At 72.8% G+C, this 56,770-nt stretch carries 53 protein-coding genes and 2 pseudogenes (1 of these 55 cut by a window edge); 37 read left to right on the top strand and 18 right to left on the bottom strand.

What is annotated here, in order from left to right:
• The 3 genes from ABZ923_RS20240 to holA form a co-directional block, all read left to right on the top strand.
• On the top strand, positions 1-364 hold the end of the coding sequence (locus tag ABZ923_RS20240) for an arylamine N-acetyltransferase (RefSeq protein WP_361473437.1). The gene continues 455 nt to the left of window position 1, outside the view; the window shows 364 of its 819 coding nt (coding positions 456-819); its start codon lies off the left edge, out of view; the stop codon is at positions 362-364.
• A 238-nt stretch (positions 365-602) separates the two neighbouring features.
• Positions 603-848: a hypothetical protein gene (locus ABZ923_RS20235; RefSeq protein WP_030777274.1), complete on the top strand. Its 246-nt coding sequence runs from the start codon at positions 603-605 to the stop codon at positions 846-848.
• A 340-nt stretch (positions 849-1,188) separates the two neighbouring features.
• Positions 1,189-2,178, top strand: coding sequence for a DNA polymerase III subunit delta (holA, locus tag ABZ923_RS20230; RefSeq protein WP_361473433.1), 990 nt, complete (start codon positions 1,189-1,191; stop codon positions 2,176-2,178).
• Positions 2,179-2,496: 318 nt separating this feature from the next.
• Here the strand turns inward: holA and rpsT are convergent, their stop codons facing one another.
• Positions 2,497-2,763 (bottom strand): 30S ribosomal protein S20, encoded by a 267-nt coding sequence (gene rpsT / locus ABZ923_RS20225; RefSeq protein WP_061922887.1) that lies wholly within the window; start codon positions 2,761-2,763, stop codon positions 2,497-2,499.
• Positions 2,764-2,988: 225 nt separating this feature from the next.
• On the opposite strand from rpsT, the gene lepA reads away from it, so the two are divergent.
• From lepA to hemW, 4 genes are all read left to right on the top strand, one after another.
• Positions 2,989-4,863 (top strand): translation elongation factor 4, encoded by a 1,875-nt coding sequence (gene lepA, locus ABZ923_RS20220; protein ID WP_361473430.1) that lies wholly within the window; start codon positions 2,989-2,991, stop codon positions 4,861-4,863.
• 250 nt (positions 4,864-5,113) lie between these two features.
• A complete protein-coding gene (locus tag ABZ923_RS20215) occupies positions 5,114-6,988 on the top strand; it encodes an AMP-dependent synthetase/ligase (RefSeq protein WP_361473427.1) in 1,875 nt (624 codons plus the stop codon).
• 177 nt (positions 6,989-7,165) lie between these two features.
• Entirely contained in the window at positions 7,166-8,986 is a 1,821-nt protein-coding gene (locus ABZ923_RS20210; protein ID WP_361473461.1) for a SpoIIE family protein phosphatase, read from the top strand.
• 27 nt (positions 8,987-9,013) lie between these two features.
• Entirely contained in the window at positions 9,014-10,246 is a 1,233-nt protein-coding gene (gene hemW / locus ABZ923_RS20205; protein ID WP_361473424.1) for a radical SAM family heme chaperone HemW, read from the top strand.
• A gap of 92 nt (positions 10,247-10,338) precedes the next feature.
• Here the strand turns inward: hemW and ABZ923_RS20200 are convergent, their stop codons facing one another.
• Together ABZ923_RS20200 and ABZ923_RS20195 are read right to left on the bottom strand one after the other, a co-directional pair.
• Entirely contained in the window at positions 10,339-11,148 is an 810-nt protein-coding gene (locus tag ABZ923_RS20200) for a DUF3097 domain-containing protein (RefSeq protein ID WP_361473421.1), read from the bottom strand.
• 131 nt (positions 11,149-11,279) lie between these two features.
• Positions 11,280-12,002, bottom strand: coding sequence for an MBL fold metallo-hydrolase (locus tag ABZ923_RS20195; RefSeq protein WP_361473418.1), 723 nt, complete (start codon positions 12,000-12,002; stop codon positions 11,280-11,282).
• Between the two features lie 162 nt (positions 12,003-12,164).
• Here ABZ923_RS20195 and hrcA point away from each other — a divergent pair, with 162 nt between their 5' ends.
• From hrcA to ABZ923_RS20145, 10 genes are all read left to right on the top strand, one after another.
• Positions 12,165-13,181 carry a heat-inducible transcriptional repressor HrcA gene (hrcA, locus tag ABZ923_RS20190; RefSeq protein ID WP_361473415.1) on the top strand — a complete coding sequence of 339 codons (1,017 nt, stop codon included), beginning with the start codon at positions 12,165-12,167 and terminating at the stop codon, positions 13,179-13,181.
• Positions 13,182-14,318, top strand: coding sequence for a molecular chaperone DnaJ (dnaJ, locus tag ABZ923_RS20185; protein ID WP_361473412.1), 1,137 nt, complete (start codon positions 13,182-13,184; stop codon positions 14,316-14,318).
• 100 nt (positions 14,319-14,418) lie between these two features.
• Complete coding sequence (locus ABZ923_RS20180) at positions 14,419-15,507, top strand: nitronate monooxygenase (RefSeq protein ID WP_361473409.1); 1,089 nt, start codon at positions 14,419-14,421, stop codon at positions 15,505-15,507.
• Complete coding sequence (locus ABZ923_RS20175; RefSeq protein ID WP_361473406.1) at positions 15,504-16,253, top strand: 16S rRNA (uracil(1498)-N(3))-methyltransferase; 750 nt, start codon at positions 15,504-15,506, stop codon at positions 16,251-16,253. The genes ABZ923_RS20180 and ABZ923_RS20175 overlap by 4 nt, the downstream gene beginning before the upstream one ends.
• 16 nt (positions 16,254-16,269) lie before the next feature.
• Positions 16,270-16,662, top strand: coding sequence for a VOC family protein (locus ABZ923_RS20170; RefSeq protein ID WP_361473403.1), 393 nt, complete (start codon positions 16,270-16,272; stop codon positions 16,660-16,662).
• Positions 16,663-16,822: 160 nt separating this feature from the next.
• On the top strand, positions 16,823-17,344 hold the full coding sequence (locus ABZ923_RS20165; protein ID WP_361473400.1) for a hypothetical protein: 522 nt from the start codon (positions 16,823-16,825) through the stop codon (positions 17,342-17,344).
• Between the two features lie 128 nt (positions 17,345-17,472).
• On the top strand, positions 17,473-20,613 hold the full coding sequence (locus ABZ923_RS20160; protein WP_361473458.1) for a PDZ domain-containing protein: 3,141 nt from the start codon (positions 17,473-17,475) through the stop codon (positions 20,611-20,613).
• Between the two features lie 96 nt (positions 20,614-20,709).
• A complete protein-coding gene (locus ABZ923_RS20155) occupies positions 20,710-21,063 on the top strand; it encodes a histidine triad nucleotide-binding protein (RefSeq protein ID WP_361473398.1) in 354 nt (117 codons plus the stop codon).
• Between the two features lie 6 nt (positions 21,064-21,069).
• On the top strand, positions 21,070-21,975 hold the full coding sequence (locus ABZ923_RS20150; RefSeq protein WP_361473395.1) for a ribonuclease Z: 906 nt from the start codon (positions 21,070-21,072) through the stop codon (positions 21,973-21,975).
• Between the two features lie 20 nt (positions 21,976-21,995).
• Positions 21,996-23,000, top strand: coding sequence for an adenosine deaminase (locus tag ABZ923_RS20145; RefSeq protein ID WP_361473393.1), 1,005 nt, complete (start codon positions 21,996-21,998; stop codon positions 22,998-23,000).
• Here the strand turns inward: ABZ923_RS20145 and ABZ923_RS20140 are convergent.
• Positions 22,973-24,229 (bottom strand): MFS transporter, encoded by a 1,257-nt coding sequence (locus ABZ923_RS20140; protein WP_361473390.1) that lies wholly within the window; start codon positions 24,227-24,229, stop codon positions 22,973-22,975. The genes ABZ923_RS20145 and ABZ923_RS20140 overlap by 28 nt on opposite strands.
• 216 nt (positions 24,230-24,445) lie before the next feature.
• Here ABZ923_RS20140 and ABZ923_RS20135 point away from each other — a divergent pair, with 216 nt between their 5' ends.
• The 11 genes from ABZ923_RS20135 (at position 24,446) to ABZ923_RS20085 (ending at position 35,006) form a co-directional block, all read left to right on the top strand.
• Complete coding sequence (locus tag ABZ923_RS20135; RefSeq protein WP_361473387.1) at positions 24,446-25,402, top strand: 5-dehydro-4-deoxyglucarate dehydratase; 957 nt, start codon at positions 24,446-24,448, stop codon at positions 25,400-25,402.
• The gene (locus tag ABZ923_RS20130; RefSeq protein ID WP_361473385.1) at positions 25,399-26,688 is read left to right on the top strand and encodes a glucarate dehydratase family protein; all 1,290 of its coding nucleotides are present in this window, start codon (positions 25,399-25,401) and stop codon (positions 26,686-26,688) included. Before ABZ923_RS20135 ends, ABZ923_RS20130 begins: the two co-directional genes overlap by 4 nt.
• A 74-nt stretch (positions 26,689-26,762) precedes the next feature.
• Positions 26,763-27,920: a PfkB family carbohydrate kinase gene (locus ABZ923_RS20125; protein ID WP_361473382.1), complete on the top strand. Its 1,158-nt coding sequence runs from the start codon at positions 26,763-26,765 to the stop codon at positions 27,918-27,920.
• A 152-nt stretch (positions 27,921-28,072) separates the two neighbouring features.
• Positions 28,073-29,152 carry a PhoH family protein gene (locus ABZ923_RS20120; RefSeq protein WP_361473379.1) on the top strand — a complete coding sequence of 360 codons (1,080 nt, stop codon included), beginning with the start codon at positions 28,073-28,075 and terminating at the stop codon, positions 29,150-29,152.
• A gap of 12 nt (positions 29,153-29,164) precedes the next feature.
• Positions 29,165-29,662, top strand: a complete 498-nt coding sequence (gene ybeY / locus ABZ923_RS20115; protein ID WP_030344958.1) for an rRNA maturation RNase YbeY — start codon at positions 29,165-29,167, stop codon at positions 29,660-29,662.
• Between the two features lie 9 nt (positions 29,663-29,671).
• Positions 29,672-30,970, top strand: a complete 1,299-nt coding sequence (locus tag ABZ923_RS20110; RefSeq protein ID WP_361473375.1) for a hemolysin family protein — start codon at positions 29,672-29,674, stop codon at positions 30,968-30,970.
• Entirely contained in the window at positions 30,967-31,326 is a 360-nt protein-coding gene (locus tag ABZ923_RS20105) for an MmcQ/YjbR family DNA-binding protein (RefSeq protein ID WP_361473372.1), read from the top strand. Before ABZ923_RS20110 ends, ABZ923_RS20105 begins: the two co-directional genes overlap by 4 nt.
• A 67-nt stretch (positions 31,327-31,393) precedes the next feature.
• Positions 31,394-31,747 (top strand): cytidine deaminase, encoded by a 354-nt coding sequence (locus ABZ923_RS20100; RefSeq protein WP_361473370.1) that lies wholly within the window; start codon positions 31,394-31,396, stop codon positions 31,745-31,747.
• A 195-nt stretch (positions 31,748-31,942) separates the two neighbouring features.
• Positions 31,943-32,419: a hypothetical protein gene (locus tag ABZ923_RS20095; protein WP_361473367.1), complete on the top strand. Its 477-nt coding sequence runs from the start codon at positions 31,943-31,945 to the stop codon at positions 32,417-32,419.
• Between the two features lie 173 nt (positions 32,420-32,592).
• Entirely contained in the window at positions 32,593-33,921 is a 1,329-nt protein-coding gene (locus ABZ923_RS20090; RefSeq protein WP_361473365.1) for a beta-xylosidase, read from the top strand.
• 59 nt (positions 33,922-33,980) lie between these two features.
• Positions 33,981-35,006: a DUF916 domain-containing protein gene (locus ABZ923_RS20085; protein ID WP_361473362.1), complete on the top strand. Its 1,026-nt coding sequence runs from the start codon at positions 33,981-33,983 to the stop codon at positions 35,004-35,006.
• On the opposite strand, the gene ABZ923_RS20080 is transcribed toward ABZ923_RS20085, so the two are convergent.
• Together ABZ923_RS20080 and ABZ923_RS20075 are read right to left on the bottom strand one after the other, a co-directional pair.
• Entirely contained in the window at positions 34,900-35,238 is a 339-nt protein-coding gene (locus ABZ923_RS20080) for a P-II family nitrogen regulator (RefSeq protein ID WP_189984269.1), read from the bottom strand. The genes ABZ923_RS20085 and ABZ923_RS20080 overlap by 107 nt on opposite strands.
• The gene (locus tag ABZ923_RS20075) at positions 35,235-36,545 is read right to left on the bottom strand and encodes an ammonium transporter (protein ID WP_361473359.1); all 1,311 of its coding nucleotides are present in this window, start codon (positions 36,543-36,545) and stop codon (positions 35,235-35,237) included. The genes ABZ923_RS20080 and ABZ923_RS20075 overlap by 4 nt, the downstream gene beginning before the upstream one ends.
• 175 nt (positions 36,546-36,720) lie before the next feature.
• Here ABZ923_RS20075 and era point away from each other — a divergent pair, with 175 nt between their 5' ends.
• Positions 36,721-37,674: a GTPase Era gene (gene era / locus ABZ923_RS20070; RefSeq protein WP_361473356.1), complete on the top strand. Its 954-nt coding sequence runs from the start codon at positions 36,721-36,723 to the stop codon at positions 37,672-37,674.
• Here the strand turns inward: era and ABZ923_RS20065 are convergent.
• The 5 genes and pseudogenes from ABZ923_RS20065 to ABZ923_RS20045 all read right to left on the bottom strand — a co-directional run.
• Positions 37,671-38,003: pseudogene (locus tag ABZ923_RS20065) on the bottom strand (transcriptional regulator); the annotation flags it as partial. The gene era and the pseudogene ABZ923_RS20065 overlap by 4 nt on opposite strands.
• Before the next feature lie 27 nt (positions 38,004-38,030).
• Positions 38,031-39,287 (bottom strand): MFS transporter, encoded by a 1,257-nt coding sequence (locus ABZ923_RS20060; protein WP_361473353.1) that lies wholly within the window; start codon positions 39,285-39,287, stop codon positions 38,031-38,033.
• Complete coding sequence (locus tag ABZ923_RS20055; RefSeq protein WP_361473351.1) at positions 39,284-40,597, bottom strand: GH1 family beta-glucosidase; 1,314 nt, start codon at positions 40,595-40,597, stop codon at positions 39,284-39,286. Before ABZ923_RS20055 ends, ABZ923_RS20060 begins: the two co-directional genes overlap by 4 nt.
• Positions 40,598-40,654: 57 nt before the next feature.
• Positions 40,655-40,921 carry a protealysin inhibitor emfourin gene (locus tag ABZ923_RS20050; protein WP_361473348.1) on the bottom strand — a complete coding sequence of 89 codons (267 nt, stop codon included), beginning with the start codon at positions 40,919-40,921 and terminating at the stop codon, positions 40,655-40,657.
• A 21-nt stretch (positions 40,922-40,942) separates the two neighbouring features.
• A complete protein-coding gene (locus ABZ923_RS20045; RefSeq protein ID WP_361473345.1) occupies positions 40,943-42,013 on the bottom strand; it encodes a M4 family metallopeptidase in 1,071 nt (356 codons plus the stop codon).
• 341 nt (positions 42,014-42,354) lie between these two features.
• On the opposite strand from ABZ923_RS20045, the gene leuA reads away from it, so the two are divergent.
• The 5 genes from leuA to ABZ923_RS20020 all read left to right on the top strand — a co-directional run bounded on the left by leuA (position 42,355) and on the right by ABZ923_RS20020 (position 47,631).
• The gene (gene leuA, locus ABZ923_RS20040; RefSeq protein WP_361473342.1) at positions 42,355-44,076 is read left to right on the top strand and encodes a 2-isopropylmalate synthase; all 1,722 of its coding nucleotides are present in this window, start codon (positions 42,355-42,357) and stop codon (positions 44,074-44,076) included.
• A gap of 264 nt (positions 44,077-44,340) precedes the next feature.
• Positions 44,341-45,036: a TerB family tellurite resistance protein gene (locus tag ABZ923_RS20035; protein WP_361473340.1), complete on the top strand. Its 696-nt coding sequence runs from the start codon at positions 44,341-44,343 to the stop codon at positions 45,034-45,036.
• A gap of 51 nt (positions 45,037-45,087) precedes the next feature.
• The gene (locus tag ABZ923_RS20030; RefSeq protein ID WP_361473337.1) at positions 45,088-46,302 is read left to right on the top strand and encodes a sialidase family protein; all 1,215 of its coding nucleotides are present in this window, start codon (positions 45,088-45,090) and stop codon (positions 46,300-46,302) included.
• A 34-nt stretch (positions 46,303-46,336) separates the two neighbouring features.
• Positions 46,337-46,702 carry a DoxX family protein gene (locus ABZ923_RS20025; RefSeq protein WP_361473334.1) on the top strand — a complete coding sequence of 122 codons (366 nt, stop codon included), beginning with the start codon at positions 46,337-46,339 and terminating at the stop codon, positions 46,700-46,702.
• Complete coding sequence (locus tag ABZ923_RS20020; RefSeq protein WP_361473331.1) at positions 46,699-47,631, top strand: RNA polymerase sigma-70 factor; 933 nt, start codon at positions 46,699-46,701, stop codon at positions 47,629-47,631. Before ABZ923_RS20025 ends, ABZ923_RS20020 begins: the two co-directional genes overlap by 4 nt.
• Positions 47,632-47,730: 99 nt before the next feature.
• Here ABZ923_RS20020 and ABZ923_RS20015 read toward each other — a convergent pair whose 3' ends face one another.
• Genes ABZ923_RS20015 through ABZ923_RS19995 form a run of 5 tightly spaced genes read right to left on the bottom strand, consistent with a single transcriptional unit; the run spans position 47,731 to position 54,245 of the window.
• Positions 47,731-48,672: a dihydrodipicolinate synthase family protein gene (locus tag ABZ923_RS20015; protein WP_361473328.1), complete on the bottom strand. Its 942-nt coding sequence runs from the start codon at positions 48,670-48,672 to the stop codon at positions 47,731-47,733.
• Positions 48,673-49,677 carry an ABC transporter ATP-binding protein gene (locus ABZ923_RS20010; protein WP_361473326.1) on the bottom strand — a complete coding sequence of 335 codons (1,005 nt, stop codon included), beginning with the start codon at positions 49,675-49,677 and terminating at the stop codon, positions 48,673-48,675.
• Complete coding sequence (locus ABZ923_RS20005) at positions 49,674-51,650, bottom strand: dipeptide/oligopeptide/nickel ABC transporter permease/ATP-binding protein (protein ID WP_361473323.1); 1,977 nt, start codon at positions 51,648-51,650, stop codon at positions 49,674-49,676. The genes ABZ923_RS20010 and ABZ923_RS20005 overlap by 4 nt, the downstream gene beginning before the upstream one ends.
• Positions 51,650-52,606: an ABC transporter permease gene (locus ABZ923_RS20000; RefSeq protein ID WP_361473320.1), complete on the bottom strand. Its 957-nt coding sequence runs from the start codon at positions 52,604-52,606 to the stop codon at positions 51,650-51,652. Before ABZ923_RS20000 ends, ABZ923_RS20005 begins: the two co-directional genes overlap by 1 nt.
• 4 nt (positions 52,607-52,610) lie before the next feature.
• Positions 52,611-54,245 carry an ABC transporter substrate-binding protein gene (locus ABZ923_RS19995; RefSeq protein WP_361473317.1) on the bottom strand — a complete coding sequence of 545 codons (1,635 nt, stop codon included), beginning with the start codon at positions 54,243-54,245 and terminating at the stop codon, positions 52,611-52,613.
• A 217-nt stretch (positions 54,246-54,462) separates the two neighbouring features.
• Between ABZ923_RS19995 and ABZ923_RS19990 the strand changes: the two genes are divergently transcribed.
• Entirely contained in the window at positions 54,463-55,131 is a 669-nt protein-coding gene (locus ABZ923_RS19990; RefSeq protein ID WP_361473315.1) for a hypothetical protein, read from the top strand.
• On the opposite strand, the gene ABZ923_RS19985 is transcribed toward ABZ923_RS19990, so the two are convergent.
• Together ABZ923_RS19985 and ABZ923_RS19980 are read right to left on the bottom strand one after the other, a co-directional pair.
• Positions 55,128-55,382 carry a DUF397 domain-containing protein gene (locus ABZ923_RS19985; RefSeq protein WP_361473312.1) on the bottom strand — a complete coding sequence of 85 codons (255 nt, stop codon included), beginning with the start codon at positions 55,380-55,382 and terminating at the stop codon, positions 55,128-55,130. The genes ABZ923_RS19990 and ABZ923_RS19985 overlap by 4 nt on opposite strands.
• Positions 55,357-56,031, bottom strand: a pseudogene (locus tag ABZ923_RS19980) (helix-turn-helix transcriptional regulator); the annotation flags it as partial. The pseudogene ABZ923_RS19980 and the gene ABZ923_RS19985, both read right to left, overlap by 26 nt.
• Before the next feature lie 142 nt (positions 56,032-56,173).
• Here ABZ923_RS19980 and ABZ923_RS19975 point away from each other — a divergent pair.
• Positions 56,174-56,374 (top strand): hypothetical protein, encoded by a 201-nt coding sequence (locus ABZ923_RS19975; protein ID WP_361473309.1) that lies wholly within the window; start codon positions 56,174-56,176, stop codon positions 56,372-56,374.
• The gene (locus tag ABZ923_RS19970; protein ID WP_361473306.1) at positions 56,371-56,586 is read left to right on the top strand and encodes a hypothetical protein; all 216 of its coding nucleotides are present in this window, start codon (positions 56,371-56,373) and stop codon (positions 56,584-56,586) included. The genes ABZ923_RS19975 and ABZ923_RS19970 overlap by 4 nt, the downstream gene beginning before the upstream one ends.
• Positions 56,587-56,770 lie beyond the last annotated feature (184 nt).

The raw sequence follows: 56,770 nt of genomic DNA, 5'->3' as shown, positions 1-56,770 counted from the left end.
GGTGGAGGCCGGGCCGGACGCGGCCGGGGTGCGCGGCGGGGACCTGGACGTTCTGTGGGACGGCCAGCCGCAGTACCGGCTGGAGACCCGCCCCCGGGCGCTCGGGGACTTCGCGGCCGGCGCGTGGTGGCACAGCACCTCGCCGACGTCGCACTTCACCCGGTCCCTGGTCTGCTCACGGCTCACCGAGGACGGCGGGAGGATCACGCTCAGCGGGCGCAAGCTCAAGACGACCGCCGTGGACGGCACCAAGGAGACGCGCGAGCTGGAGACGGACGAGGAGGTGCTGACCGTGTACCGGGAACGGTTCGGGATCGAGCTGAGCCGCGTGCCGACCGTGCGAGACCCTGACCACAACGGCTGACCGGCCCGGTCCTGGCGCGACCGCTGGATTCCCGTGACGCGGGCCCGGGTTGCCTCCCGCCGAGCGTGCACCGGGCCGCACCGGGCCGCACCGGGCCGCGCCGGGACGTGCCGGAACGTGCCGAGGACCTGACCCGCACGGCCCGCCGCGGGCTCCTGTCCGAAGGCCTGACCCCGCGCGCGTGCCCCCGCGGCTGACCTGCCCCTTCGCCGTCTTCGCGGTGCCGGACAATGGGCCCGTGAGCGATGTGAGACATGTGCTGGTGCTGCCCGACCGTGATGCCGCCGAGGAGGCGGCCGAGGCGCTCGGGGAGCGGTTCGGGATCGACGAGGAGCCCCGGCTCGTGCGCGACGCGCTGGCCGGCGAGGACGACGCCGAGGACGCCCAGTGGCTCGTGGTCCTGCGGGACGAGGGGGAGCGGCTGGACCCCGCCGAGCTGGACGCGTTCGCGGGGGAGTGGGACGGCTGGCGCGAGGAGCCGTGACTCCGAACGCGTGCCCGCCAGCCCTGGCCCGAACCCGTGCCGTCGAGCCCAGGCCGTCGAGCCCGTGACCGAGCGCGTGCCCCCCAGCCCGACCCCGCGTGACCTCCGAGCCCTGGCCCGAACCGATGCCGTCGAGCCCGAGCCCGAGCCCCCAGCCCGAGCCCCAGCCCGTGCCCGGGCGCTCAGCCGCCGGCCCGCCCGAGCCCTCAGCCCCCAGCCCATGCCCCCGCACTCGTGCCCCGAACCCGCGCGCCCCCGACCCCGACTCGGGGTCCGCTCCGGGGCCGGTCAGGGTGCCGGGGCCGCTTCGATGTCAGTGCCCCGTGGGATGCTGTAGGCGATGGCCAGGAAGACTGCGAATGACGACCCTCTCGCCCCGGTGACTCTTGCCGTGGGCCAGGAGGACCTCCTGCTCGACCGTGCCGTGCAGGAGGTGGTGGCCGCCGCCAAGGCCGCCGACGCCGACACGGACGTACGTGACCTGACCCCGGACCAGCTGCAGCCCGGCACCCTCGCCGAGCTGACCAGCCCGTCGCTCTTCGCGGAGCGCAAGGTCGTGGTCGTACGCAACGCGCAGGACCTGTCCGCCGACACGGTCAAGGACGTGAAGGCGTACCTCGGTTCGCCCGCCGAGGAGATCACGCTCGTGCTGCTGCACGCCGGCGGCGCCAAGGGCAAGGGGCTGCTGGACGCCGCGCGCAAGGCGGGGGCGCGGGAGGTGGCCTGCCCGAAGATGACCAAGCCGGCGGACCGGCTGGCCTTCGTGCGGGGGGAGTTCCGCTCCCTCGGGCGGTCGGCCACCCCCGAGGCGTGCCAGGCGCTCTGCGACGCCATCGGCAGCGACCTGCGGGAGCTGGCCTCGGCGGTGTCGCAGCTCGTCGCCGACGTGGAGGGCACGATCGACGAGGCGGTCGTCGGGCGGTACTACACCGGCCGGGCCGAGGCCTCCAGCTTCACGGTCGCCGACCGGGCCGTGGAGGGCCGCACGGCGGAGGCGCTGGAGGCGCTCAGATGGTCGCTGGCGACGGGCGTGGCGCCGGTGATGATCACCAGCGCGCTGGCGCAGGGCGTGCGGGCGATCGGGAAGCTGTCCTCGGCCCGGGGCGGCCGGCCGGCCGATCTGGCGCGTGAGCTGGGCATGCCGCCCTGGAAGATCGACCGGGTGCGGCAGCAGATGCGGGGATGGACGCCGGACGGGGTCTCGGTGGCGCTCAGAGCCGTCGCCGAGGCCGACGCCGGAGTGAAGGGAGGCGGGGACGACCCGGAGTACGCCCTGGAGAAGGCGGTCGTGACGATCGCGCGGGCCGCGCGGTCCAGGGGCCGGGGCTGACCCGGTCGCACACATCCTGGCCCGCGGCTGGGGGGCACGCGTCCGCCGTGCACTGCTCCACGGCGGAGCGCGAGAGCAGCGGCTCGACCGAAAGCACCGACAAGGCCGACGGCGTGCGGTCGTGACGCGGCGGAGCCGGCCATGCCGAAGGCCCCGCCGCACACCCTGGGGAAGGGAGAGCGCCGGGGCCTTCGGACCAAGCTGGTGAGCCCGTTCCCGCGTGGCGAACGCAGGCCGCGAACAGGCTCGTGGGTGCCGGACGGGAGCGGATGAGAGAGGGCCCGCTCTGGGTCCTTCCGGCGGTCAGATCAGAAAGGTTCAGCCCTTGAGGGTCGCGACCTTGGAAGCAAGCGCCGACTTCTTGTTGGCGGCCTGGTTCTTGTGGATGACGCCCTTCGAGACGGCCTTGTCGAGCGCACGCGCGGCAGCGCGCTGCAGCTCGGTGGCCTTCTCGACGTCACCCGCGGCAGCGGCCTCGCGGGCCTTGCGGATCGCGGTCTTCAGGGAGGACTTGACGGCCTTGTTGCGCAGCCGAGCCTTCTCGTTGGTCTTGATCCGCTTGATCTGGGACTTGATGTTCGCCACGAAGGAGCCTTTTCAGGTTCAGGTGCGGGGCCGCTCGGGTCCCGTACCGGTGATCCAAAATTTTCTGTCGCGCCTCGCGCTGAGAGGGCATGAGGCACAGCCATCTACAGTACCAGTGGCTCTTCGGACGGCCCAAAACGGCCCCCGGTCCCCGCGCGTGGGACCATGGAGACTACGTAACGATCCGACCCGAGGCATAAGGCGCCTCAAGAGACAGGACCCTGCGTGCCCGCGACCCCTAACCATGTGCCCGAGCCGAGCCGTACCGCCCCGGCTCTGATCCGCAATTTCTGCATCATCGCGCACATCGACCACGGCAAGTCCACGCTCGCCGACCGGATGCTCCAGCTGACCGGTGTGGTCGAGCAGCGGCAGATGCGTGCTCAGTACCTCGACCGGATGGACATCGAGCGCGAGCGCGGCATCACGATCAAGTCCCAGGCGGTGCGTCTGCCCTGGGCCCCGACCGAGGGCCCCGACCAGGGCACGACCCACATCCTCAACATGATCGACACCCCGGGGCACGTCGACTTCACCTATGAGGTCTCGCGGTCGCTCGCCGCCTGCGAGGGGACCATCCTCCTCGTCGACGCCGCCCAGGGCATCGAGGCGCAGACCCTCGCCAACCTGTACCTGGCGATGGAGAACGACCTCACGATCATCCCGGTGCTGAACAAGATCGACCTGCCGGCCGCCCAGCCGGAGAAGTTCGCCGAGGAGCTCGCGAACCTGGTCGGCTGTGACCCGGAGGACGTGCTCAAGGTCTCCGCGAAGACCGGTCTCGGCGTGGACGCGCTGCTGAACAAGGTCGTCAAGGAGATCCCGGCGCCGGTCGGGGTCGCCGACGCGCCCGCCCGCGCGATGATCTTCGACTCGGTGTACGACTCCTACCGCGGTGTCGTGACGTACGTCCGTGTCATCGACGGCCAGCTCAACAAGCGCGAGCGCATCAAGATGATGTCGACCGGCGCGACCCACGAACTGCTGGAGATCGGCGTCAACTCGCCCGAGATGCTGCCGGCGGACGGCCTCGGCGTGGGTGAGGTGGGATACCTCATCACCGGCGTGAAGGACGTCCGGCAGTCCAAGGTCGGTGACACCGTCACCAGTCAGCAGAAGGGCGCGACCGAGGCGCTCGGCGGTTACAAGGACCCGAAGCCGATGGTCTTCTCGGGCCTGTATCCGCTGGACGGCTCGGACTACCCGGAGCTGCGCGAGGCCCTGGACAAGCTGCAGCTCAACGACGCCGCGCTGGTCTACGAGCCGGAGACCTCCGCCGCCCTCGGCTTCGGTTTCCGCGTCGGCTTCCTCGGCCTGCTGCACCTGGACGTGATCCGGGAGCGCCTGGAGCGCGAGTTCGGCCTCGACCTGATCGCCACCGCCCCCAACGTGGTCTACCGCGTGGTCATGGAGGACGGCAGCGAGCACACGGTCACCAACCCGAGCGAGTTCCCCGAAGGCAAGATCAACGAGGTCTTCGAGCCGGTCGTACGGGCCACCATCCTCGCGCCCACCGAGTTCATCGGCTCGATCATGGAGCTGTGCCAGACCCGGCGCGGCACCCTGCTCGGCATGGACTACCTCTCCGAGGACCGGGTCGAGATCCGCTACACGCTGCCGCTCGCGGAGATCGTCTTCGACTTCTTCGACCAGCTGAAGTCCAAGACCCGCGGTTACGCCTCGCTGGACTACGAGCCCACCGGCGAGCAGACGTCGAGCCTGGTCAAGGTCGACATCCTGCTGCACGGCGACAAGGTGGACGCGTTCTCCGCGATCACCCACAAGGACCAGGCGTACGCGTACGGTGTGCGGCTCGTCGCCAAGCTCAAGGAGCTGATCCCGCGGCAGGCCTTCGAGGTGCCGGTGCAGGCCGCCATCGGCTCCCGGGTCATCGCCCGCGAGACCATCCGCGCCATCCGCAAGGACGTCCTCGCCAAGTGCTACGGCGGTGACATCTCCCGTAAGCGGAAGCTGCTGGAGAAGCAGAAGGAAGGCAAGAAGCGGATGAAGATGGTGGGTTCCGTGGAGGTTCCGCAGGAAGCCTTCATCGCGGTCCTCTCCAGCGATGACGGCGCGGGGTCGGCCAAGGGCAAGAAGTAACCAGAGGTAACAACCGGTCACGCCCGCAAACCGGGCATGTGGGGGCCCGTCGCGCGAAAGCGCGGCGGGCCCCTGTGTGTACCTGGTGGGGAAAGTGACAGGCCGAAGCCCCTTACGCAAGGGCCGGTCGACCCTTACCCTGATGCCTGCTCGATAGTTACTCGCGAGTTAAACAACAACCTGAATCCCCACCGTGAGTTAACCCAGCCGCACGAGTCAGCCGCACCGTCGCGGGCCCCCGGAGGATGTCGTGAGCGATACACAGACCTTGATCGAGAACCGTCCGCCGTCCGTGGCAGCCATCTTCCTGGAGCGCGTGGCGGCCACACCGGACGCCGAGGCCTACCGCCACCCCGTGCCGCCGGCCTCCGGCCAGGGCCCCGACGAGTGGAAGTCGCTCAGCTGGGGCCAGGCGGCCGAGCGGGTGTATGCGATCGCGGCCGGGCTCATCGAGCTGGGCGTCCAGCCCGAGCAGCGGGTGGCGCTCGCCTCCTCCACCCGGGTGGAGTGGATCCTCGCCGACCTCGGCATCATGTGCGCCGGCGGCGCGACCACGACCGTCTACCCGCAGACCAACGCCGACGAGTCGGCGTTCATCCTCTCCGACTCCGAGAGCCGGGTGCTGATCGCCGAGGACGCGGCCCAGCTCGCCAAGGCCGTGGAGAAGCGCGCCGAGCTGCCCGCGCTGACCAAGGTCGTGGTCATCGACCCGGCCGGCGTCGAGAGCGGCGACTGGGTGCTCACCCTCGCCGAGCTGGAGGAGCGCGGCACCGCCTACCTGGAGCAGCACCCGCAGCTGATCAAGGAGCGGGTCGGCGCGATCACCAAGGACCAGCTCGCCACCCTCATCTACACCTCCGGCACCACCGGCCGCCCCAAGGGCGTGCGCCTGCCGCACGACAACTGGTCCTACATGGCGAGGGCCACCGCCGCGACCGGCCTGATCAGCGCCGAGGACGTGCAGTACCTGTGGCTGCCGCTCGCGCACGTCTTCGGCAAGGTGCTCACCTCCGGCCAGATCGAGGTCGGGCACGTCACCGCCGTCGACGGCCGGGTCGACAAGATCATCGAGAACCTGCCGGTGGTGCAGCCGACGTACATGGCGGCCGTGCCGCGCATCTTCGAGAAGGTCTACAACGGCGTCGCGGTCAAGGCCCGTGAGGGCGGCGCGGCCAAGTACAAGATCTTCCAGTGGGCCGCCGAGGTGGCCCGCGAGTACGCCAAGGTCAGCCAGGACAACTTCCGGCGCACCGGCACCGCCGCCGTGCCGTTCGGGCTCGCCGCCAAGCACAAGGTCGCCGACACCCTCGTCTACGGCAAGCTCCGCGAGGCCTTCGGCGGCCGGCTGCGCGCCTGCGTCTCCGGCGCCTCCGCGCTCGCCCCGGAGATCGGCTACTTCTTCGCCGGCGCCGGCATCCACATCCTGGAGGGCTACGGCCTCACCGAGACCTCCGCCGCCTCCTTCGTCAACCCCGGCGAGGCCTACCGCACCGGCACGGTCGGCAAGCCGCTGCCCGGCACCGAGGTCCGCATCGCCGACGACGGCGAGATCCTGCTGCGCGGCCCCGGCATCATGGAGGGCTACCACCAGCAGCCCGAGAAGACCGCCGAGGTGCTGGAGTCCGACGGCTGGTTCCACACCGGCGACATCGGCGAGCTGTCGCCCGACGGCTACCTGCGCATCACCGACCGCAAGAAGGACCTCATCAAGACCTCCGGCGGCAAGTACGTCGCTCCGGCCGAGGTCGAGGGCCAGTTCAAGGCGGTGTGCCCGTACGTCTCCAACATCCTGGTGCACGGCGCCGACCGGAACTACTGCACCGCCCTCATCGCCCTGGACGAGCTCGCCATCCTCGACTGGGCGAAGGAGAACGGGCTGGAGGGCAGGTCGTACGCCGAGATCGTCGCCGCGCCGCAGACGGTCGAGATGGTCGACGGGTACGTGCGCGAGCTCAACGCCGGACTGCAGAAGTGGCAGACCATCAAGAAGTTCCGGCTGCTGCCGCGGGACCTCGACGTGGAGCACGGGGAGATCACGCCGAGCCTGAAGCTGAAGCGGCCGGTGGTGGAGCGGGAGTACAAGCACCTCATCGAGGAGATGTACGCCGGGACGCGCGAGGCGTAGCGCGGTTGCGGAGGGGCGGCGGGGGACCGCCGGCGGCTGCGGCTCGTCCGTGGCTCGTCACGCGGTTTCCCGCCGCCCCTTTGATGCTCGCCGGTGCCCGAATCGTTTCCTCTTCTGGTCACTTCAGTAACTCAACGCTTCTGGGCGCCTCCGGTCTGTCACCCTGGCCGCATGGACATGGCGGCCATACCGACGCAGCGGGAGAGCGGCGGCACCCACCCCGGTGAGACACGGGGACGGGCCACGCTGCCCGGGAGCCCCCTCGCCCCGGGGTCGGCCCGCGCGCTGGTGCGGGCCGCGCTGGCCGAGGCGCCCGGGGTCTCCGCCCGGCTCGCCGACGACGTCATGGCCGTCGTCAGCGAGCTGGTCACCAACGCCGTCGTGCACGCCGGTACGGAGGTGCACGTCGAGTGGCGGCTGGAGCAGACCGGCGCGTTCGTGGTCGAGGTGCACGACCAGCACCCCTCCCGGGCCCCGCGGGACGCCACGGGCGGCGAGGGGCCGTACGACACCCCCGAGTACGGGCGCGGCCTGCGCCTGGTCGCCACGCTCGCCGAGTCCTGGGGCGTCACCTACCGCGCCGGTGCCAAGACCGTCTGGGCGCGGCTGCCCCCGGGCGGCGGCGAGGCCCTGGACGGCCCCGGCCCCGAACCCGCCCTGGGGGTCGCCGAGCACCTCGCCCCGCAGCCGCAGCGCGCCGAGGGCGACCGGGACTGGCTCGGCCGGGGCGCCCTGTCCTTCCTCGCCGAGGCCTCCGACCTGCTCGCCGGACAGCTGGACGAGAACCTGGTCGCCGCGCTCACCGGCCAGCTGATCGTGCCCCGGCTCGCCGACTGGTGCGCGGTGTGGCTGGAGGACGAGGCGACCGTGCGCGGCGGCGCCGGCGGCGGGCCCGCCCGGGTCTGGCACGCCAGCGAGGCCCGCATCGAGGAACTGCGGTGCGCCCTGGAGAAGGAGCCGCCGTGCCCGCCGGACGGGCCGCGCTCCGGCCCCGAGCCCTATCCCTGGCCCGGCCACGCCCTCGGCCCGCAGGGCGTCCACGGGACGGCGCTGTCGTACCGGCTGATCGCGGGCGGCCGGCCGCTCGGCACGCTGGTCATCGGCCGGTGCGGGACCACCGGCTTCCCCGACGAGGTCACCGGGCTGGTGGAGGACCTCGGCCGCCGGGTCGCCCTCGCCATCGGCGCGGCCCGCCAGTACGCCCGCCAGGCCACCATCAGCGCCGTCCTGCAGCGCGGCCTGCTGCCCGGCGCGGTCGCCGAGATCCCCGGCGTGCGCAGCGCGCTCGTCTACGAGCCCTGCGACAAGGGCGGCCCGAGCGGCGACTTCTACGACCTGTTCCCGGCGGGCGACGGCCGCTGGTGCTTCGCCGTCGGCGACGTCCAGGGCAAGGGCCCGGAGGCCGCCGTGGTGATCGGGCTGGCCCGCCCCTGGCTGCGCCTCCTCGCCCGCGAGGGCTACCGGGTCGCCGACGTCCTGGACCGCCTCAACCAGCTCCTGCTGGACGACGCCACCGAGGCCGCCGACGCCGCCGCCCGCGCCCTGGTCGCCGGCGGCCGGCCGATGGCCGCCGGCGACGGCCCGCAGACCCGCTTCCTGTCCCTGCTGTACGGCGAGCTGACGCCGTACGACGGCGGGGTCCGCTGCACCCTGGCCTCCGCCGGCCACCCGCTGCCGCTCGTCCTCGGCCCCGACGGCACCGTGCGCACCGCCGCCCGCCCGCAGACGCTGCTCGGCGTCGTGGAGGACGAGACGTACACCAGCGAGACCCTGGAGCTGCGGCCCGGTGACAGCCTGCTGTGCGTCACCGACGGGGTCACCGAGCGGCGCTCCGGCAGCCGCCAGTTCGACGACGGCGACGGGCTCGCCCGCGCCCTGTCCGGCTGCTCCGGGCTGAGCGCCGAGCTGATCGCGGAAAGGATCCGCCGCCTGGTCCACGACTTCGGCGGCGGCCTGCCCGAGGACGACCTGGCCCTGCTGGTGCTCCAGGCGGAGTAACGCCCGCGGTGCTGGACAATGGAAGGCATGCCTTCCGCACTCCCCGACGGCGAGCCCGTCCCCGCCGACGGCGCGCTGCCCGCGCACGCGCTCGCCGGGGCCGCAGGCCGCCCGCTCGGTTTCTACCTGCACGTCCCGTACTGCGCGACCCGCTGCGGCTACTGCGACTTCAACACCTACACCGCGACCGAGCTGCGCGGCACCGGCGGTGTGCTCGCCTCCCGCGACAACTACGCCGACACCCTGGCCGACGAGATCCGGCTGGCGCGGAAGGTGCTGGGCGACGACCCCCGCGAGGTCCGCACGGTCTTCGTGGGCGGCGGTACGCCGACCCTGCTGGCCGCCGACGATCTCGTACGGATGCTGGGGGTGATCCGCGCCGAGTTCGGACTGGCGCCGGACGCGGAGATCACCACGGAGGCGAACCCGGAGTCCGTCGACCCCGCCTACCTGGCCACCCTCCGCGAGGGCGGCTTCAACCGGATCTCCTTCGGCATGCAGAGCGCGCGGCAGCACGTGCTGCGCGTGCTCGACCGGACGCACACCCCCGGCCGGCCCGAGGCGTGCGTCGCGGAGGCGAGGGCGGCGGGCTTCGAGCACGTCAACCTCGACCTGATCTACGGCACGCCGGGGGAGAGCGACGACGACTGGCGGGCGTCCCTGGCGGCCGCCCTCGGCGCCGGCCCGGACCACGTCAGCGCCTACGCGCTCATCGTCGAGGAGGGCACGCAGCTCGCCCGCCGGATCCGGCGGGGCGAGGTCCCGATGACCGACGACGACGTGCACGCCGACCGGTACCTGATCGCGGAGGAGATGCTGAGCGCGGCGGGCTTCGACTGGTACGAGGTCTCCAACTGGGCCACCTCCGAGGCGGGCCGCTGCCTGCACAACGAGCTGTACTGGCGCGGCGCCGACTGGTGGGGCGCGGGCCCCGGGGCCCACTCGCACGTGGGCGGGGTCCGCTGGTGGAACGTGAAGCACCCGGGCGCCTACGCGGCGGCCCTGGCCTCCGGCCGCTCCCCGGGCGCGGGCCGTGAGCTGCTGTCCGACGAGGACCGGCGCGTCGAGCGCGTCCTCCTGGAGCTGCGGCTGCGGGAAGGGGTCCCGCTGTCCCTGCTGAAGGAGGAGGGGCTCGCGGCCTCCCGGCGCGCCCTGGCGGACGGACTCCTCCAGGAGGGGCCGTACGGGGAGGGGCGGGCCGTGCTGACCCTGCGGGGGCGGCTGCTGGCGGACGCGGTGGTACGGGACCTGGTGGACTGATCACCCCGGCGGGTGAATCCCCCGGAACGCCGGCCGGGCTGCGGAGACGACCCCTGGGGACGACCGACCGTTGACCGCCGGCCCCGAGTGCGTCAGGCCCCGTCGCCGCCCGTGACGAAGTCGATCAGCTCCTCCACGCGTCCCAGCAGCTCCGGCTCCAGGTCCTTGTAGGAGCCCACGCGCTTCAGGATCGCCTGCCACACCGCGCCGGTGTTCTCCGACGGCCAGCCCAGGGCCCGGCACACCCCGGTCTTCCAGTCCTGCCCCTTCGGCACCGCCGGCCACGCCGGGATGCCCAGTGACGCCGGCTTCACCGCCTGCCAGACGTCGATGAACGGGTGGCCGACCACCAGGGCGTGCTCGCTGGTCACCGACTGCGCGATGCGCCACTCCTTCGTGCCGGGCAGCAGGTGGTCCACCAGGACGCCCAGGCGGGCGTCGGGGCCCGGGGCGAAGTCGGAGACGATCGCCGGCAGGTCGTCCACGCCCTCCAGGTACTCCACGACCACGCCCTCGATGCGCAGGTCGTCGCCCCACACCTTCTCGACCAGCTCGGCGTCGTGCCGGCCCTCCACGTAGATGCGGCCGGCACGGGCCACGCGCGCGCGGGCCTGGGGGACGGCGACCGAACCGGAGGCCGTGCGGGCGGGCCGTACCGGAGCCGAGGAGGACGGCCGGACCAGCGTCACCACCCTGCCCTCCAGCAGGAAGCCGCGCGGCTCCAGCGGGAACACCCGGTGCTTGCCGAAGCGGTCCTCCAGGGTCACCGTGCCGGCCTCGCAGCGGATCACCGCCCCGCAGAACCCGGTGCCGGGCTCCTCCACCACCAGGCCGGGCTCGGCAGGAACCTCCGGTGCCGGCGTCGGCTTCTTCCAGGGAGGGGTCAGGTCGGCGGAGTACACACGAGGGCGCGGGCCCGAAGGGCCCTCATGGGAAGGGCGGTGGCGGGAGACGGGTGGGCGCATTCGGATGACGATAGGAGAAGCCGTGCGGCGGGGCGTACGACACGCCGGTGCCGGGCGGGAGGAGGGGCTCAGATCACGCCGAACCGCGTTGCCAGGGCGTCCCGTTGGCGGCGGACGAAGCCCGCGTCCACCACCGCTCCGTGACCGGGTACGTACAGCGCGTCCTCGCCGCCGAGGGCCAGCAGCCGGTCGAGGGCGTCCGGCCAGCGGGCCGGGACCGCGTCCGGGCCCGCCTGGGGCTCGCCGGACTCCTCCACCAGGTCGCCGCAGAACACCACCTCCGGATCCCCCGGCACCAGGACCGCGAGGTCGTACGCCGTGTGGCCGGGGCCCACGTTGGCCAGCAGCGCCTGCCGGCCGCCGCCGAGGTCGAGGGTCCACTCGCCGGAGACCAGGTGGCCGGGCGGGACGAGCGCGTCCACCGCCTCGTCGGCGTCCGCCACCGGCAGCCCGTTCCTGACCGCGTCCAGGCGCAGCTCCTCGCGGTCGTACGCCAGCGCCGCGTCCAGGCCCACCGCCGCGAACACCTCCGCCCCGGCGAACACGGACGCGCCGAACACGTGGTCGAAGTGGGGGTGGGTGAGCGCGAGATGGGTCACACGGCCGCCCGCCAGCTCCTCGGCCGCCGCGCGCAGCCGGGCCCCCTCCGCCAGGCTCGACCCGGCGTCCACGAGGAGCGCCGTACCCTCCCCGAGGACCAGCCCCGCCGTGCAGTCCCAGCCGGGCAGCCGGCACCGCCCCACCCCGGCGGTCAGCCGTTCCCACCCCAGCTCTTCCCAAGTCACGGTCATAGCGGCGACGCTAGCGGTACGACCCCGTACCGGGGCCCGACCTTGCCCAGTGTGTACCCGACAGCCGTACACTGGGCCGGGGAACGTTGGCACTCGCATGCGAAGAGTGCCAGGCCGACGACCCGAAGGGACGAGGGGACGACATGCTGGAGGTGCGCGCGAATGCTGAGTGAACGCAGGCTTCAGGTACTGCGCGCCATCGTCCAGGACTATGTCGGCACCGAGGAGCCGGTCGGGTCGAAGGCCCTGACCGAGCGGCACAACCTCGGGGTCTCCCCGGCGACCGTCCGCAACGACATGGCGGCCCTGGAGGACGAGGGGTACATCGCCCAGCCGCACACCAGCGCGGGGCGGATCCCCACGGACAAGGGCTACCGGCTGTTCGTGGACAAGCTGGCGGGCGTGAAGCCGATGAGCGCGCCCGAGCGGCGGGCCATCCAGAACTTCCTGGAGGGCGCCGTCGACCTGGACGACGTCGTGGCGCGCACGGTGCGGCTGCTGGCGCAGCTGACCCGGCAGGTCGCCGTGGTCCAGTACCCGTCGCTGACCCGGTCCACCGTCCGGCACGTGGAGCTGCTCTCGCTGGCTCCCGCGCGCGTGATGCTCGTGCTGATCACGGACACCGGACGGGTCGAGCAGCGTATGGTCGACTGCCCGGCGCCGTTCGGCGAGTCCTCGCTCGCGGACCTCAGGGCGCGGCTCAACAGCCGGGTCGCGGGCCGCCGGTTCACCGATGTGCCGAAGCTGGTCGAGGACCTGCCGGAGGCCTTCGAGCCGGAGGACCGCGGTACGGTCTCCACGGTGCTCTCCACTCTGCTGGAGACACTGGTGGAGGAGAACGAGGAGCGGCTGATGATCGGCGGTACCGCCAATCTCACCCGCTTCGGACATGACTTCCCCCTCACGATCCGGCCCGTCCTGGAGGCCCTGGAGGAGCAGGTCGTGCTCCTCAAGCTCCTGGGCGAGGCGAAGGAACCGGGCGTGACCGTGCGTATCGGTCACGAGAACGCCCACGAGGGACTCAACTCCACCTCCGTCGTGTCGGTCGGCTACGGTTCGGGCGGCGAGGCGGTTGCCAAGCTCGGCGTGGTCGGACCGACCCGCATGGACTACCCGGGAACGATGGGAGCGGTACGCGCAGTGGCACGGTACGTCGGACAGATCCTGGCGGAGTCGTAAGTGGCCACGGACTACTACGCCGTTCTCGGCGTGCGCCGCGACGCGTCGCAGGATGAGATCAAGAAGGCGTTCCGTCGGCTCGCGCGCGAGCTGCACCCGGACGTCAACCCCGATCCGAAGACCCAGGAGCGGTTCAAGGAGATCAACGCCGCTTACGAGGTGCTGTCGGACCCGCAGAAGAAGCAGGTCTACGACCTCGGCGGCGACCCGCTCTCCCAGTCGGGCGGCGCGGGCGCGGGCGGCTTCGGCGCCGGCGGCTTCGGCAACTTCTCCGACATCATGGACGCGTTCTTCGGCACGGCGTCGCAGCGCGGGCCGCGCTCGCGCACCCGGCGCGGCCAGGACGCGATGATCCGGATCGAGGTCGAGCTGGACGAGGCGGCCTTCGGGACGACCAAGGACATCCAGGTCGACACCGCGGTCGTCTGCAACACCTGCAACGGTGAGGGCGCGGCCCCGGGCACGTCCGCGCAGACGTGTGACATGTGCCGCGGCCGCGGTGAGGTCTCCCAGGTCACCCGGTCCTTCCTGGGCCAGGTCATGACCTCGCGTCCCTGCCCCCAGTGCCAGGGCTTCGGCACGGTCGTGCCGACCCCGTGCCCGGAGTGCGCCGGCGACGGCCGGGTCCGCTCCCGCCGCACGCTCACCGTGAAGATCCCGGCCGGTGTGGACAACGGCACGCGGATCCAGCTCGCCGGCGAGGGCGAGGTCGGCCCCGGCGGCGGTCCGGCCGGCGACCTGTACGTCGAGATCCACGAGCTGCCGCACCCGATGTTCCAGCGGCGCGGCGACGACCTGCACTGCACGGTCACGATCCCGATGACGGCGGCGGCCCTCGGTACGAAGGTGCCGCTGGAGACGCTGGACGGCATGGAGGAGGTCGACATCCGGCCCGGTACCCAGTCCGGCCAGTCCATCCCGCTGCACAACCGGGGTGTCACGCATCTGCGCGGCGGCGGCCGGGGCGACCTGATCGTGCACGTCGAGGTGACCACCCCGACCAAGCTGGACCCCGAGCAGGAGCGACTGCTGCGCGAGCTGGCCAAGCTCCGCGGCGAGGAGCGCCCGCAGGGCCAGTTCCAGCCGGGTCAGCAGGGGCTGTTCTCGCGGCTGAAGGACGCCTTCAACGGGCGCTGAATCCGGGCGTAGGGGGTGCTCCCGCACCCTCTATGCCGGTGTCCTATGCCGGGGGACGCCCGGATTCGGACTTGTTCGGAGGACGTGACAACATGCGGTCATGTCCTCCGCGCTGACCGATCTCTTCCCCCACCCGATCGTGCAGGCCCCCATGGCGGGCGGCGTCTCCGTCCCGCAGCTCGCCGCCGCCGTCTCCGAGGCCGGTGGCCTCGGGTTCCTCGCTGCCGGGTACAAGACCGCCGACGGCATGTACCAGGAGATCAAGCAGCTGCGGGGGCTCACGAACCGGCCGTTCGGCGTGAACGTGTTCATGCCGCAGCCGGAGCACGCCGAGTCCGGCGCGGTGGAGGTGTACGCGCACCAGCTGGCCGGCGAGGCCTCCTGGTACGAGACCGAGCTGGGCGACCCGGACAGCGGCCGGGACGACGGCTACGATGCCAAGCTCGCCGTCCTCCTCGACAACCCGGTGCCGGTGGTCTCCTTCCACTTCGGCGTGCCGAGCCGGGAGGTGCTCGACACCTTCCGCCGGGCGGGGACCTACACCCTGGTCACCGCCACCACCGCCGAGGAGGCCCGCGCGGTCGAGCGGGCCGGCGCGGACGCGGTGATCGCCCAGGGCGCGGAGGCCGGCGGACACCACGGCACCCACCGGGACCTGCCGGAGAACGACGGCTCCGGCATCGGACTGCTGGCGCTGATCGCGCAGGTCCGGGAGGCCGTCCGCATCCCGGTCGTCGCGGCCGGCGGCATCATGCGCGGCAGTCAGATCGCCGCCGTCCTCGCGGCGGGCGCGTGCGCGGCCCAGCTGGGCACCGCCTTCCTCGCCACCCCCGAGTCCGGCGCGCACGCCCTGCACAAACAGGCGCTGACCAACCCCCTGTTCGCGCGCACCGAGCTGACCCGCGCCTTCTCCGGCCGCCCGGCCCGCGGACTGGTCAACCGCTTCCTGCGCGAGCACGGCCCGTACGCGCCCGCCGCCTACCCGGAGATCCACCACCTCACCTCCCCGCTGCGCAAGGCCGCCGCCAAGGCCGGGGACGCGCAGGGCATGGCGCTGTGGGCGGGGCAGGGCCACCGGATGGCCCGGGAACTGCCCGCCGGACGGCTGGTGGAGGTGCTGGCGGCCGAACTCGCCGAGGCCGGGACAGCGTTGTCGGACCCGCAGCGAGCCGGAGGTGACCCGCGATGACCGCGCCCGTCTTCGTCGTCGACCGGTTCGAAGGACTCGACCGGATCGGGCCGGATTTCGTGCTCGACGGCCCCGAGGGCCGGCACGCCGTGTCCGTGAAGCGGCTGCGGCCGGGCGAGGACGTGGTCCTCACCGACGGGCGCGGACGCTGGGCGGAGGGCGTCGTCAAGGCCGCCGAGGGCAAGGACCGGCTGGTCGTCACGGACCTGGAGTCCGTGCACGAGGAGCCGCCGGCCAGCCCGCGTATCACCGTCGTCCAGGCCCTGCCCAAGGGCGACCGCGGCGAACTGGCCGTCGAGACGATGACCGAGGTCGGCGTCGACGCGATCGTGCCCTGGCAGGCGTCCCGCTGCATCACCCAGTGGAAGGGCGAGCGCGGGCTGAAGGCCCTCGGCAAGTGGCGGGCCACCGCCCGCGAGGCCGGCAAGCAGTCCCGCCGGGTCCGCTTCCCCGAGGTCGCGGACGCGGCGACGACCAAGCAGGTGGGCGCCCTGCTCGCCCGGGCGGACTTCGCCGCCGTGCTGCACGAGAGCGGCGACGCGCGCCTGGCCACCGCCGAACTGCCCGCCGAGGGCGAGATCGTGCTGGTCGTCGGCCCCGAAGGCGGCGTCTCGCCGGAGGAGTTGGCGCTCTTCGCGGAGGCGGGCGCGCAGCCCTACGTCCTCGGCCCCACCGTCCTGCGCACCTCCACCGCCGGCACCGCCGCCGCGGCCCTGCTGCTGGGCCGTACCGGCCGCTGGTCCTGACTCCCCGGGGGACACCTTGGAACTGGCACAAGTCCGGCTGCTCGTCACCGACTTCGCCGCCTGCTACCGCTTCTACGCCGACGTCCTCGGCCTGAAGCCGCAGTCCGGGGCGGCCCGCGGCCCGTACGAGAAGTTCAGTCCGCACACCGGCTCCGCCGGGATCGCGCTGCAGGACCGCGCGATGATGGCCGAGGTCCTGGACGAACTGGGCGACACCGCCACCGGGCACCGCTCGCTGGTCGTCCTGCGCGTGGACGACCTCGACGCCTACTGCGCCGCGATCACCGGCCGCGGCGCGGTCCTGCTGCACGGCCCGGCCCCCATGACCGACCGCATGCGCGTGGCCCACCTCAAGGACCCGGAGGGCAACCTCGTCGAACTCCAGGAGTGGCTGCTGCTGCGCGGCTGACGGCGCGCCCCGCCGGGGCGCGGTGACGGCCGTCCGTCGCCCGCGGCACCGGTGCGGCTGGGCGCGCGGTTCCCGCGCCCCTTCCGGGGGCGCACCCCGAACGAGTGAGTGGCCGTATGCGGTCTTCCGCACCGTTCGGGCCGGTGGCACGCTGCCGTGTATGGGCGTATCGAGGCGGATACGGCGCGGGGTGCGCGCGGTGGCCGTGGTGGGGCTCGTCGGGGTGGGCGCGGGTGCCGTCACGGCGTGTCAGCCGGGCGGGCTCGGGTCCGCGACCGTCGCCTACACCACCGACCGGACCGCGACCGCCGCGCTGGAGCACCGGCACGTGAACGTCGCCTGGCTGACCTGCACCGGGCGCCAGGGCGACGACCGCACGCGCGGCACCTCGCCCGCGCCGACCGAGAGCACCGTCGTCTCCGTCGACTGCCAGGGCGAGACGGACGACGGGCGGAAGATCGTCGTCGCCGGGCTGGTGACCAAGGCCGTCGACGGCGCCTGCGTGCGCGGTGACCTGACGGCCGAGGTCGGTGGCCGGCGGGTGTTCCACGCCGACGGGCTCGGCAACTGCGCGGCGACGCCCGGGCCGACGTACCGCCCGCCGACCGGGGGACAGCCGAAGCCGGAGGTGACCGTGACCGTCACCGTCACGCGGACCGTCTGGCCCGTGCAGGGCAAGTGATCCGAAACCGGCAGCGGGGCACACCGGTCGCTGCGTAGAGTGACGGGGTGACTCAGGGTGCTTCGACGGGAACCACGGAAACCGGAACGTCCGCCTATCTCCGATTCCCCCATCCGCACGGCGACTTGGTGGCCTTCGTCGCCGAGGACGACGTGTGGCTCGCCCCGCTGGACGGCGGCCGGGCCTGGCGGGTCAGCGCCGACAACACGCCGGTGACCCGGCCCCGGATATCGCCGGACGGACGACACCTCGCCTGGACCTCCACCCGGGACGGCGCCCCCGAGGTGCACGTCGCCCCGGTCGACGGGGGCCCCGCCCGGCGGCTGACGTACTGGGGCAACCGCCGTACCGAGGTGCTCGGCTGGACCCCCGACGGGCGGGTGCTCGCGCTCGGCGCGCACGGCCGGCCCAGTTCCCGGCACAGCTGGGCGCACGCCGTCCCGCTGGACGGCGGACCGGCCGAGACCCTGCCGTACGGCCCGGTCGGCGATGTGGCCCTCGGGCCGGCCACCGTGCTGCTGTCCGCGCCGATGGGCCGCGAGGCCGCCCACTGGAAGCGCTACCGGGGCGGTACGGCGGGCAAGTTGTGGATCGACCGGGACGGCAGCGGCGCGTTCGTCCGGCTGCACGAGGACATCGCCGGGAACATCGAGTGCCCGGTGTGGGCGGGGGACCGGATCGCCTTCCTCTCCGACCACGAGGGCACCGGCGCGCTCTACTCCTCCCTCGCCGACGGCTCCGACCTGCGCCGGCACTCGCCACTCGACGGCTTCTACGCCCGGCACGCCGCCGGTGACGGCACCCGGGTGGTCTACGGCTCGGCCGGTGAACTCTGGCTGCTGGACGACCTGGAGGGTGCCGAGCCGCGCCGGCTGGAGGTGCGGCTGGGCGGGCCACGGATCGATCTGCGGCCCCGCCCGGTGAACGCCGCCCACTGGTTCGACGCGGCGTCCCCCGACCACACCGCGCGCGGCAGCGCCGTCTGCGTGCGCGGCGGGATCCACTGGGTCACCCACCGCTCCGGCCCGGCCCGCGCCCTGGCCGCCACCCCCGGCGTGCGCGCCCGGATGCCGCGCGCCTTCCGCGCAGAGGGCGAGGAGTGGGTGGTGTGGGTGACGGACGCCGAGGGCGAGGACGCCCTGGAGTTCTCTCCCGCGACCGGCACCGTGCCCGGCGCCCCGCCGCGCCGGCTCGCCGCCGGACAGCTCGGCCGGGTCCTGGAGCTGGCCGTGGCCCCCGACGGCAGCCGGGCCGCCGTGGCCGCGCACGACGGCAGGCTGCTCATGGTCGAACGCGAGACCGGCGAGGTCCGCGAGGTCGACCGCAGCGACGACGGCGAGGTCTTCGGCCTGGCCTTCTCGCCCGACTCCGCCTGGCTCGCCTGGGCCCACCCCGGCCCCCGCCCGCTCTCCCAGCTGCGCATCGCCCACACCACCGACCTCTCGGTCACCGAGGCGACCCCGCTGCGCTTCCAGGACTACGCGCCCGCCTTCACCCTCGACGGCAAGCACCTCGCGTTCCTCTCCAACCGCGCCTTCGACCCGGTCTACGACGAGCACGCCTTCGACCTCGCGTTCGTGGTCGGTGCCCGCCCGCACCTGATCACCCTGGCCGCCACCACCCCCTCGCCGTTCGGCCCGCAGCGCCACGGCCGCCCGTTCGAGGCCCCCGACAAGGACGAGACCCCCGACAGCGAGGGCACCCCGGCCACCCGGATCGACCTCGAAGGGCTCGCCGACCGGATCGTGCCGTTCCCGGTGGAGGCCGGCCGCTACACCACGCTGCGGGCCGCCAAGGACGGCGTCCTCTGGCTGCGCCACCCCGTGGAGGGCGTCCTCGGCGCCTCCCGCGCGCACCCGGAGGACCCCGAGCCGCACAGCGAGCTGGAGCGCTACGACCTGGCCCAGCGCCGCCTGGAGCACCTCTCCTCCACCGCCGACCACTTCGAGGTCAGCGGCGACGGCAAACGCGTCCTGCTGTGGAGCGACGGCCGCCTGCGGGTCGTCCCGAGCGACCGCCGCACCGGCACCGAGGACGACGGCGACAGCAGCGTCACCGTCGACCTCGCCCGCGTCCGGCAGACCGTCGACCCGGCCGCCGAGTGGCGGCAGATGTACGACGAGACCGGCCGGCTCATGCGCGACCACTTCTGGCGGCCCGACCTCGGCGGCACCGACTGGGCCGGCGTCCTGGACCGCTACCGCCCGCTGCTCGGCCGGCTCGCCACCCACAGCGACCTGGTCGACCTGCTGTGGGAGCTGCACGGCGAACTCGGCACCTCGCACGCCTACGTCATCCCGCGCGGCGGCTCCGGCGGCCCCCGGCAGGGCCTGCTCGGCGCCGACGTCTCCCGCCACGCGGACGGCAGTTGGCGCATCGACCGGATCCTCCCCTCGGAGACCTCCGACCCGGACGCCCGCTCCCCGCTCGCCGCACCCGGGGTCGCGGTCCGCCCCGGGGACGCGATCATCGCGGTCGCCGGCCATCCCGTGGACCCGGTGACGGGCCCCGGCCCGCTGCTCGTGGGCACCGCCGGCCACCCCGTCGAACTGACCGTCTCCCCGGCCGGCGGCGGCGAGCCGCGCCACACCGTTGTTGTCCCGATCGCCGACGAGGAACCCCTGCGCTACCACGCCTGGGTGGCCGACCGCCGCGCCCACGTCCACGCGGCCTCCGCCGGCCGCCTCGGCTACCTCCACGTCCCCGACATGCAGGCCCCCGGCTGGGCCCAGATCCACCGCGACCTGCGCGTCGAGGTGGCCCGCGAGGGCCTGGTGGTCGACGTCCGGGAGAACCGCGGCGGCCACACCTCCCAGCTCGTGGTCGAGAAGCTGGCCCGCCGGATCATCGGCTGGGACATCCCGCGCGGCATGCGCCCCACCAGCTACCCCCTCGACGCACCGCGCGGCCCGGTCGTCGCCGTCGCCAACGAGTTCTCCGGCTCCGACGGCGACATCGTCAACGCGGCCATCAAGGCCCTCGGTATCGGCCCGGTCGTCGGCACCCGCACCTGGGGCGGTGTCATCGGCATCGACAGCCGCTACCACCTGGTCGACGGCACCCTGGTCACCCAGCCGAAGTACGCGATGTGGCTGGAGGGCGTCGGCTGGGACGTGGAGAACCACGGCGTGGACCCGGACGTGGAGGTCGTCCAGACCCCGCAGGACTGGGCAGCGGGCCGGGACGCCCAGCTGGACGAGGCCGTCAGGCTCGCGCTGGAGGCACTGGAGACCAGCCCCGCGAAATCTCCGCCGGACATGCCGGCGTGAGGGGCGCGGGGAACCGCGCGACGAGCCACGGACGAGCCGCAGCCGAACGACTACCATGCCAACCACATTGATCATCGGTGAAAGCGAGCGCAGCGCATGGCCGGAGAACCGCAGGACGACTGCCTGTTCTGCAAGATCGTCAAGGGGGAGATCCCGGCGACGATCGTCCGCGAGACGGACACGACCGTAGCCTTCCGGGACATAAACCCCCAGGCCCCGACCCACGTCCTGGTGATCCCCAAGGCCCACTACGAGAACGCGGCGGCCCTCGCCGCCGGGGCGCCGGAACTCGCCGCCGACGTCCTGCGCGAGACCCAGGCCGTCGCCGACGAGGAGAAGCTCGACAGCTACCGCGTCGTCTTCAACACGGGCAGCGGCGCCGGCCAGACCGTCTGGCACGCCCACGCGCACGTCCTCGGCGGCCGCGGCCTCCAGTGGCCCCCCGGGTGAGCAACCGTGTCCGTACGTGAACTGGTGGTCCTCGGCACCGCCAGCCAGGTCCCGACCCGGCACCGCAACCACAACGGCTACCTGCTGAGGTGGGACGGCGAGGGCATCCTGTTCGACCCCGGCGAGGGCACGCAGCGGCAGATGCTGCGCGCCGGGGTCGCCGCCCACGACCTGAACCGGATCTGCGTCACGCACTTCCACGGCGACCACTCCCTCGGTCTCGCGGGCGTCATCCAGCGGATCAACCTGGACCGGGTGCCGCACGAGGTCACCGCGCACTATCCGCGTTCTGGTCAGCGCTTCTTCGACCGCCTGCGCTACGCGACCGCCTACCGGGAGACGGTCGGCCTCACCGAGGCCCCGGTCGCCGCCGACGGCATCCTCGCGGTGACCCGCTCGTACACCCTGGAGGCCCGCCGGCTCTCGCACCCCGTCGAGTCCTACGGCTACCGGCTGATCGAACCCGACGGCCGCCGCATGCTGCCCGAGCGGCTCGCCGCGCACGGCGTCAGGGGCCCGGACGTGGGCCGTCTCCAGCGCGACGGCCGGCTCGGGGACGTAACCCTGGAGGACGTCAGCGAGGTGCGGCGCGGGCAGCGGTTCGCGTTCGTCATGGACACCCGGCTCTGCGACGGCGTGCACGCGCTCGCGGAGGGCTGCGACCTGCTCGTCATCGAGTCCACGTTCCTCGACGAGGACGTCGAACTCGCCGTCGAGCACGGGCACCTGACGGCCGGGCAGGCCGCCGCCGTGGCCCGGGACGCCGGCGTGCGGCACCTGGTCCTCACCCACTTCAGCCAGCGCTACACCGAACCCGAGGAGTTCGAGCGGCAGGCACGGGCGGCCGGCTTCGAGGGCGAGCTGACCGTGGCCTATGACCTGCTGCGGGTGCCGGTTCCGAAACGGCGGTAAACCACCCGTACGATGCTTTGATGCCCCTCCCCACAGCAGAACTGCACCTCCACATCGAAGGCACCCTGGAGCCCGAGCTGGCGTTCGAGCTGGCCGCCCGCAATGGTGTGACCCTTCCGTACGCGGACACCGACGCCCTGCGCAAGGCCTACCAGTTCGAGGACCTCCAGTCCTTCCTGGACCTCTACTACGAGCTGATGGCCGTCCTGCGCACCGAGCAGGACTTCGCCGACCTGGCCGACGCCTATCTCGCCCGGGCCGCCGCGCAGGGCGTGCGGCACGCGGAGATCTTCTTCGACCCGCAGGCCCACCTGGCCCGGGGCGTGGCCATGGGCACGGTCGTGGAGGGGCTGTGGCGGGCGCTGGGCGCCGGCGAGGCGAACCACGGCGTCTCCACCAGGATGATCATGTGCTTCCTGCGCGACGAGTCCGCCGAGTCGGCCCTCGCCACCCTGGAGGCCGCGAAGCCGTACCTGGACCGGATCACCGGTGTCGGCCTGGACTCCGCCGAGGTCGGGCATCCGCCGGTGAAGTTCCGGGAGGTGTACGAGGCCGCCGCCGCGCTCGGGCTGCGCCGGGTCGCGCACGCCGGCGAGGAGGGCCCGCCGGAGTACATCACCGAGGCGCTGGACGTGCTCGGCGTGGAGCGCGTCGACCACGGCCTGCGCTGCATGGAGGATCCGGCGCTGGTCGAGCGGCTGGTGCGGGAGCGGGTGCCGCTGACCCTGTGCCCGCTCTCCAACGTCCGGCTGCGCGCCGTGGACACCCTCGCCGACCACCCGCTGCCGGCCATGCTCGACGCCGGTCTGCTGTGCACGGTCAACTCCGACGACCCGGCGTACTTCGGCGGGTACGCGGGCGACAACTTCGACGCGGTGCGCTCGGCGCTGGGCCTCGACGAGGAACGGCTGCGCGAGCTGGCCCGCAACTCCTTCCTCGCCTCCTTCCTGGAGGACGACGAGGAGCGCAGGGCCCGGTATCTGGCCGAGGTCGACGCCTACAGGTTCGGGGACGCGGTGTCGTAGGCGCGCCGGACGGGCACGACGGGCGTCTCCACCGGGACCTCCAGCACCGGGAGTCCGGCGACCGGCAGGGTGCGCCTGCCGGTCCGCAGCGCCACCGCCGTCAGCGGTACGGCGACCAGCAGCAGCCCCGCGGCGAGCGCCAGCCCCATCCCCGGGAAGCCCGCCCGGTCCGCCAGCACGCTGCCGGTCAGCGGGCCCGCCGCCGTGCCCAGGGAGGACGCCGAGCCGACCAGGACCGTCCAGCGGCCGCGCGGGTCCAGGGACGCGGCCAGGGCGATGAGGTACGACAGCACGACCGGGTAGAGCAGGTTCCAGGCGATCTCGCCCGCCGCGAACGCCGGCAGGCCGGCCGCCGCCGCGCTGAGCGCGATGCAGCCCGCGATGAGGGCCGTACCGGCGCCGATGGGCAGCGCCCGGCCCAGCCGCGGGCCGAGCGCGCCCGCGCCGACGACGCCGAGGAGCCCGGCGCCGAGCGCGACCGCGAAGACCGCGCCGACGGTGACCTCGGTGAGGTGAGCCTGGTCGAGGCCGATGCGCCCGCTGACACCCCACAGGGCGTTCTGGGCGAGGGACCAGAAGGGCATCGCGGCGGCCAGGAGGAGCCCGGCCCGGGGGTGGGGGAGACGGTCGTACCCGGGGGCCCTGCGGGCCGGGGCCGTACGGGCGGGCAGGCGGCCGGTGAGCGGCCAGACGGCGAGCGCGGTCAGGGCGATCGCGGCCAGCGGCAGGCCGTGGCCGGGCCCGAGGTGGGGGATCGTCAGGTACAGGGCGCCGGCGAGGGCGGAGACGCCGAGCAGGCCCAGCGTGGTGACCCGGTGCGGATCCCGCGCCCACGCTCGGACGCCCTCGTGCGGGGGGACCCCCACGGCGGCGATGCCGCTCGCGGCCACCGCCGTCACCGTTCCCGACCCGAGGCCGCCGATCACCGCGCCCGCGACGACGGCCGGTACGACGGTGGTGAGGGCGGCGCCGCCGTAGCCGAGGGCGGCGAGCGCGAGGCCGGCGCGGGCGAGGGTGCGCGGGCCGGTCCGGTCGACGCGGGAGGCCAGCAGGAAGCCGGCCGTCGCCGAAGCGAGCAGCAGGGCGCTGCCGACGGCACCGGCCTGGGTGGCGGTGAGCGGGAGCCCGGCGGCGAGTCTGCCGACGGTGGTGGGCAGCAGGTACGGGGCGAGGTACCCGGCCGTGAACAGGGCGACGAGGGGCCAGGGCAGGGTGCGGGGGGCGGACACGGGCGTTCCCAGGGCAGGCGGAAGGAGCGGCTCGGAAAAGGGGGTTGGGCGACGGCCGTCGAGGGACGGGAACGCGCGAGCAAGTTGTATCAAGCACGCGGTTCCGGAAGAAGTCCGGTGGGTGTGATCCGGGCCACGGTCGCGTTTGGGGGTGGTGGAAGGGGGTAGGAGCGTCTAGCCTCTGTTCTCATATGTAGACGCTATTCATAAGAGGAGATGGTCCAGGTGGGCGGCGACCCGGCTCCGCAGGACGTGGCGCGACGGCTGCGGGAGGGGATGGCGCGGGGCGTGCTCTCCTTCCCGCTCACCGCCTTCCACGACGACGGCACCCTCGACCCCGACGGCTTCCGCGCCCATGTCGCCGGCCGGCTCGCCGCCGGGCCCGGCGCCGTCTTCCCGGCCTGCGGCACCGGCGAGTTCTTCTCGCTGGACGAGGACGAGTACCGGACGGTCGTCACCGCCACCGTCCAGGAGGCGGCCGGCCGGGTGCCCGTGGTCGCCGGCACCGGATACGGCTGGGCGCAGGCCGCCCGGTTCGCGCGGATCGCCGAGGAGGCCGGCGCCGACGCCCTGCTCGTCCTGCCGCACTACCTGACCGAGGCCCCGCAGGACGGCCTCGCCGCCCAGCTGGAACAGCTCGCCGCCCGCACCCGGCTGCCGCTGATCGCCTACCAGCGCGGCCAAGTCGCCTACACCGCCCACACCTTGCGGCGCATCGCCCGCATCCCGAACGTCATCGGGGTCAAGGACGGCCACAGCGACCTCGACCGGCTCCAGCGCCTCACCCTGGCCGCCCCCGACGGCTTCCTCTTCTTCAACGGCGCCGCCACCGCCGAGATCCAGGCCCGCGCCTACGCCGCCGTCGGTGTCCCCGCCTACTCCTCCGCCGTGCACGCCTTCGCCCCCGAGGTCGCCGGCGTCTTCTTCGCCGCGCTCCGGGACGGGGACCACGGCACCGTCGACAAGCTGCTGCGCGCCTTCTACGTCCCGTTCGTCGAACTCCGCGACCGCGCACCCGGATACGCCGTGTCCCTGGTGAAGGCGGCGGCCCGGCTGCGCGGCCAGCCCGTCGGGCCCGTGCGCGCCCCGCTCATCGATCCCGCGCCCGCCGACCTCGCCGACCTGAAGGCCCTCCTCACCGCCGGACTCGACCTCGTAGGAGCCTCCCTGTGACCCGTGACCTGACCATCGCCGAGGTGCGGCTGACCCCGATCCTGGTCGCCGACCCGCCGCTGCTCAACACCCAGGGCGTGCACCAGCCGTACACCCCCCGGCTGATCGTGGAACTCGTCACCGCCGACGGGATCACCGGGCTCGGCGAGACCTACGGCGACACCAAGTACCTGGAACTGGCCCGGCCGCTCGCCGAGCGACTCACCGGGCGCTCGGTCATGGATGTGAACGGCCTGTTCGAGATCGACCTCGGTGTCGACGAGTCCCGGGTGCAGGGGGAGGTGGACGCCGGCGGGCTGCGCGGTGTGCAGAGCGCCGACAAGCTCCGGCTGTCCGTGCTGTCCGCCTTCGAGGTCGCCTGCCTCGACGCCCAGGGCAAGGCGCTCGGGCTGCCCGTGCACGCGCTGCTCGGCGGCAAGGTGCGGGACGCCGTCGAGTACAGCGCCTACCTCTTCTACAAGTGGGACCGGCACCCGGCGGGCGTCCCCGCCGAGCCGGACCCGTGGGGTGCCGCGCTCGACCCGGCCGGCGTGGTGGCACAGGCGCGCCGGCTCCAGGAGTTGCACGGCTTCGGCTCGTTCAAGCTCAAGGGCGGCGTCTTCCCGCCCGACGAGGAGATCGCCGCCGTCCGCGCCCTCGCCGAGGCCTTCCCCGGCCACCCGCTGCGGCTCGACCCCAACGGCGCCTGGTCCGTGGAGACCTCGCTGAAGGTCGCGAAGGAACTCGGCGACGTCCTGGAGTACCTGGAGGACCCGACGCTCGGCACGCCCGCCATGGCAGAGGTGGCCGCCGGCACGGACATCCCGCTCGCCACCAACATGTGCGTCACCACCTTCGGCGAGATCAAGGAGGCGTTCACGAAGGACGCCGTGCAGGTCGTCCTCTCCGACCACCACTACTGGGGCGGCCTGCGCAACACCCGGCAGCTCGCCGCGATCTGCGCCGCCTTCGGCGTCGGGGTGTCCATGCACTCCAACACCCACCTCGGCATCAGCCTCGCCGCGATGACCCAGGTCGCGGCCACCGTCCCGGACCTGCACCACGCCTGCGACTCCCACTACCCCTGGCAGTCCGAGGACGTCCTCACCGAGCGGCTCGCCTTCGCGGGCGGCCGGGTCGCCGTGTCCGACGCGCCCGGCCTCGGCGTCGAACTGGACCGCGGCGCGCTGGACCGGCTGCACCGGAGGTGGGCCGAGGACGACGGCTCGCTGCGCGACCGCGACGACGCGGCGGCCATGCGCAGGGCCGAACCGGACTGGCGGACACCGGTGATGCCCCGCTGGTGACCGGCGCCGCACGGGATACCGGTGCGTGACCTGGTGCACACTGGCCAGAACCGCACCACGCCAGGGAGCGCACCGTGACGCCGTCGCACACCCTCACCGGAGAGGAACCGGAACACCTCACCCAGGCAGCGCGCTGCCAGACCCAGGTCGACCCGCTCGCCGCGCTGCGCGCCCCCGGCGACCCGCCCTGGGACGTCTACCTCACCGGCACGGTCTTCCTCGACATCATCTTCACCGGCCTGGACTCGGCGCCGGTGCGCGGCACCGAGTCCTGGGCCCGGGGCATGGGCTCGAGCCCCGGCGGGGTCGCCAACATGGCCACCGCCCTGGCCCGGCTCGGCCTGCGCACCGCCCTCGCCGCGGCCTTCGGCGACGACCACTACGGCGAGTACTGCTGGGACGCGCTGGAACAGGGCGAGGGCATCGACCTCTCGGCCTCGCGGACCGTACCCGGCTGGCACTCCCCGGTCACGGTCTCCATGGCCTACGAGGGCGAGCGGACCATGGTCTCCCACGGGCACGAGCCGCCCACCGAGGCCGTCCTCCGCCAGGAGGCGGCCGCCGACCGGCCACCGCGCTCGCGGGCCGCCGTGGCCTCCCTCACCCCCGGGCGCGGCGCGCCGTGGATCGCGCAGGCCGCCCGCGTGGGCACCCGCATCTTCGCCGACGTCGGCTGGGACGAGACGGGCGCGTGGGACCTGTCCGGCCTGGCCGACCTGGAGCACTGCGAGGCGTTCCTGCCCAACGCGGAGGAGGCGAAGCGGTACACCGGGACCGACTGCCCGCGGCTGGCCGCGCACGCCCTGACCGAGTACGTGCCGGTGGCCGTGGTGACGCTCGGCTCGGAGGGCGCGTACGCCGTGGACCGGCGGACCGGGGAGACGGCGGAGGTGCCGGCGATCGCGGTGGAGGCGCTGGATCCGACGGGGGCCGGGGACGTGTTCGTCGCCGGGTTCGTGACGGGCTCCCTGGCGGGGTGGCCGCTGGCGGACCGGCTGGCCTTCGCCGGACTCACGGCCGCGCTGTCGGTGCAGGAGTTCGGTGGGTCGCTGTCGGCGCCGGGGTGGTCGGAGATCGGGGCGTGGTGGCGGCGCGTGCAGTCGCTGCCGGGGCAGTCGCCCGCGGCGCTGCGGCGGTACGAGTTCCTGGAGGGCCTGGTGCCGGAGGAGCTGGACCGGCCCTGGCCGCTGCGGCGGGCCGTGCCGACCATCGGTTTCCGCCGGTCCGGCTGAACGCCCGCCCGGATCGCGGCTCGGCCCGGGAGAGCCGGTCGTATGAAAAGCCCTACGGCGTTGTCAGCCCTCCGTCGTACCCTGGACGTGCGAGGCCGCCCTCAGCCGTGCGGCCGTGACGAGGAGGAAGCGCAGGCCTTCAGCGCCGGCCCATGACAGAGACACCCACAGCTCACACCCCCGCGCAGGAGCAGGCGAGAGCGCAGTTCACCGTCCCCGCCCAGCACCCCATGGTGACCGTGCTGGGTTCCGGCGACTCCCTCCTGCGTGTGATCGAGAGGGCCTTCCCGGCGGCCGACATCCATGTCCGGGGCAATGAGATCAGCGCGGTCGGCGACCCGGGGGACGTCGCCCTGATCTCGCGCGTGTTCGACGAGATGATGCTGGTGCTCCGCACCGGGCAGCCGATGACGGAGGACGCAGTGGAACGCTCGATCGCCATGCTCAAGGCGAGCGACAACGGGACGAGCGACGGGTCGGAGACCCCGGCGCAGGTGCTGACGCAGAACATCCTGTCCTCGCGCGGTCGCACCATCCGCCCCAAGACCCTCAACCAGAAGCGGTACGTCGACGCGATCGACAAGCACACGATCGTCTTCGGCATCGGCCCCGCCGGTACCGGCAAGACCTACCTGGCCATGGCCAAGGCCGTGCAGGCCCTCCAGTCCAAGCAGGTCAACCGGATCATCCTGACCCGTCCGGCGGTGGAGGCGGGCGAGCGGCTCGGCTTCCTGCCCGGCACGCTCTACGAGAAGATCGACCCGTACCTGCGCCCGCTGTACGACGCGCTGCACGACATGATCGACCCGGACTCGATCCCGCGGCTGATGGCCGCCGGCACGATCGAGGTCGCGCCGCTCGCCTACATGCGCGGCCGCACGCTCAACGACGCCTTCATCATCCTGGACGAGGCCCAGAACACGAGCCCCGAGCAGATGAAGATGTTCCTCACCCGCCTCGGCTTCGACTCGAAGATCGTGATCACGGGTGACGTGACCCAGGTCGACCTGCCGAACGGGCAGAAGTCGGGTCTCCGGCAGGTGCAGGAGATCCTGGAGGGCGTCGAGGACGTCCACTTCTCCCGGCTGTCGTCCCACGATGTCGTACGGCACAAGCTGGTGGGCCGTATCGTCGACGCGTACGAGCAGTACGACAGCAAGTACGGCACCGAGAACGGCGCTCCCAAGGGCGTCCGTGGCAAGTCCGGCGCCAAGGGCACCAAGGGGAAGTAGACCAGCACGACCATGTCGATCGACGTCAACAACGAGTCCGGCACCGAGGTAGACGAGCAGGCGATCCTCGACATCGCCCGCTACGCGCTCGCGCGGATGCGCATCCACCCGCTCTCCGAGCTCTCGGTGATCGTCGTGGACGCCGACGCCATGGAGCAGCTGCACATCCAGTGGATGGACCTGCCCGGCCCCACCGATGTCATGTCGTTCCCGATGGACGAGCTGCGCCCGCCGTCCAAGGACGACGACGAGCCGCCGCAGGGGCTGCTCGGCGACATCGTGCTGTGCCCGGAGGTCGCCGCCAAGCAGGGGGCCGAGGCGCCCACGCAGCACTCCATGGACGAGGAGCTCCAGCTGCTCACCGTCCACGGCGTGCTGCACCTGCTCGGGTACGACCACGAGGAGCCCGACGAGAAGGCCGAGATGTTCGGGCTCCAGGCCGCCATCGTGGACGGGTGGCGGGCCGAGCGCGGTATGACCGGGCCGTCCCCGGCGCCGACCGTCTCGTAAGCGGGCCGTATGTCTCCGCAGATCGTGGTCGGCGCGATCGCGCTGGTCGTCGTGGCCTGGCTCGCCGCCTGCGCCGAGGCGGGCCTCGCGCGCGTCTCCAGCTTCCGCGCCGAGGAGGCCGTGAAGTCCGGCCGGCGGGGCAGCGCCAAGCTCGCCCAGATCGCCGCCGACCCCACCCGCTACCTGAACGTGGCCCTGCTGGTCCGCGTGGCCTGCGAGATGGCCGCGGCGGCGCTGGTCACCTACGCCTGCCTGCAGGAGTTCGCCACCTGGCAGGCCCTGCTGATCGCCATCGGCGTCATGGTGCTCGTGTCGTACGTCGCCGTCGGCGTCTCCCCGCGCACCATCGGCCGCCAGCACCCGCTCAACACGGCGACCGCGGCGGCGTACGTGCTGCTGCCGCTGGCCCGGATCATGGGGCCGATCCCGTCCCTGCTGATCCTCATCGGCAACGCGCTCACCCCCGGCAAGGGCTTCCGGCGCGGCCCGTTCGCCTCCGAGGCCGAGCTGCGCGCGCTGGTCGACCTGGCGGAGAAGGAGTCGCTGATCGAGGACGACGAGCGCCGGATGGTGCACTCGGTCTTCGAGCTGGGCGACACCCTCGTGCGCGAGGTGATGGTGCCGCGCACGGACCTGGTCACCATCGAGCGCTTCAAGACCATCCGCCAGGCCCTCACCCTCGCCCTGCGCTCCGGTTTCTCCCGGATCCCGGTCACCGGCGAGAGCGAGGACGACATCGTCGGGATCGTGTACCTGAAGGACCTGGTCCGCAAGACGCACATCAGCCGGGAGGCGGAGGGCGACCTGGTGTCCACGGCCATGCGCCCGGCGGTGTTCGTGCCCGACACCAAGAACGCCGGCGACCTGCTGCGCGAGATGCAGAAGGACCGCAACCACGTCGCCGTCGTCATCGACGAGTACGGCGGCACCGCCGGCATCGTCACCATCGAGGACATCCTGGAGGAGATCGTCGGCGAGATCACCGACGAGTACGACCGGGAACTCCCGCCGGTGGAGGACCTCGGCGACGACCGCTTCCGGGTCACGGCCCGCCTGGACATCACCGACCTCGGCGAGCTGTACGGCCTGGAGGAGTACGACGACGAGGACGTGGAGACGGTCGGCGGACTGCTCGCCAAGGCCCTCGGCCGCGTCCCCATCGCCGGCGCCTCCGCCGAGGTCGAGCTGCCCGACGAGCGCCGGCTGAAGCTGACGGCCGAGGCCGCCGCCGGCCGCCGCAACAAGATCGTCACGGTGCTGGTGGAGCCGGTCCCCGTGCCCGTCGCCGAGGAGGAGAGGGCCGAGTGACCCCCCGGGAGCTGCGAGCCTTCTGCCTGTCCTTCAACGCGGCCGTGGAGGACTTCCCGTTCAGCCCGGAGATCTCGGTCTTCAAGGTGCTGGGCAGGATGTTCGCCCTGACGCACCTGGACGCGCGGCCCCTGACGGTGAACCTCAAGTGCGACCCGGAGGACGCGCTGCGGCTGCGCGGAGAGCACGAGGGTCTGATCGTCCCCGGCTGGCACATGAACAAGCGGCACTGGAACACCGTGACCGTGGACGGCGGCCTCCCCGACCGGCTGGTGCGGGAGCTGATCGAGGACTCGTACGACCTCGTCGTCGCGGGTCTGCCGAGGGCGGAGCGGCTGCGGCTGGACCGGCCGTGAGCCGGTGCCGGCCGCGGCCGGTGGGGCGCGGGCCCGGGGTGCCGGCGCGACTTCGTATGCTCGGGGCATGACCGAGAGCAACGCGCTTGATCCCGAGGACCGCAAGATCGTCACCCTGGCCCGTTCCGCGCGGGCCCGCAACGGTGTGCCCGAGGGGGCGGCCGTGCGGGACGACACCGGGCGGACGTACGTCGCCGGGTCGGTGCGGCTCCCCTCGCTGAAGCTGAGCGCATTGCGGACGGCGGTCGCCATGGCCGTGGCGTCGGGGGCCGCGTCCCTGGAGGCGGCGGCCGTGGTGAGCGAGGCGGAATCGGTGCCGGCCGAGGACCTCGCCGCCGTCGCCGACCTGGGCGGTGCCGGGACGCCGGTGCTGCTCGCCTCGCCGGACGGCACCGTGCGGGCCACCGTCGCCGCCCCCTGAACCGACCGAACAACAGGTCGGCCTGAATTCAACCTTGTCGCGGTCCTGCCCGCGCGCGTCAATGGTCCCGTAGCATCCGACGGACCGTCAGATCCGCATCGCCGCGCACGTGCCCGCACCCGCCTGCGCAGGCCTCCTTCGTCCGTCGGGCGTCCCCGCACGGCACTCCCCACCAGGGAAGGGAAGCGGATCCCCATGAGAGGCAAGCGCACGGCGACAGGTGCGGCACTGGCGGCCGGGGCCCTCGCGGTCACCGGACTGGCCTTCGCGCCCACCGCGGCCGCCGTCACTCCCCAGTCGGCGACCATCACGGCGAACTGCGGCATCTTCGGCGGCGGTACGGCCACGCTCACCGCCACCCAGAGCGGCGGCTCGGCCACCCTCACCCTCACCTCCACCGCGATCAAGGCGCCGGTCGCGGTGGCCCAGGACTCGATCACCTCCACGCTCACCATGGTCAAGGCGAGCGGCGGCACCACCGTCTTCAGCGGCACGAAGAACCCGGCCATGGCGAGCGGCTCGGCGGTCACCGTCGGCCCGCTGCCCGGCACCGTGGCCCCCGGCGACAGCCTGGAGGCGTACGGCGGCTCGCTGAAGATGGTGATCTTCGGGGTCACCGTGACCTGTACGGCCACGGCCAAGCAGGCGCCCGGTCCCTTCGTGTTCGGCTGACCCCGACCGGGCGATCCGTTCCGGATCGTGCCGTAACCACCCCGGATGCCGCAGAAACTGATGATCCGTCAGATTTCTGCGGCATCTCCATTGACTTCTCACCCCCGCTCCACATCAATGCCCCCTGTCGGCGCAGACGAGCCGCTGCGCCCGCAACCCTCAGGAGGGGGCCCATGGGTCCGACACCCCGAAGAGCCCGACGGTGGCGCTGGGCGTCACTGCTCGGGTCGACCGCCCTCGCGGTCACCGCGGGCGGCGCGCTGGCCTGCCCGGCCGGCGCCGCCGGCACGAACGTGGACTTCGCCACGCACTGCATCCCGCCGGCCGTCGCGGGCATCCCGCCGATCGACGGCACCACCACCGCCAACGTCTCGGCGGACAAGACCAGTCCCAAGGTCGGCGACACGGTCACCGTGACCTACACCGTGGTCACGGCCGCCGCCAGCAACCCCACCGACCTGGCCCTGCCGGCCGACATCATGACCCCGACCGGCAAGGTCACCCTCGGCGGCGCCCAGAGCGGCGACATCACCGTCACCGGGCCGAAGAAGAACCCGCCGGTGCCGGGCAAGGCGGCCTTCCCGTCCTTCTCCATGACCGGCACCTTCACCGTCACCAAGGCCGGGCAGATCACCCTCTCGCCCGGCGACTACACCATCCACACCAGCTACATCCTGGAGCTGGACACCCCGTGCACGGTCATCACCCCGCCCGCCCCGGTCTCGCAGACCGTCACCGCGACCGACGGCACCCCGGCCGACCCCCGGGCCATCTCGCTCGGTTCCGCCTCCGGTGACGTGGGAGCCGGCGTCACGGTGAGCGGGACGCACTTCACGCCGGGCGCGGCCGTCACCCTGGCCGGGCGGGCCGGCGACAAGCAGACCGCGGACACCGCGACCGTGACCGCGAACGCCCAGGGCTCCTTCAGCGGCACCCTCGTCGTCAACGACAGGACGACGACCGGGATCGTGGCCTACGAGGGCGCCTCCTGGAACCCCGACAAGGGCGCCGGGCCCGCGGCCTACGTCGTCAACGACAACACGCCCGTCCCGGCCGGCAGCCAGAAGCTGACCACCACCGTCAAGGCGGGCACCCTGTCGATGTCCCAGGCCGGGGACTCCGTCGCCCTGTCGGGCGTCGACTTCGGCCGGGGCGGGGCCTCCACCGGCAGCCTGAACACGGTGACCGTCAAGGACTTCCGCGGCGGGCCCGCGGGCTGGTCCCTGACCGGCAAGGTCACCGACTTCACCGGCCCCGGCGCCAAGATCGACGCCGGCCGGCTGAGCTGGACCCCGGCCTGCGCGACCAAGGCGGGCAGCCCCAGCACCTGCAAGGCCGGTTCGGCGGGCACCGTGGGCAGCGCGGGCGCGACCCTCGCCTCCACCGCCAACGGCACGCTCACCGGCGGCGAGTTCACCGTGGACGCCCGGCTCTCCCTGGACGTACCGGCGTTCACACCGCCCGGCGCGTACTCCGGGGTGCTCACGCTGACGCTCACCTGAGCGTGCGGGCGTCCGCACCCGCCCGTTCCCCTGTCCCTCGTCCGTGGGGGTCCGCACCCATGCGCAAGCCGCACGTCCTCCTCCTGAGCCTGCTCGGTCTGCTCGGCCTGTCCGGTCTGCCGGCGGGTCCGGCGCACGCCGCCGACAACGGCAGCTGGTCCGTCTACCCGGTCGCCTCGAAGATCGCCGCGCGGCCCTACTTCACCCTCTCCGCCGAACCCGGCCAGACCCTCACCGACGAGGTCGCCGTGCGGAACCGGACCGGCCGGCCGCTCACCTTCCGGCTGTACGCGGCCGACGCCTACAACACCGCCCGGGACGGCGGCTTCGCCGTGCGCACCGCCGGGGAACGCATGCGCGGGGTCGGCGCCTGGGCCAGACCCGCCAGGTCCCGGATCACCGTGCCGGGGCACCGGACCGTCACCGTGCCCTTCACGCTCCAGGTACCCGAGGGCGCCGAACCCGGCGACCACCCCGGCGCCATCGTCGCGCTCGACGAGCGGGTCGACCCCGGCAGCGGCAAGCTGGCCCTCGGTGTCCGGCGGGCCGTCGGCGCCCGCGTCTACCTCCGGGTCGGCGGACCCGCCCTGCCCGCGCTCGCCGTCGAACACCTGCGGATCGGCCACCACCAGCCGCTGGTCCCGGGCCTCGGCGACAGCACGGCCACCGTCTCCTACACCTTGCGCAACACCGGCAACGTCACCCTCAGCCCCAAGGTGGAGCTGAAGGCGCGCGGACTGTTCGGCCGTACGCTGCTCGACCGGCAGCTGACCCGGGTGCCCGCGGAACTGCTGCCGGGGCAGCGGGTGCGGCTCACCGAGACCTGGCGCGGGGCGCCCCAGCTCGACCGGGCGGACGTGACGCTCACCGCGCGCGCCCAGGACACCCGGGAGTCGGCGAGCGCCGGCTTCCTCGCGCTGCCCTGGCTCGTGGTGACGCTGGTGTTCGCCGCCGGTGTGCTGACCGGGGCGCTGCTGGTCAGAGCGCGTCGGGTCCGCGCTCGCCGGTCCGCACCCGGACGACCGTCTCCACGGGAACGGACCACACCTTCCCGTCCCCGATCTTCCCCGTCTGCGCGGCCCTGACGATCGCGTCGATCACGTCGTCGGCGGCGGCGTCCTCCACCACGACCTCGATGCGCACCTTCGGCACCAGGTCGACCCGGTACTCGGCCCCCCGGTACACCTCGGTGTGGCCGCGCTGGCGGCCGTAGCCGCTCGCCTCGGTCACGGTCAGACCGTGCACCCCCAGCTCCTGCAGGGCGGTCTTGACCTCGTCCAGACGGTACGGCTTGACGATCGCGGTGATGAGCTTCATGCCTGGGACTTGACCTTCTGGGCGGAGGAGAGGACGGACGAGCTGACCGGGGCGCCGTGGCCCAGGACGCCGTGATCGTATGCGGTCTCGGCGTGCACCGTAAGGTCCAGGCCGGTGTGCTCCTGCTCCTCGCTCGCCCGGAAGCCCAGCACCTTGTCGAGCAGCTTGCCGAGGCCGTACGTCACCCCGAAGGCGTACCCTGCCACGACCACCACGGCCAGCAGCTGCCTGCCGAGCGGGGCGAGGCCGCCGCCGTAGAAGAGGCCCTCCGCGCCGCCGGTCATCGCCCGCTCGGCGAACAGGCCGATCAGCAGGGTGCCGATGATTCCGCCGACCAGGTGGACGCCGACGACGTCCAGGGAGTCGTCGTAGTTCAGCTTGAACTTCCAGCCGACGGCGTAACTGCACACGACACCGGCGGCGAGGCCCACGACCAGGGCGCCGAGCAGGGAGACCGTGCCGCAGGACGGGGTGATCGCGACCAGGCCGGCGACCGCGCCGGAGGCCGCGCCCAGGGTGGTCGGGTGGCCGTCGCGCTTCTGCTCGACGAAGAGCCAGCCGAGCAGGCCGGTGCAGCCGGCGGCGAGCGTGTTGAGGAACGCGGCGGCGGCGAGGCCGTTCGCGCCGAGCGCGGAGCCGGCGTTGAAGCCGAACCAGCCGAACCAGAGCAGACCGGCGCCGAGCACCACCATGGGCAGGTTGTGCGGGCGCATGGCGTCCTTCTTGAAGCCCAGGCGGGGGCCGAGGACGAGGCAGAGCGCCAGTCCGGAGGCGCCGGAGGTGATCTCGACGGGCAGACCGCCCGCGAAGTCCAGGGCGCCGAGCCGGTCGAGGATCCAGCCACCCGGGCCCCACACCCAGTGGGTGACGGGGACGTATACGAGGAGCGCCCACAGCGGTACGAAGACCAGCCACGCCGAGAACTTCGTCCGGTCGGCGACCGCGCCGCTGATCAGCGCGGCCGTGATGATCGCGAAGGTCAGCTGGAAGGTGGCGAAGAGGACGGTGGGGACCGAGCCGTGGACGCTGTGCGGGCCGAGGCCGCGCATGCCGGCGTGCTCCAGGCCGCCGAGCAGCCCGCCGCCGATGTCGTCGCCGAAGGCGAGGGAGTAGCCGGCCGCCAGCCAGACGACCGTGACCAGGGCGATCGACACGAAGCTCATCATCAGCATGTTGAGGACGCTCTTCGTGCGGACCATGCCGCCGTAGAACAGGGCGAGGCCCGGGGTCATCAGCAGGACGAGGGCGGTCGCGGCGAGCAGCCAGGCGGTGTCGCCGGTGTTCACGTGGGCGGCGGCGAGGGTCACGGGCGTCTCCAACGGTGTGGGGGCTGCGTCAGAGGGTCACCGGTGTGCGTTTCCGGTCGCGTACGGGTGTGTTTCCGTGACGTTTCGTTGCGAGCGGGTTTCCGGAAACTCACCGGGAGGGGCGGTGGGCCGGGGCGGTACGGCGGAGCCTCGTGGATCAGGGACAATGAACGCCATGAGTGTTCGTACCCAGTCTTCCGAGCAGCCGGCCGAGGCCGCCCACCGCGCCGGCTTCGCCTGCTTCGTGGGCCGCCCCAACGCGGGCAAGTCCACCCTCACGAACGCTCTGGTCGGGCAGAAGGTGGCGATCACCGCCAACCAGCCGCAGACGACCCGGCACACCGTGCGCGGGATCGTGCACCGGCCGGACGCCCAGCTGATCCTGGTGGACACGCCGGGACTGCACAAGCCGCGCACGCTGCTCGGCGAGCGGCTCAACGACGTCGTGCGGACGACGTGGGCCGAGGTCGACGTGATCGGCTTCTGTCTGCCGGCGAACGAGAAGATCGGGCCCGGCGACCGCTTCATCGCCAAGGAGCTGGCCGGGATCCGCAAGTCCCCGAAGGTCGCCATCGTCACCAAGACCGACCTGGTCGACTCCAAGACCCTGGCCGAGCAGCTGATCGCGATCGACCAGCTGGGCAAGGAACTGGGCATCGAGTGGGCGCAGATCGTCCCGGTGTCGGCGACCGCGAACAAGCAGGTCGACCTGCTGGCGGACCTGCTGATCCCGATGCTGCCCGAGGGCCCGGCGCTCTACCCCGAGGGCGACCTCACCGACGAGCCCGAGCAGGTCATGATCGCGGAACTCATCCGCGAGGCGGCGCTGGAGGGTGTCCGCGACGAGCTGCCGCACTCCATCGCGGTGGTCGTGGAGGAGATGCTGCCGCGTGAGGACCGGCCGGCGGACAAGCCGCTGCTGGACATCCACGCCAACGTCTACATCGAGCGCCCCAGCCAGAAGGGCATCATCATCGGCCCCAAGGGCAAGCGCCTGAAGGAGGTCGGCATCAAGTCCCGGCGCCAGATCGAGGCACTGCTCGGGACCCCGGTCTTCCTCGACCTGCACGTCAAGGTCGCCAAGGACTGGCAGCGGGATCCGAAGCAGTTGCGCCGGCTGGGGTTCTAGCGGGCGGCGTCCTGGGGGGTCAGGTCCTGCAGGCCCACCACCCTCAGGAGCTGGAGCCTGTCGTGCGACTCCGTGCCGGGGCGGGCCGTGTGGATGATGAGGTGATGGTGGCTGTGGTGGCTCAGCAGCACCTCGCACTCCAGTTCCAGCAGGCCCACCACCGGGTGCAGGAAGCGCTTCGTGCGCGGGCGGCGCAGGGACACCTCGTGCTCGTCCCAGAGCCGGGCGAACTCCGTGCTGTGCGCCCGGAGTTCGGCCGCCAGGGCCGCCGGTTCCGGGTCGTCGGGGCGGGTCGCGGCCACCGCGCGGAGGTTGGCCACGGAGTCGCGCCCGCGACGCCGGCGCGCTGTGAGGGGTCACTCCACCCCGCGGATCCGCCCCACCAGCACCGCCCCGCCCAGGCCGATCGCCGCCGCCACCAGGTACAGCGCCCGGTAGCCGCCGAGGTGGGTGACGATCGGTGCCGCCAGGGCGGGTGCGGCGACCTGGGGGAGGGCGTTGGCCACGTTGATCACGCCGAGGTCCTTGCCCCGGTCCAGCGCCGTCGGCAGGACGTCCGTCATCAGCGCGAAGTCGACGGACGTGAAGACCCCGAAACCCACCCCGAGCACGGCCGCCGCCACCAGCGCGCCCGGCCAGGTCTGCCAGCCGGTCAGAACCGCCGTGGCGAGCGCCATCAGCACGCCCGACCAGACCACGAACGGCTTGCGCCGGCCCACCCGGTCCGACCACACCCCGCCCGCCACGACGGTCGCCAGCAGCGTCAGGCTGTTGACGGCCGTCAGGATCAGCACGCCCTGCTCGGGGTCGGAGCGGTGCAGGCCGTCCCGCAGGTAGTAGAGGAGGTACAGCAGGACCAGGGAGTTGCCGAGGTTGATCAGGAAGCGGGTCAGCCAGGCCCAGCCCAGGTCGGGATACCGGCGCGGGCTCAGCCAGAACCCCGCGAGGAACCCCCGCCAGGACCACGGCGGCCGGTCCTCCCGCGCCAGCCGCAGATCCGCGTGGCGCAGGACGTACGGCGCCACCCCCACCACGGTGAACACCGCGCACGCGGCGTACCCGGCCCCGGTCCCGCCCGCCGCCGCGGCCAGGCCCGTCCCGCCGACCACGCCCAGGATCTGGGCCGCGCCCAGCCAGCCGCCCACCGCGCCCCGCTGGCGCCGCGGCACCCGGTCCGGGACCGCCGCCGTGACCGCCGCGAAGGCCGCGTTCAGCGTGAGCTGCGCCAGGCACCAGCCCGCCGCCATCGACCACACCCCGCCCGCGCCCGCGAGCAGCAGCAACGACAGCGCACCGCCGGCCGACCCGGCCACGATCCACGGGGTACGGCGGCCCCGGCGCGCGGTCGTCCGGTCGGAGAGGGCGCCGAACACCGGGTTCGCGAGCAGGGAGACCACCGCGCCGGCGCCCGTCACCCACGCCAGCAGCGTCTCCTTCGACATCCCGGAGCCGGGCGCGAAGTCCTCCGCCTGGGCGGCCAGCAGGATCTGCAGCGGACCGAACCAGCCCACCCAGATCGCCCCGTTGGCCAGCGCCAGCGACGCCGTCCAGCCCCGGCCGACCGGTGCGACCGGCTCGGAGAGAGCGGCGGCCGAGGGGCGGACGGTGGTCATCCCTGCGCCCGCAGCAGCTCCCGGAACCAGTGGTAGGAGGCCTTGGGCGTACGGGCCAGCGTGGCGTAGTCGACGTGCACCAGGCCGAACCGGCGGGCGTAGCCCTCGGCCCACTCGAAGTTGTCCAGCAGGGACCACACGAAGTAGCCGCGCACGTCGACACCGGCCTCGATCGCCCGGTGCAGGGCGCGGATGTGGCCGTCCAGGTAGGTGATCCGGTCCTGGTCGTCGACGCCCTCGTAGGAGCAGCCGTTCTCGGTGATGACGACGGGCGGGAGCCGGTCGCCGTACCGCTCGCGGAAGCCGGTGAGCAGTTCCGTCAGCCCCTCGGGGACGACCGGCCAGCCGAAGTCGGTCACCGGCCGGCCCTCGATCTCCCGCACCGAGAAGGGCAGTTCGGCCGACATCGTCAGTCCGCCGAACTCGGTCGCGGTGCCCTGCGGGGCGCCCACCCGGGTCGGGGCGTAGTAGTTCACGCCGTACCAGTCGACCGGCTCGGCGATCACCTTCAGGTCGTCCTCGACGTCCCCCGGCATCAGGTCGCCCATGCCCTCGGGGTAGGCGCCGAGGATGACCGGCTCGGCGAACAGGCGGTTCAGCAGGAGGTCGTAGAAGCCGGCCGCCTCCAGGTCCGCCTGCTCCGGTGAGGCGGGCCAGGTCGGGCCGTGGGAGTTGGCGATGCCGACGTCCCGGGCGCCGGCCGCGCGCAGCGCCCGTACGGCCAGTCCGTGGGCGAGCAGCTGGTGGTGGGCGACGGGGAGCGCGTCGAAGAGCAGCCGCCGGCCGGGGGCGTGAGCGCCCAGGGCGTGTCCCAGCAGGGTGTGTTCCGCCGGCTCGTTCAGCGTGATCCACGTGTGCACCCGGTCGCCGAGCCGGTCCGCGACCACCGCCACGTGGTCGGCGAAGCGGGCCGCCGTGTCGCGGTCCAGCCAGTCCAGGTGCGCCGGCAGGTCCCAGTGGAAGAGGGTCGGGACGGGCCGGACGCCCGCCGCGCACAGCTCGTCCACCAGGCGGTCGTAGAAGTCCAGGCCGCCGGGGGAGTTCACCCGGGGCCAGGAGACCGAGAAGCGGTAGGCGCCCACGCCGAGGCCGGCGAGGAGGGCCACGTCCTCGGGGTAGCGGTGGTAGTGGTCGCAGGCCACCGCCGCCGTCGTACCGTCCTTCACCCGCCCGGGCTCGGCCGTGAACACGTCCCACACGGACGGCTCGCGCAGGTCGGCCGCCCCCTCGATCTGATGGGCGGAGGTCGACACGCCCCACAGGAAGCCGGCCGGGAAACGGGGCATCGGATCGCGCGCGTCAGTCGCCATGGCCGGATCATCCTTACCCCCGGTAACAGAAGTCAACGCCCCTGCGGGAACCGGCCGTTACGCACCCTCCTTCAGCAGCCGCGAGACCAACTCCCGTTCGTCCTCGCTCAGTCGGGGATCGGCCGCGTACACCGTGCGGCCGTCCACCGTGATCTCGTAGCCGAAGCCGTCCGGGACGCCGGCCGGAGGCGTGCTCCGGCCGGCCGCCAGGACGCGTTCGGCCAGGGCCTCCCACTCGGCGGCGTCGGGCCGGCCCGAGGTGTCCACCTCGGCCCGGCGCTCGATGCCCGCGAAACCACCCGTGCGCAACACTCGAATCCGCATGGGTCGATGTGTAGTACGGAACTACAGAGTCCGCACCCCGACCTGCTCCCACGCCTTCTGCACGGCCTGGAGTTCGCCCCCGGCGCCGTACCGCTCCCGGGCCGCCTTCACCGTCAGTGTGGCGAAGTCGGCGAACAGGGCGTCCTCCTTCAGCTCGCCGCCGGTGAGCACGTCGTACCAGACCTGGCCGGCCCTCTCCCAGGCGTAGCCGCCCAGCGCGGTGGCGGCCAGGTAGAAGGCGTGGTTCGGGATGCCGGAGTTGATGTGCACCCCGCCGTTGTCGCGGCCGGTGCGGACGTAGTCCTCCATCTTCGCCGGCTGCGGGTCCTTGCCGAGGACGTCGTCGTCGTACGCCGTGCCCGGGGCCTTCATCGAGCGCAGGGCCACCCCGGTGACGCGCGGGGCGAGCAGGCCCGCGCCGATCAGCCAGTCGGCCTCGGCCGCGGTCTGGCCCAGCGTGTACTGCTTGATCAGCGAGCCGAAGACGTCGGAGAGCGACTCGTTGAGCGCGCCGGGCTGGCCGAAGTAGGTCAGGTTGGCGGTGTGCTGGGTGACGCCGTGGGTCAGCTCGTGCCCGATGACGTCGACCGGGATGGTGAAGTCGAGGAAGATCTCGCCGTCGCCGTCGCCGAACACCATCTGCTCGCCGTTCCAGAAGGCGTTGTCGTAGCCCTCGCCGAAGTGCACGGTGGCGTCCAGCGGCATCCCGTTGTCGTCGATGGAGTGCCGGCCGTACGCCTTCAGGTACAGCTCGAAGGTGGCGCCCAGACCCGCGTAGGCGCGGTTGACCGTGGCGTCCGGGCCGGCCTCGGCGCCCTCCTCGCGGACCTTGGTGCCGGGCAGGTCCTGGGTGTGCTCGGCGTCGTAGATCGTGCGGTGCGGCCGGTCGGCGGCGGCGCCGGCCGGCGGGGCGACGGCGGTGGCACCGATCACCGTGGTCAGGCGGCGCTTGGTGCGCTGGTAGGCGTCGTGCTCCAGGGACCGGCGGGCCGGGTCGGAGAGCGCGGGGTCCTCGTTGCGGGCGAGCTTGTCGAGGACGTGCGGCGGGACGATCGTGCAGAAGACGGGCTGGGAGCCCCCGTTGGTCGTCATGTCCGGCACCCTTGCACTGTGTGACGCCCGTGTCACTACCTGCCACCATGATTGGTGAAATACCCGGACAGGGAACGCAACGGTCCGTGACGGTGTGCTAGGCGGATGTGGTGCAGGGCACTTTTTGTCCTGTTTTGCTGCACGGTCCCGCATACTGGGACAGGCCCGCGCATCCGGAACGGCTCGGCTAGGCTGCGGAGCATCATGCGTTTCTGGCTGCTTCTTCTTAGCTGCCGCGGCGAGGGCCTGTAGTCGAGGCCGACTCCCTCCCCGCGGAGCTTGGCGTTGCGTCGTCGGCCGTCCACTCGGATATCCGGACATCCTGAGGAGCCCACGCCACCATGGCCAACCGCCAGCAGCCCAGCCCCATGCCGATCCACAAGTACGGCCGCTACGAGCAGGTCGACATCCCGGACCGCACCTGGCCGGACCAGCGCGTCACCACCGCCCCCCGCTGGCTCTCCACCGACCTGCGCGACGGCAACCAGGCCCTGATCGACCCCATGTCGCCCGAGCGCAAGCGGCGCATGTTCGACCAGCTGGTCAAGATGGGCTACAAGGAGATCGAGGTCGGCTTCCCCGCCTCCGGCCAGACCGACTTCGACTTCGTGCGCTCGATCATCGAGGAAGAGGGCGCGATCCCCGAGGACGTGACGATCTCCGTCCTGACCCAGGCCCGCGAGGACCTGATCGAGCGGACCGTGGAGTCCCTGAAGGGCGCCAAGCGCGCCACCGTCCACCTGTACAACGCCACCGCCCCGGTCTTCCGCCGGGTCGTCTTCCGCGGCTCCAGGGACGACATCAAGCAGATCGCCGTCGACGGCACCCGCCTGGTGATGGAGTACGCCGAGAAGCTGCTGGGCCCGGAGACCGAGTTCGGCTACCAGTACTCGCCGGAGATCTTCACCGACACCGAGCTGGACTTCGCGCTGGAGGTCTGCGAGGCGGTCATGGACGTCTGGCAGCCCGGCCCGGGCCGCGAGATCATCCTCAACCTGCCCGCCACCGTGGAGCGTTCGACGCCGTCCACGCACGCGGACCGCTTCGAGTGGATGCACCGCAACCTGTCCCGCCGCGAGTACGTCTGCCTGTCCGTCCACCCGCACAACGACCGCGGTACGGCCGTGGCCGCCGCCGAGCTGGCACTGATGGCCGGCGCCGACCGCGTCGAGGGCTGCCTGTTCGGACAGGGCGAGCGCACCGGCAACGTCGACCTGGTCACCCTGGGCATGAACCTGTTCTCGCAGGGCGTCGACCCGCAGATCGACTTCTCCGACATCGACGAGATCCGCCGGGTGTGGGAGTACTGCAACCAGATGGAGGTCCACCCGCGCCACCCGTACGTGGGCGACCTGGTCTACACGTCCTTCTCCGGCTCCCACCAGGACGCCATCAAGAAGGGCTTCGACGCCATGGAGGCCGACGCCAGGGCCAAGGGCGTCACGGTCGACGACATCGAGTGGGCGGTGCCGTACCTGCCGATCGACCCCAAGGACGTCGGCCGCTCCTACGAGGCCGTCATCCGGGTCAACTCGCAGTCCGGCAAGGGCGGTATCGCCTACGTCCTGAAGAACGACCACAAGCTGGACCTGCCGCGCCGGATGCAGATCGAGTTCTCGAAGCTCATCCAGGCCAAGACCGACGCCCAGGGCGGCGAGATCACGCCGAAGGAGATCTGGGCGGCCTTCCAGGACGAGTACCTGCCGAACCCGGACAACCCCTGGGGCCGCATCCAGGTCAGGACCGGCCAGTCGACCACCGACACCGACGGCGTGGACACGCTGACCGTCGAGGCCACCGTCGACGGCGAGGACACCGTCCTGACCGGCTCCGGCAACGGTCCGATCTCGGCCTTCTTCGACGCCCTGCAGTCCATCGGCATCGACGTACGCCTGCTGGACTACCAGGAGCACACGATGAGCGAGGGCGCCTCCGCGCAGGCCGCCTCCTACATCGAATGCGCGATCGACGGCAAGGTTCTGTGGGGTATCGGCATCGACGCGAACACGACGCGTGCGTCGCTGAAGGCGGTCGTCTCCGCGGTGAACCGCGCGGCACGCTAGCGCTTCGCCGGAGCGCGTGGGGATGTGCGGCGGCCGGCCGTCGATCGGACACAGCGCCGTCGGGGCCGGCCGCGCCCGCGCGGCGGAGCCGCATGCCGAGCAGGGCCCCGCGCCCCTTCGGGGCGCGGTCCCACCCGTCGCTTTCCGGCCAATGGTCAGTGCAGGTCACGGGAAGGTCTCTTACGGGGTACTGACTCCGCCTCGGTGATGTGGCTAACATCACGCCAGCGCGGCGGTGCTGCCGTGCGGTTACGGAGGTGCGACGTGCTGCCAGTACGGGGACGAGACGGCCGTGCCGCCAGGGCTGTGCGCATCCTGGGCACCCGCACCGCATGGACACCCGTGGGAGACGGCGAGTTCTACTGCCCCGGCTGCGGCGGCGACCGCAACTACCAGCGGCTCACCGGACGGCGCCGGCTCACCCTGCTCGGCGTGCCCGTGCTGCCGCGCGGGACGACCGGACCGGTGGTGGAGTGCGCGGCCTGCGGACACCACTTCGGCACCGAGGTGCTGGACCACCCCACCACGCGCCGCTTCTCCGCGATGCTCCGCGACGCCGTGCACACCGTCGCCCTCGCCGTGCTCACCGCGGGCGGCACCGGCTCCCGTACCGCCCTGGAGACGGCCGCCGCCACCGTCCGCGCAGCCGGCTTCGCCGACTGCACCGAGGACCAGCTGGCCGCCCTGGTCGAGGCCCTCGCCGCCGACACCGGCCGGTACTTCGAGCAGCCGTGCGGGGCCGGGCTGACCATAGAGCTGCACGAGGCCCTGGACCCGCTGGCCCCGCACCTGGCCCCGGCCGGCCGTGAGTCGCTGCTCCTGCAGGGCGCCCGCATCGCCCTCGCCGACGGCCCCTACACCCCCGGCGAGCGCGACGCCCTCACCACCGTCGGCGCGGCCCTCACCATCTGTACCGACGACGTGACCCGCCTGCTGGCCGCCGCCCGGACCCCTTCCTGACCCACCCGGACGGAGTAAGACCGCCCCGGTGGATCCGGGGAGCATCAGGGAGTGACCCCGCGCAGCCGCTCCCTCCTCGCCTGCCTGGCGCTCCTCACCCCGCTCACCGGCCAGCTGCCCGCGCACGCCGCGCCCGGCGGCTGCGCCTCCTCCGTGCCGTACGTCTCCGGGCAGGGCGGCTACGCCGTCTACCGCATCCCGGCCGTGGTCACGAGCCGGCAGGGCACCGTCCTGGCCTTCGCCGAGGGCCGCCGGTCCGGGCCCGCCGACAGCGGTGACATCGACGTCGTCCTGCGCCGCTCCACCGACGGCGGCTGCACCTGGGGCCCGCTCACCGTGGTGGCCGCCGGGCAGGGGCGCACCCGGGGCAACCCGGCGCCCGTCGTCGACCCGCGCACCGGCGTGATCGTCCTGGTGACCTGCGCGAACAGCGGGGCCGTGACCGAGGCGCAGATCATGCGCGGCGAGGCCGGCCCGGGACCGGGCCGCCGGGTCTTCGTGCAGCGCAGTGGGGACGACGGCCGGCACTTCACCGCCCCGCGGGACATCACCGCCCAGGTGCGGCGGCCGGGCTGGCGCTGGTACGCCACCGGACCCGGCCACGCGCTCGCGCTCACCCGGGGCCCGCACGCCGGCCGCCTCCTGGTCCCCGCCGACCACTCCGCGGCCCCGCCCGCCGGCTCCCGCGACACCGGCCAGGAGGCCAGGTACTACGGCGGCCACGCCCTCTACAGCGACGACCTCGGCCGCACCTGGCAGCTGGGCTTCGTGGACGACACCTACGACGGCCGGACCAACACCAACGAGACCGGTGCCGCCCAGCTCCCCGACGGCCGCGTCTACTTCAGCGCCCGCGACCAGAACGGCACCGCCCCCGGCAACCGCCTCGACGCCACCTCCCGCGACGGCGGCCGCACCCTGGACCGCCCCTTCACCGTCCAGCCGGCCCTGAACGCCGTCCCCGTGGTCCAGGGCAGCGTGCTGGCGGTCCACGGCCCGGGCGGGCCCCTGCTGTTCTCCGCACCTTCCGTGCCGACCGCCCGCCGCGCCCTGGCCCTGTGGGCCGGCCCGGGCACCGGCCGCACCTTCACCCGGCTGCACGTCCTCTCGGACCGCCCGGCCGCCTACTCCGACCTGGTCCAGCTCGCCCCCGGCACGATCGGCGTCCTCTACGAGACCGGTGTCCACGGCCCCTACGAGTCGCTGGAGTTCCGCAGACTCCGCCTGCCGCGGGTGTCACAGCCGGAGGCGGCTGAACCGTCGTAGGGGGTGCACACCTTCCTCGATCACGGAGTGGACGATGAACCTCGCGCTGTGGACCGCCGCCGGACTGCTGGCCGCCGTTGCCCTGCTCGGCGGCGTCACCAAGACGTTCGTGCCGAAGGAGAGGCTGGCCGCCGTGCACGGCGGGGGATGGACCGGGGACGCCGGCGCCGGCTTCGTGAAGACCCTCGGCGTGCTGGAACTGCTGGCCGCGGCGGGCCTCGTCCTGCCGGCCGCGCTCGGCGTCGCACCGGTGCTGGTGCCGGTCACCGCCGTCTGCTGGATGCTGCTGATGACCGGTGCGATGATCACTCACGGCAGGCGCGGCGAGTGGGCGTTCGTGCTGCTGAACCTCGTCTATCTCGCACTGGCCGCATTCATCGCAGGGGGGCGTTTCGTATGAGCCGGACCGAGGAGTTCCAGGAGCTGCGGCCCCTGCTGTTCTCGATCGCCTACCGGATCCTGGGCAGCGTGAGCGAGGCCGAGGACGCCGTCCAGGAGACCTGGCTGCGCTACGCCGCCACGCCGACCGAACCCCGGTCGGTCAGGGCCTTCCTCTCCGCCACGGTGACCCGGCTCTCCATCGACGTGCTGCGCTCGGCCCGGGTCCGGCGGGAGGCCTACGTCGGACCGTGGTTCCCGGAGCCGCTGCTCGCCGACCCCTACGAGGACCCGGCGCGTTCGGCCGAGCTGGCCGACTCGGTGTCGATGGCGGCCCTGCTCCTCCTGGAACGGCTCAGCCCGCTGGAACGTGCGGTGTTCGTGCTGCGCGAGGTGTTCGACTTCGGCTTCCCCGAGGTCGCCTCGGCGGTGGGGCGCTCGGAGGCGGCCTGCCGCCAGCTGGCGGTACGGGCCCGGCGCCACATGACCGAGGGCAGGCCCCGCTTCGAGGCGGACCGCACCGAGCGGGAGGAACTGGCGTCGCGGTTCTTCGACGCCCTCCGCGAAGGCGACGTCACCGGACTGCGGGACCTGCTCGCCGCCGACGTGGCGATGGTCGGCGACAGCGGCGGCAAGGCGCCGCAGCTGGCCCGGACCGTCCTCGGCGCCGACCACGTGGCCCGGCTGCTCGCCGCCGTCTTCCCCCGGCTGGCCCTGGTCGACGTGACCTACGAGCCGCACCAGGTGAACGGCCAGCCGGGCGCGGTCTTCCGCGACCGCGACGGCCGGGTGCTGCACACCCTGGCACTCGACGTGCTCGACGGGCGGATCCAGGCGGTCCGCCTGGTGGTCAACCCCGACAAGCTCGCGCACCTGGGCCCGGTGGCGGACGCCTGGGCGGTCCACCGCGAGCTGCAACAGGCACGCCGGGAACCGCGGACCGCACCATGACCGCCCCGCGCCCCTAGGCCCTCTCTTCCGGATCTTGCCGGTGTCGCGTCGGCCAGGTGGTGCGGTCGCCCGTGGCCGGCCTGATCCGGAAGAAAGACCCTAGCGCCGGTCCGTTCCGGGGCCCAGCAGCCCGGCCGCCGCCAGGAACTTGCCGACCTGCTCGACCTCCGCGCCGGACAGCGGCACCTGTGGCTCGGCGGTCACCGGGCAGTCGATGATCCCGCGCAGGTGCAGCGCCGCCTTGAACGCGCCCAGCGCCGCCGAGCTGCCGCCCATCCGCGCCGGATCGCCGACGCGGACCATCCCGAACAGCGCGCACAGCCGCTCCTGTTCGGCCCGCGCGCCCTCCTGGTCGCCCGCCCGGCACTGGCGGTAGAGGCGGACGTATCCGTGCGGGTCGACGTTGGCCAGGCCCGGCACCGCCCCGTCGGCGCCCAGCGCCAGCGCCGCGTCGGCGATCAGCTCCGAGCCGGTCAGCACGCTGAACCCGGGGTGCGCCCGGGCGCCCACGACGACCTCCCGGAAGGCCGCCAGGTCCCCGCTGGAGTCCTTGATCCCGGCCAGCACGCCGTCCCCGGCGAGCCCCAGCACCACGTCGGCGGGGAGCTTGGTGTGCACGGCGACGGGGATGTCGTAGGCGATCACCGGGACCGGGCTGGCGGCGGCGATCCGGCGGTAGTGGTGGACGATCTCCGAGGGGTGGGTGCGGGCGTAGAAGGGGGCGGTGACGACGACGGCCCGCGCGCCGGCCGCGGTGACCGCCGCGACATGGTCCAGGACCCGGGGCGTCGTCATGTCGATGGCGCCCGCGAGGACGGGCAGCCGGTCGCCCACGTGCGCGGTGACGGCCGCCACCACCCGCCGGCGCTGCGCGTCGGTGAGGAAGGCCGCCTCCGAGGTCGAGCCGAGCAGGAACAGCCCGTGCACCCCGGCCTCCACCAGGAAGTCCACCAGGCGCAGCAGCGAGGGCTCGTCCACCTCCCGCTCCGGCGTCAGGGGCGTGCAGACGGGCGGTACGACACCGGTGAGCTGGAAGGTCATTCAGGGCTCCTGGCGCGCTAGGTCTCGGGTCGGTATGTCCTCCTGCACAGGATGGTGGCACCGGAAGCGGTGTCCGGGCCGTGACGCGGCCGAGAACCCCGGCATCGACGCGGCGCACACCGCGTCGGCCTTCCAGCAGCGGGTGCGGAACGGGCAGCCGCTCGGCGGGCGGGTCGCCGAGGGCACGGGACCGGTCAGCGGGATCGGGTCGACGGGGTCCAGCAGTCCGGGCGTCGCCGAGAACAGGGCGCGGGTGTACGGGTGCCGGGCGCCGTCGGTGACCCGGTCGGCCGGGGTCTCCTCCACGATCCGGCCCAGGTACATGGTGATCACCCGGTCGCTCATCCGCCGTACCGTCTGGATGTCGTGCGAGACGAACACCATGGCCAGCCCGAGGCGTTCCCTCAGGTCCAGCAGCAGGTTGAGGATCTGCGCGCGGACCGAGACGTCCAGCGCGCTGGTCGGCTCGTCGGCGACGACCAGCGCCGGGTCCAGGGCGAGCGCGCGGGCGATCGCGACGCGCTGCCGCTGCCCGCCGGACAGCTGCCCCGGCAGGGCGTCGGCGAGGGCCCCAGGCAGGCCCACCAGGGCCATCAACTCCCGCACCCGGTCCTCCCGTTCCACCCGGGTGCCGCGCCGGTGGACGTCCAGCGGATCGCGCAGGATGCGGCGGACCGGCAGCCGGCGGTTCAGCGCGGTCGACGGATCCTGGAAGACCATGCCGGTGCCCGCGCCGACCGTGGCCCGGCGCTGGGCGGCCGGCATCGCCCACAGCTCCCGGCCCCCGAACGACACCGTCCCGGTCACCGGCCGCTCGATGCCCACCAGCACCTTCGCCAGCGTCGACTTCCCGCACCCCGACTCGCCGACCACGCCGACCGTCTCACCGGGTGCCACGGACAGATCGGCGCCGGTCAGGGCGTACACCCGGTCCCGCCGGAACAGGCCGCCGGTACGCGCCCGGTGGACGACGTGCGCGTCCCGCACCTCCACGACAGCGGTCACTGCAGGGCCTCCTCGCTCTCCGCCGAGGTCAGCGCCACCGCCGGATGGTGGCAGGCGGCCGTGTGCACCGGGGTGCCCGCGAGGACCGGGACGGTCGTGTGGCACACCTCGGTGGCGAGCGGGCAGCGGTCGGCGAACCGGCAGCCCTTCGGGAAGTCGGCGGGGGACGGTACGACCCCCTTGATCTGGGTCATGCGCCGCGCGGCCGACTCCAGCGAGAGCACGCTGCCCAGCAGCCCGCGGGTGTAGTGGTGGGCCGGTGCCGCCACCAGGTCGGCGGTCACCGCGGTCTCCACGATCCGCCCGCCGTACATCACCGCCACCCGGTCGGTGACGTCGGCGACCAGCGCCAGGTCGTGCGAGACCAGGATCAGCGCGAAGCCCAGCTCGGCGCGCAGCCGGAGCAGCAGCTCCATCACCTGCGCCTGCACGGTGACGTCCAGGGCAGTGGTCGGCTCGTCGGCGACGATCAGCTTCGGGTCCCGGGAGAGCGCCATGGCGATGAGCACGCGCTGGCGCTGCCCGCCGGACAGCTCGTGCGGATAGCTGCGCAGGGTGCGGTCGGGGTCCAGGCCGACCAGCTCCAGCAGCTCGCGCGGACCGCGCCTGCCCCCGCGCCGGACCAGCTGCTTCAGCTGGGCCCGGATGGTCATCGCCGGGTTCAGCGAGGACAGGGCGTCCTGGTACACCATGGCCATCTCGTGGCCGAGCAGCCGCCGCCGCACCCGCATCGGCTCGGCCAGCAGCTCCCGTTGCAGGAACCGCACCTGCCCGCCGACCCGGGCGTCCTTCGGCTGGAGCCCCATGACCGTGAGCGCGGTCAGCGACTTGCCGCAGCCCGACTCGCCCACCAGGCCGAGCACTTCGCCGGGATGCACCTCGAAGCCGACCCCGGCCACGATGTCCACACCCCGGTGGCGGTCCGGGAAGCCGACGGTGAGGTTCTCCACGGCGAGCACCGGCTGCCCGCCGGGGGCCGGGCGCGGCCGGGCCCGGGAGCGCAGCCGCCGGGCGGCCTCGGCGAGACCGGGCAGCGCGAGCACCTCGCCGGTGCCGGGCGCGGCCGTCTCCAGCCGGTCCTGCGGCGCGCGTACCTCCCGCGGGGCGGGCGCGGCCCAGGCGTCCGACACCCCCTCGGAGAGGATGTTCAGCGACAGCACGGTGAGCAGGATCAGCAGCCCCGGGAAGACCGTCGCCCACCAGCCGCCGGTCAGCACCATGTTCTTGCCGTCGGCGATGACACTGCCCCAGGACGGGTCGGGCGGCCGGACACCGGCGCCGATGAAGGACAGCGAGGCCTCGAACACGATGGCCTCGGCGACCTGGACCGTGCAGAACACCAGCACCGGAGCGGCACAGTTGACGGCCACGTGGCGCAGCACGATGTGCGGGGTGCGGGCGCCGATGACCCGCTCGGCGGTGACGTAGTCCTCGCCGTACTGGGCCAGCACGTTGGCCCGCACCACCCGGGCCACGGGCGGTGTGAACAGGAAGGCGATCGCGCAGATCAACACCTCGATCCCGCCGCCGAACACGGCCACCAGGACGGCGGCGAGCGCGATGCCCGGGAACGCCATCACCACGTCCAGGCAGCGCATCAGCGTCTCGTCGACGGCCTTGCGGGAGGTGGCGGCGAGCGCCCCGAGGAGGGCGCCGGCGACGAGCGCGAGCCCGGTCGCGCCCAGCCCGATGGCCAGCGACCAGCGGGCCCCGTACATCAGCCGGCTCAGGACGTCCCGGCCCAGGCTGTCCTGCCCCATCCAGTGCGCGGCCGACGGCGCCCCGCTCCCGCCGACCGGGTCCTGCTGGTCGAGCGGATCGTCCGGCGCCAGCACCGGCGCGAGTACGGCGACCAGGGCGACCACGGCCAGGAAGCAGACGGCGGCCTTCGACGGCAGTGGCAGCCGGCGCGGGCCGCGCGGCCGGACGCCGGGCCGGGAGAGCCGTTCGGCGATGCGCGCACGCGTGACCATCAGCCCGCCCTCAGACGTGGGTTGACCAGCAGATACAGGATGTCGATGACGAGGTTGACGACGACGAACCCGGTGGCGGTGGTCAGCACGACCCCCTGCACGACGGCCGGATCGCCGTTCTGCACGGCGTCGATCATCAGCTTGCCCATGCCGGGCAGCGAGAAGATCGTCTCGATGACGACCGCGCCGCCGAGGAGATAGCCGACCCGCAGCCCGAGCACGGTGAGGGGATTGACGAGCGCGTTGCGGAGCACGTTGCGCCCGACGACCACGCGCGGCGGCAGCCCGTTCCCGATGGCGGTGCGCACGTAGTCCCTGTCCAGCTCCTCCACCACCGAGGTCCGCACGATCCGGGTCAGCTGGGCGGCGACCGGCAGGGACAGCGCGACGGCGGGCAGGGCCATGGTCTTCAGCCAGCCGGTGACCGAGTCGGCCGGGTTGACGTAGCCGCCGGTCGGGAACCAGCCCCGGTCCACGGCCAGGTACTGGATCATCAGCAGCGCCAGCCAGAACCCGGGCGCGGCCACCCCGACCAGTGACACGATCCGGATGACCTGGTCCGGCAGCCGGTCCCGGTACACCGCCGCCGTGACCCCGCCGGCCAGCGCCAGCACGACCGCGATCGCCAGCCCGAGGAAGGTCAGCTGGAGGGTGAGCGGCAGCGCGGTGGTGACCTGGTCGACCACCGGCGCGCGCGTGAGGGCGCTGGTGCCGAGGTCGCCGTGGAGCAGGTCGCCGACGAAGTGGACGTACCGTACGGGCAGCGGGTCGAGCAGCCCGTTGCGTTCCCGGAACTCGTGCAGCTGCCGGGCGGTGGGGTTGGCGCCCTGGAAGAACGCGGACGCGGGGTCGACGTCCGAGAACCGCATCACCAGGAACACGAACAGCACGATGCCGAGGAGCAGCGGGACGAGCAGGGCGACGCGGCGGAGCAGGATCCGTACGACGGCCGTCATACCGTCAGATCCACTTGGCCTGGAGCAGGTTCACGCCCGGGTACGGCTGGGGCCTTATCCCGCTGAGCCTGCGCGGGTCCCAGGCGGTCATCAGCTCGTTGTGGACGACCGGGTAGAGCACGGCCTGTTCGGCGACGACGTCGATGTAGTCCTGGATCATCGCCTTCTTCCGCGTGGGATCCGGTTCCCGGGTCGCCCGGTCCATGTCCTTGAACAGCTGCCTGGCGACGGGGTGGCCGGCCCAGCGCGTGTACTGCATCCACAGGTTTTCGAGGCCGTGGTTGTAGTGCATGATCAGGTCGGCGTCGAGCCCGAACTGGTTCGGGTTGGAGGCCGCCGCGACCACCTGGTAGTCCTGCTTCTGGTCCAGCTTGGTGAACACGGCCGTGGTCTCCTGCGGCGCGAGTGTCGTGTGCACGCCGATGGCGTCCCAGGAGGCCTTGACGGTCGGCAGGCAGTCCACGATCCAGCTGACGTTGACCGCGAGGATCTCGACCTTCAGGTCGGTGACCCCGGCGGCTTCGAGGAGCGCCCTGGCCTTGGCGGGATCGTGGTCGTAGACCGTCTTGGCGCGCCGGTAGCACGGGTTGCCCTCGTTGAGGAACGAGGACGCGGGCTTCCCGTGTCCCTTCAGCGCGACCCGCACCATCTTCTCGGTGTCGATGGCGTAGTGCAGGGCCTGGCGGACGCGGACGTCGTCGAAGGGCTTGTGCCGGGTGTTGAACATCAGGAAGAGGTTGTTCATCCCGGCGCCGCCGGCCACCTTCAGCCCGCCCTGCTCCAGGCGGGGGATGTTGGCGTAGGGGATGTTGTCGGCGATCTGGGCGCCCGCGCCGGTGCCGGAGATCCTCGCGACGCGCGAGGCCGCGTCCACGACGGTCAGCCAGTTCATCTTCCGGAAGGCCGGTCTGCGCGGGCCGTTGTAGCCGGCGTACGCCTCGAAGGTCGTGTTCGACTTCGGGTGGTGCGCGGTCTGCCGGTATGGCCCCGAGCCCACGGCCAGCCCCTTGATCGCGTCGTCCCAGGCACCGGGCCGGGAGAAGACGTGCCGTGGCATGACCTTGGCGAGGGTGAGCCGGGCGAGGCCGTCCGGGAAGGGGAACCTGAGGGCGAGTTCGACGGTCCGGGAGTCGACCTTTCGCACCGAGTCCAGCCAGGAGGCGAAGAAGCCCTTGGCGAGGGTCTGGGTGCCCGGGTCGAGGATCCGGTCGAAGACGAACACGACGTCGTCGGCGGTCACGGGCTTGCCGTCGTGGAAGGTGGCGCCCGAGCGCAAGGTGAACCGCCAGGTGGTGGCGGAGGGGTCGCGGGGCGCCGCGGTGGCGAGCGCGGGGTACGGGGCCCGGGTGATCGGGTCGGTGTCCAGCAGCCCCTCGTAGACGTGGTGGTTGGCGGCCATCGCGAACGCCGACGCGGTCTGCGTCGGGTCCCAGCTGCCGTCGTTGCCGTACCCGATCACGGCGGTCAGCGTCCGGTCCTTCCCGCTGCCACCGCCACCGGTCTCGTTCGTCGACTCCGGCCCGGCGGAGCAGCCGGCCAGCACGGGCGGGAGGGCGGCGGCCGCACCCAGGGCGCCGGTGTACTTCAGGAACGACCGGCGGCGCGGTGCCGGTGCGTCGGGGGTCACGTCGTCGCGCACGGGTCCTCCAGCAAGTCGGTGGGGGGAGGGGGTGGGAGATACGACGTCCTACGTCCGGTCGGTAGCGCGACCATAGGAGGGCCCCCGGGGGCGGTCAAGACGGCACACACGAATGGCCGATCCGCCAGAGGTCGCACCAATGACGGCCGAGGTGCGGGCGCCGGTCCGGGCCCCGACGATGACGGGGAACAGGATCACCGACCCCTTTGGACGCCCCATGTCCGTGACCCGAACCGGTTCCCCGAGAGCCGGACGCCGTACCGTCCTGGCCGGCGCTCTCGGCGACCTCCTCCTGGCCGCCGGGCTCGCCGCCTGCGCCGACGAGAGCGGTCAGCCCCGACGCTCCTCGGCCTCGGGCAGCGCACCCGCTACGCCGAATGCCTCGTCCTTCTCGGGGCAGCCGCCGTCGGCGCTGGAGTCCCCGGCGTCCGCGGCGATCGGCTCCGCCCATACCGCGGCCTCCGCGGCGATCGGCTCCGCCCACACCGCGGCCTCCGCGGCGGCGTCGTCCGCCGCGGCCCGCGCCTCCGAGTTCGCGGCGTCGGTGGACGCCGAGACGCACCGCAGGAGCGCGACGGCGGAGAAGGAACTGAAGAACGTCGAGGGCCGGGGCAACGCGCTCTCCGAGGTCGGCATGACCGGCATCCCCACGGCACAGACCGGCGGAGTGCTCGCCGTCCTGGTCACGATCACCAACAAGACCCGTGACGAAGCGTCCTACGCCGTGCAGATCGACTTCAAGGACGCCTCCGGCAAGGTGGTCGAGACGCGGTACGCCGACGCGGAGCGCCTCAAGCCGGGGGGCAAGGAACAGCCCATCGCGTTCAGCCACGAGCCACCGGAACCGAGGCTGACGCGCTCCCTCGCCAAGGCCCAGCGGTACTAGCGCCCCACGGCGCGGACGAACTCCGTCCAGGCGGCGGCACCGATCACCAGCACGGCACCGTCGGCCACCTTGCTGTCCCGGACGGGCACGGCCCCGGGGACACCGTCGGCGACCTCGACGCAGTCGCCGCCCTGACCGTTGCTGTAGCTGCTCTTGTGCCAGGCGGCACCCGGGAAGTCGTGGCCGACCTCGACGCAGCTGCCGCCTTCGCCGTTGCTGTAAGTGCTCTGTATAGGCGACCGGCGGCGCATCCTCGAAGTCCATCAGCTGGAGCAGCCCGTTCACCGTTCCGTGTGCTCCGGCCGCGTACGGCACCACCGTCACCCACACCGTCCGCTCGCGCATCAGCCCGGCGATATGGTCCAGTTGGGCGGCCATGGCCGACGGGCCACCCACTGGGATGCGCAGTGCGTTCACGTGCAGGATCACCCAATACTCCGGCCGTGTAGCGTCCTTGAGGATCCGCCCCCGCTCCATCCGGGCCGTGACGATCTCCTCGACGTACTCGTCCGTCACGAACGGGTTGGCCGCAATGGTCACCGCTTCCGCGTACGCCTTGGTCTGCAGCAGGCCCGGCACCGCGGTGGGCGCGAACTCGCAGATCCTCGTGGCGACCCGCTCCAGCTCCACGACCTCCGCGAAGTACTCCGCGTACCGCCGGTCGTCGATCAGCTTCCGGCCTAGACGCTCGAAAATGCCGTCGGTTTGCAGGACTTCGTCGATCCGCTGGGCGATATCCAGCTGAGGTTTTCGAATCGCCTGTTCGAATTGCCCGATGTAGGCACCGGAAACGAATACCCGCGCCCCCAGTTCCACCTGGGTGATTCCCGCGTCTTCCCGGCGCCTCTTCAGCTCCGTGCCGAAGAACTCCCAGACCGCCTGCCGTGAACCGCTGGCCATAGCCAACCACCTTGTTCAGCCATGTACTTGTAGGGCGCAGACCGCTACCGAGCGTAGAGGTGGAGCGTCACGACGGGTGCACGAAGCGTGAAATCCACAGGAGAAGGGGAGCAGGTTGAAGGCGCGACGTACCACTCACGCGATGCTGTGTGTCGAAGAGGCGGAGGAGACGTTGAGGGAATTGCGGTCGGCACTCGAAAAAGCGGGAGTCCTTCTCCCTTCACTGGGGCTCGACCCGGTGAGTCTCGCACGGGAGGCGCCCTGCCCCCTCGTGGAACCGGGACGCTGTTCCGTGGCGACCGCGCGCCGGCTCGCGGTGGTGCTGACGGGGGTGGCGCGGTGAAGCCTGCCGTCGGCAGCCATGTGATGGACACCCACACCGGCAGGGTCGGCATCGTCATGGGGCACGAAGGGCCGTACGTACAGCTGAGACCATACGGCGGCGGGCGGGAGTGGGACGCCGAGCCGGGCGCGCTGCGCAGTGCCACCGCGGCCGAGCGGCTGAGCGCGGCGACCGCGCACGCCAACGCTCGCAGCCGCGGAGAGGCGCTCTGACCCTTCTGTGCCCGCAGTCGCTTTATGGTGGCGGATTTCAGGACATGGGAGTCGGGTGCGCCCTACCCTGGGCCGGGGGGGGGGGGGGGGGGCGCGGGGGGGGGGGGGGGGGGGCTTGTTTTTGAGTGGTGTGGTGTGTTGGGGGCGCGGGGGGGGGTGGGGGGTTGGTCGGTTGGAGTGAGCG

It is taken from the genome of Streptomyces sp. NPDC046881, from assembly GCF_040645015.1.
Classification (GTDB): Bacteria; Actinomycetota; Actinomycetes; order Streptomycetales; family Streptomycetaceae; genus Streptomyces.
The sequence above is the reverse complement of the archived record's forward strand: the minus strand, read 5'-3'. Positions and strand labels throughout refer to the sequence as shown.

Bases quoted from the DNA above. Each gene is read 5' to 3' on its own strand.
- holA (WP_361473433.1), top strand. From the start codon at position 1,189: ATGGCCAGGAAGACTGCGAATGACGACCCTCTCGCCCCGGTGACTCTT.
- ABZ923_RS20210 (WP_361473461.1), top strand. From the start codon at position 7,166: ATGGCGGCCATACCGACGCAGCGGGAGAGCGGCGGCACCCACCCCGGT.
- hemW (WP_361473424.1), top strand. From the start codon at position 9,014: ATGCCTTCCGCACTCCCCGACGGCGAGCCCGTCCCCGCCGACGGCGCG.
- ABZ923_RS20195 (WP_361473418.1), bottom strand. From the start codon at position 12,002: ATGACCGTGACTTGGGAAGAGCTGGGGTGGGAACGGCTGACCGCCGGG.
- hrcA (WP_361473415.1), top strand. From the start codon at position 12,165: ATGCTGAGTGAACGCAGGCTTCAGGTACTGCGCGCCATCGTCCAGGAC.
- ABZ923_RS20180 (WP_361473409.1), top strand. From the start codon at position 14,419: ATGTCCTCCGCGCTGACCGATCTCTTCCCCCACCCGATCGTGCAGGCC.
- ABZ923_RS20175 (WP_361473406.1), top strand. From the start codon at position 15,504: ATGACCGCGCCCGTCTTCGTCGTCGACCGGTTCGAAGGACTCGACCGG.
- ABZ923_RS20165 (WP_361473400.1), top strand. From the start codon at position 16,823: ATGGGCGTATCGAGGCGGATACGGCGCGGGGTGCGCGCGGTGGCCGTG.
- ABZ923_RS20155 (WP_361473398.1), top strand. From the start codon at position 20,710: ATGGCCGGAGAACCGCAGGACGACTGCCTGTTCTGCAAGATCGTCAAG.
- ABZ923_RS20145 (WP_361473393.1), top strand. From the start codon at position 21,996: ATGCCCCTCCCCACAGCAGAACTGCACCTCCACATCGAAGGCACCCTG.
- ABZ923_RS20135 (WP_361473387.1), top strand. From the start codon at position 24,446: ATGGTCCAGGTGGGCGGCGACCCGGCTCCGCAGGACGTGGCGCGACGG.
- ABZ923_RS20120 (WP_361473379.1), top strand. From the start codon at position 28,073: ATGACAGAGACACCCACAGCTCACACCCCCGCGCAGGAGCAGGCGAGA.
- ybeY (WP_030344958.1), top strand. From the start codon at position 29,165: ATGTCGATCGACGTCAACAACGAGTCCGGCACCGAGGTAGACGAGCAG.
- ABZ923_RS20110 (WP_361473375.1), top strand. From the start codon at position 29,672: ATGTCTCCGCAGATCGTGGTCGGCGCGATCGCGCTGGTCGTCGTGGCC.
- ABZ923_RS20100 (WP_361473370.1), top strand. From the start codon at position 31,394: ATGACCGAGAGCAACGCGCTTGATCCCGAGGACCGCAAGATCGTCACC.
- ABZ923_RS20095 (WP_361473367.1), top strand. From the start codon at position 31,943: ATGAGAGGCAAGCGCACGGCGACAGGTGCGGCACTGGCGGCCGGGGCC.
- ABZ923_RS20090 (WP_361473365.1), top strand. From the start codon at position 32,593: ATGGGTCCGACACCCCGAAGAGCCCGACGGTGGCGCTGGGCGTCACTG.
- ABZ923_RS20085 (WP_361473362.1), top strand. From the start codon at position 33,981: ATGCGCAAGCCGCACGTCCTCCTCCTGAGCCTGCTCGGTCTGCTCGGC.
- ABZ923_RS20080 (WP_189984269.1), bottom strand. From the start codon at position 35,238: ATGAAGCTCATCACCGCGATCGTCAAGCCGTACCGTCTGGACGAGGTC.
- era (WP_361473356.1), top strand. From the start codon at position 36,721: ATGAGTGTTCGTACCCAGTCTTCCGAGCAGCCGGCCGAGGCCGCCCAC.
- ABZ923_RS20060 (WP_361473353.1), bottom strand. From the start codon at position 39,287: ATGACCACCGTCCGCCCCTCGGCCGCCGCTCTCTCCGAGCCGGTCGCA.
- ABZ923_RS20055 (WP_361473351.1), bottom strand. From the start codon at position 40,597: ATGGCGACTGACGCGCGCGATCCGATGCCCCGTTTCCCGGCCGGCTTC.
- ABZ923_RS20050 (WP_361473348.1), bottom strand. From the start codon at position 40,921: ATGCGGATTCGAGTGTTGCGCACGGGTGGTTTCGCGGGCATCGAGCGC.
- ABZ923_RS20045 (WP_361473345.1), bottom strand. From the start codon at position 42,013: ATGACGACCAACGGGGGCTCCCAGCCCGTCTTCTGCACGATCGTCCCG.
- leuA (WP_361473342.1), top strand. From the start codon at position 42,355: ATGGCCAACCGCCAGCAGCCCAGCCCCATGCCGATCCACAAGTACGGC.
- ABZ923_RS20025 (WP_361473334.1), top strand. From the start codon at position 46,337: ATGAACCTCGCGCTGTGGACCGCCGCCGGACTGCTGGCCGCCGTTGCC.
- ABZ923_RS20020 (WP_361473331.1), top strand. From the start codon at position 46,699: ATGAGCCGGACCGAGGAGTTCCAGGAGCTGCGGCCCCTGCTGTTCTCG.
- ABZ923_RS20015 (WP_361473328.1), bottom strand. From the start codon at position 48,672: ATGACCTTCCAGCTCACCGGTGTCGTACCGCCCGTCTGCACGCCCCTG.
- ABZ923_RS20005 (WP_361473323.1), bottom strand. From the start codon at position 51,650: ATGGTCACGCGTGCGCGCATCGCCGAACGGCTCTCCCGGCCCGGCGTC.
- ABZ923_RS20000 (WP_361473320.1), bottom strand. From the start codon at position 52,606: ATGACGGCCGTCGTACGGATCCTGCTCCGCCGCGTCGCCCTGCTCGTC.
- ABZ923_RS19990 (WP_361473315.1), top strand. From the start codon at position 54,463: ATGTCCGTGACCCGAACCGGTTCCCCGAGAGCCGGACGCCGTACCGTC.
- ABZ923_RS19985 (WP_361473312.1), bottom strand. From the start codon at position 55,382: ATGCGCCGCCGGTCGCCTATACAGAGCACTTACAGCAACGGCGAAGGC.
- ABZ923_RS19975 (WP_361473309.1), top strand. From the start codon at position 56,174: ATGCTGTGTGTCGAAGAGGCGGAGGAGACGTTGAGGGAATTGCGGTCG.